Genomic DNA, 57,671 nt, shown 5'->3' on the forward strand with positions numbered 1-57,671 from the left:
GGCAAGTTTGTTGAGCGGCGCGGCTTTTTCTACGAACCGACCGTCGTTTCGGACGTCGAGCCCGGAATGGCGATGTTCGAGGAAGAGGTCTTCGGGCCGGCGGCCGCCGTGATTCGCGCGAGCGGCCGCGAGCGCGCGATCTCGCTGGCAAACGACTCGCGCTTTGGGTTGGGCGCGAACATCTGGTCGCGCGACGTCGCACTCGCCGAGCAGCTCGCCGCCCGGATGGAAGCGGGCAGCGTCTTCATCAACGGGATGGTAACAAGCGATCCTCGCCTGCCGTTCGGCGGCATCAAAAAGAGCGGCTACGGCCGCGAGCTCTCCGCTTTCGGAATCCACGAGTTCGTCAACGTCCAGACCGTTTGGATCGGACCGTAACTCCGCACGCGACGCGTTAACGTCCCACGGCCGGCCTCGCGAAAGCGTGCGCTCGATTAACGCGCGTTGAGCGCGGGTATAGGCGTAGGATGAGCAAAGACACGGTTGATAAAGCGGCAGACGCCGTTAAGCACGTCGTCGACGACGTACGCGACGCAACGCACGAAGCGCGGCATCGCTCGGTTGCCGACGTCGAAAAATCGAAACGTGAAACTCTCGGTAACGAGATGACGCCTTCGGAGAAAGCGGGCTCGGTACTCAACGAAACCAAGCACCGCACGCAAGCGGAGATCGACGCCGCGAAGCGTCACGTCCGCGACGAGACCTAGGTTCGCGCCGCTACCCGGCCGGGGCTCGCTGCGCGCAGTACTCCGCGATTCGCCCGATCCCGTCGCGCACGCGCTCGATCGGTGAAACCCAGCTCAGGCGCAGCCAGCTCTCCATCTCTTTACCGAAGGCGATCCCGGGAATCGTCACAACGTCGAAACGCTCGATGAGCTCGTTTGCAGCCTCGAGCGACGACGTGTCTCCGGGAAGGCGAACGCACGCGTAAAAGCTCCCCTCCGGCTCGATGAAACGCAGACCGCTCTCTTGGAGTGCCGCAACGACCCGGTCGCGCTGCTCGCGGTACCACGGCGTGAACTCGGAGAGATTGCCGCGCGCCGAAAAGACGTCGAGCGCAACGTACTGTGAGAACGTGTCTGCACACGAGGCCAGCCACGCGTGAACTTTGGTCGCGGCTTCGATAAAATCGGCCGGTCCGAGGATCCACCCCAAGCGCAGGCCCGTCATCGAATTACTCTTGCTCAACGAGTTCACGACGATCGTCTGGGGGTAGATCTGTGCGAGGTCCGCGGCGTTCTCGACGAAGATCTGTTCGCGGTAGATCTCGTCGTGGATCAGCCAGATCCCGCTGCGCTCGAGCCGGGCGCTCAACGCCTTCGCCGACCGGCCCGAGATGAGGCGCGCCGTTGGATTGCAGGGGGAGCAGATCACGATTGCCCGCGTGCGCTCGCCGACCGCGGCGAAGATCGCCTCCGGATCGAACGCAAAATCTTCATCCTCGCGCAGCGTCGCCGTGCGAACGGGCACGCCTTCGAGCGTCGCCATCTTCACGTAGGACGGGAAGGCCGGCCCGACGACGAGCAGCTCGTCACGGCTCGGGTCGAGGAGCGTCTTCAGCGTTGCGTACATCGCCTCTTGGGAGCCGATCGTGACGCAGACGTTTTCGCGACGGTCCATCTCCGGATACGCGTAGTGCCGCGCGATCGCTTCGCGCAAGGCGGGATCGCCGGCGTTGGGCGTGTACTTCACGCCCGCTTCCCGGACGCGGTCGATCGCCAGGTGAAAGTGATCCATCCTCGGCATGATCGTGGGCTCGCCTAAGCCGAGATCGATCGAGCTCGTCCGCTTCTTCGCGGCAATCTCGCGAATGAGCGAGGCGGAAATTTCAGCGACGCGCGGGTTCACAGCCTATCCTCAGACGGCGAGCTCGTACTCGCGCAGCGCTGCGTTAAGCGAGGTTTTCAAATCGGTCGATTCGTTGCGCGTCCCGACGATCAGCGCGCAGGGCGTCCCGTACTCACCGGCGGGAAACTGCTTTGGGAGCGTCCCGGGAATCATGACGGCGCGTGCGGGAACGACTCCCTTGCTGCGAACCGGCTCGGGTTGACGCACGTCGACGATCGGCGTGCTGGCCGTCAGCACGACGCCGGCGCCGAGGACCGCCTCGCGCTCCACGCGCACGCCTTCGACCACGACGCAGCGCGAGCCGATGAAGGCACCGTCCTCGACGATCACCGGGGCGGCTTGGGGCGGCTCGAGCACGCCGCCGATTCCCACACCGCCCGAGAGGTGTACCCGCTTGCCGATCTGCGCGCACGATCCGACCGTCGCCCAGGTGTCGATCATGCTGCCGGCGTCGACGTACGCGCCGATGTTGACGTAGCCCGGCATCAAGATCACGCTGCGTCCGAGAAAGCTGCCGTAGCGCGCGACCCCCGGGGGAACGCAGCGCACCCCGAGCCGCTTATAATTCCGTTTGACGGGAAGCTTATCGTAGTAGATGAGCGCATCCCGATCGCGATTGCCGATCCACTCCACCCCCCGTCGAGCAAAGTAGAGCAGAATTGCTCGCTTAAGCCATGCGTGCGTTACCCAATCGCCGTCACGCGGCTCGGCGACGCGCAGCTCGCCCTCGTCGAGCAACTCGATGACCCGATCGACGGCGCGCCCCTCGCGGCCGCGCACGTCGCCGTCCCCGCGCGCCAGCGCCTCGATCCGCGATTGGAGTTCGTCGGTCGTCACCCGACGGTGCTACGGCACCAGGGAAGCGCGCCCCCGCCGCGCATTATCATAGCCCCACCGTGGGAAAGGAGATTTCGTGCCGAACTCGCCCGCCGACGAGCAACGAATCAACACCATCCGCTTTCTGGCCGTTGACGCCGTACAGAAAGCAAACTCCGGCCACCCGGGCATGCCGATGGGAGCCGCGGCGATGGCGTATACGCTCTGGACGCGCCATCTGCATTTCAATCCGAAAGACCCGCACTGGCTCAATCGCGACCGCTTCGTACTCTCCGCCGGTCACGGCTCGATGCTGCTCTACGCGCTGCTGTACCTCACCGGCTACGACCTGACGCTCGACGACATCAAGCACTTCCGCCAGCTCGGCAGCAAGACGCCGGGGCATCCCGAAGCCGAACGAACTCCCGGCGTCGAAGCGACGACCGGGCCGTTGGGTCAGGGCCTCGGCGACGCGGTCGGCATGGCGATCGCAGAAGCGCACATGGGCGCCGTCTACAACCGGGACGATCAAGCCATCGTCGACCACTTTACGTACTGCATCTGCGGCGACGGCGACCTGATGGAGGGCATCAGCCAAGAAGCGGTCTCGCTCGCCGGCCATCTCAAACTCGGCAAGCTGATCGTCTTCTACGACGACAACCACGTCTCGCTCGCCGGCCCTACCGACATCACGCTCACCGACGATTCGCTCGCGCGCTTCGACGCGAGCGGCTGGCACACGCAGATCGTCGGCATCGACAAGGGCAACGACGTCGCGACGATCGACCAGGCGATCACGGTTGCCAAGAACGTCACCGATCGGCCGTCGTTTATCGCGGTGCGCACCCATATCGGCTACGGCTCCCCGCGCCAAGATAACTACCTGGCGCACGGCGAGGCCCTCGGCCCCGAAAACGTTCGCAAATCAAAGGAGGAACTGGGCTGGCCGCTCGAGCCGGACTTCTACGTTCCCGACGACGTGTTGAAGTTTTTCCGTGAGACCGGCGCCAAGGGCGACGAGCTGGAAGCCCGGTGGCGGGTGACGTTCGATGCCTGGAAGACCGCCAACACCGATCTGGGTCAACAGCTCGAGCGCGCATTGCGTGGCGACCTCCCGGCCGATCTGCCCTGGCCGACGTTCAACGCCGAAAACGGCGCCGTCGCGACGCGCGACGCCGGCGGTACGGTGATGAACGCCGTCGCCCTCAGCGTTCCGGAACTCGTCGGAGGTTCGGCTGACCTCGACCCGTCGACGAAGACCTATCTCAAGAACTGCGGCGACTTCGAGCCGGGCAACTACGCCGGGCGTAACATTCACTACGGCGTGCGCGAGCACGTCATGGCTGCGGCCAGCAACGGCATCGCGCTTCATGGGGGACTGCTGCCGTTTGCGGCGACGTTCTTCAACTTCGTGGACTACTTGAAGCCGGCGTTGCGGTTGGGCTGCATTACCGGCATTCACACGATCTACGTCTTTACCCACGATTCCGTCTTTCTCGGCGAGGACGGCCCGACGCACGAGCCGATCGAACAACTTGCCACACTGCGGGCGACCCCCAACTGCTACGTCGTACGGCCGGCCGACTCGCTCGAGACCCTCGAGGCCTGGAAGCTCGCGCTTGCACGCAAGGGTGCTCCCTGGGTGCTCGTATTAACCCGCCAGAAGGTGCCGTTCCTCGGCGAGCGCGACGCCGCGGTCAGCCGCGGCGCCTACGTGCTTTCCGACGCGCTGGGCGGCAAACCGGACCTGATTGAGATCGCGACGGGCTCGGAAGTCTCGCTTGCCATGGACGCGAAGAAGATTCTCGAAGGGAAGGGCGTCCGAACCCGCGTGGTTTCGATGCCGTGCTGGGAGCTCTTCGACGCCCAGCCGCAGGCCTATCGCGACAGCGTACTGCCGCCGTCGGTCGACGCCCGGATCTCGGTTGAAGCCGCGGCGACGCTGGGGTGGTCAAAGTATGTGGGAGACCGCGGCTACGCCTTCGGCATCGACCGCTTCGGCGCGTCGGCGCCGATGGCTGAGATCGCCAAAGCATACGGATTTACACCCGAGAATCTTGCGAACGTCGCCCTCGAACATTTTGCATTCGCCGCCCGTTAGGAGAGACCGATGAAGAACCAAATCCAGCAACTGCTCGACGACGGGCAAAGCGTCTGGCTCGACAACCTTCGCCGAAGCATGTTCGCATCGGGCGAGCTCAAGCGTCTCATCGATCAGGGACTGCGCGGAATGACGAGCAACCCGACGATCTTTGAAAAAGCGATCGGCGCCGGCAACGATTACGACGAGCAGCTCGCTGCGCTGATCGGCTCGGAGAAGAATGCCGACGCCCTCTTCTGGGATCTCGCGATCCAAGATATTCAAGCCGCCTGCGACGCCTTCTCCGGCGTGCACGAATCGTCGGGCGGCAACGACGGCTTCGTTAGCCTCGAGGTCTCACCGCTGCTGGCCAACGACACGGCCGGCACGATCGCCATGGTCGAAGAGCTCTGGAACCGCGTCGACCGGCCCAACGTCATGATCAAGATCCCCGGCACGCGCGCCGGTATCCCGGCGATCGAAGAGTCGATCTATCGCGGGTACAACATCAACGTAACGCTGATCTTCTCGATCGAGATGTACGAAAAAGCGGCGATGGCCTACGTGAAGGGGCTGCAGCGCCGCGCGATCGAGGGGAAGCCCGTCGACCGCATCCGTTCCGTCAACTCGGTCTTTGTCAGCCGGATCGATACCGCCGTCGACAAGCTGCTGCAAGACAGGATCGCCAAGGGCGAAAAGCTCGACAACCTGCTCGGAAAGACCGGTATTGCGAACCTGAAGCTCACCTATCAGCAATTCAAAGAGATCTTTTCTGGTGAGGAATTCGCCCCGCTGCGCGCCAAAGGCGCGGCGGCGCAGCGCCCGCTTTGGGCTTCGACCTCGACGAAAAACCCGCACTATCCGGACCTAATGTACGTCGAGAGCGTCGTCGGTCCCGAGACGGTGAACACGATGCCGCCGGCGACCCTCGACGCGCTGCTCGATCACGGCACGATCGTCGCCGATACCGTCGAGAGCGACCTCGCGGGCGCGCGCGACGTGATGCGAGCGCTGCAAGACGCGAAGATCTCGCTCTTCGAGGTCACCCACGATTTGCAGGTCGAGGGCGTTACGCTCTTCTCAGACTCGTTCGCGGCGCTGATCGGTGCGATCGTCTACAAACAGAAGCTGCTGGAGTCGGGCGGCGCGCAGCGCGTGATGATCGCGATGGGCCCGTCTGCGGCGAGCTACGATGCAGCCATCGACCGGCTCGCTTCGGCCGACTACCTGAAGCGCCTCTGGGCACACGACGCGACGCTGTGGTCGTCGAAGCCGGAAGACGTCGCCGTCATCAAAAAGTCGCTTGGATGGCTGGATATCCAGCAGCACATGCTCGAGGAGGTTCCGGGGCTGCGCAAGTTCGCGCGCGACAGCAAGGATCAGTTCGACGCCGCAGTCGTCTGCGGCATGGGCGGGAGCTCGCTCGCGCCGGATATCCTCGCCGATACGTTCGGAGATACCCCAGGGTCCCCGAAGCTCTACGTGCTCGACTCGACCTGCCCGCAGCAGATCAAAGAGCTCGAAGAGAAGATCCCGCTCGCGCGGACGCTCTTCATCATTTCGAGCAAAAGCGGCACGACGACCGAGCCCAACGCCTTCTACGCCTACTTCCACGACAAGGTGGCAAAGCAGGTCGGGGCGAGTTCGGCCGGGCGCAACTTCGCGGCGATCACCGATCCCGGTACGACGCTCGACAAGGAGGCGCGCGAGGTCGGCTTCCGCGCCGATTTCGAGAACGATCCGAACATTGGCGGCCGCTACTCGGCGCTCTCGTTCGTCGGCATCGCGCCGTCGGCGATCGCCGGATTCAACATCAACCTGCTGCTCGATCGGGCGCTCGGCGCGATGCACGCCGACGATCGCACGGTCGAGCCGCACAGCGCACCGGGCGTGCGCTTCGGCGCGAGCATCGGCGGAGCGGCTAAGAACGGACGCGACAAGCTGACGATCGTCACGCACCCGGCGGTGAAGGCCTTCGGAGCGTGGGCCGAACAGCTGGTCGCGGAATCGACCGGGAAACTCGGGCGCGGAATCGTGCCCATCGAAGGCGAGCCGCTGGGCGAGCCCTCCGTCTACTCCGACGATCGTGTCTTCGCCTACGTCGGCTCGAACCTCCCCGACCCGGATCCCGATACCGAGGGAAAACTCAAGGCGCTCGAAGCCGCGGGGCACCCCGTCGTTCGCTTGGCGATGAACGACCCGTACGACGTCGGCGAACAGTTCTACCTATGGGAGATCGCCGTTGCCGCCGCGGGCGTCATTCTGGAGATCAACGCATTCGACCAGCCCAACGTCCAGGAGTCGAAAGATAACACCGTCGCGCTCTTAGAAGAGTACGCGCGCAACGGCAAGTTCGAAGAGCCGAAGCCAAACGTCGAAGGCGAAAACTTCGACATCACCTATCTCTCCGGCAGCACATCGATCTCGGCGCAAAACCCCACGCAGGCGCTGGCCGAGCTCTTTGCGCAGCTTCGCCCGCACGACTACAACGCAATCACCGCGTACATCGCGCGCAACGCGACCCACGCCGAACTGCTGCAAGAGCTTCGGCTGAAGATTCGTAATGCCGCGCACGTCGCAACGACGGTCGGATTCGGCCCACGCTTCCTCCATTCGACCGGACAACTCCACAAAGGCGGTCCGGATACGTGCGTCGTGCTGCAGATCACGGCCGACGATCCCGACGATCCGGCGATCCCGGGAATGAAAGTCGGCTTCCGGACGCTGCTCGCCGCGCAAGCACTCGGCGACTGGATGTCGCTGGACAAGCGCAACCGGCGCGGCGTGCGGGTGCATCTCAAGGGCACGGTCGAGCCCGCGCTGCGCGCCCTCGTCGCGGCGGCGGACGAAGCCCTAGCGGCGCGCGTCTAGGGTTATGCCCGACGATATCGCCGTAACCGCGCCGGTTACCGTCGACGGTGCCGCGGCCAATCCCTTACGCGCCGGATTGCCGGACGAGCGGATTACCAACCCATGCACCGCCGTCTTTTTCGGCGCGAGCGGCGATCTGTTCAAGCGCATGCTGCTGCCGGCCGTCTACGCGATGCGGCTGGGCGGCACGCTGCCCAGCGATTTCGCGCTGCTCGGTTTTGCGCGAACCCCGTACGACGACGACGGCTTCCGGCAATACTGTAAAGAGCAGCTCGACGAGTTCATGCCCGAGGGCCAGAAGCCGCAGGGCCCGATCTGGGATGACTTCGCCAAACGGATCGGCTACGTCACTGCCGATTTCAACGACAAGCGCCATTTCGTCATACTCAAGGAGCGCCTCGCCCAGAACGACAAAGACTTCGCGACGGCGGGCAACCACCTGTTCTATCTTGCGACGCCGCCGCCGGTCTTTCCCGAGATCATCAAGCACCTTAAAGAGGCCGGCCTCGACAAGAACGATGTCGGCTGGACGCGCGTCGTCGTCGAGAAGCCGTTCGGCACGGACCTCGAATCGGCGCGGAGACTGCAGAAGGCAATCGAGTCGGTCTTTCCCGAGAACGAGATTTACCGCATCGACCACTATCTCGGCAAGGAGCCGGTGCAGGACATCATCGCACTGCGCTTCGCGAACACGATCTTCGAACCGATCTGGAACCGAAACTACGTAGCAAACGTGCAGATCACGTCGGCCGAGTCACTCGGGGTGGAACAGCGCGGCGGCTACTACGAGAGCGCCGGCGCGCTGCGCGACATGATTCAAAATCACGTCATCAACCTGTTGGCCCTCGTCGCGATGGAGCCGCCGATCAGCGCGCACGCCGACGACATCCGCAACGAAAAGTATAAGGTGCTCTCGGCAATTCAGCCGCCGGCGCACAAGGACGTTTGGTCGGTCTCGGCACGCGGCCAGTACGGCCCCGGCGCGATCGACGGGGTGCCCGTCAAGGGCTACCGGCAAGAATCCGACGTTTCCCCCGACTCCAATACGGACACGTTCGCGGCGGTGAAGCTCTTCGTCGAGAACTGGCGCTGGGCGGGCGTGCCGTTCTATCTGCGCTCCGGCAAACGCTTGCCGCGCAAAGTCGCCGAGATCGCCGTCACGTTCCGCCCGATTCCGCATCGTTTTTACGGCGAGTCGACCGACCACATCGAACCGAACGTGCTGGTCATCAAAATCGAACCGGACGAAGGCATCTCGATGCGTTTCGAGGCGAAGGTTCCGGGGCCGAAGGAACACATCCGCAGCGTCTACATGGATTTCAGTTATGGCACCGGCTTTGGCGTGGAGTCGCCGCCCGCGTACGAGCGGCTCATCGGCGACGCAATCCAGGGCGACCAAACGCTTTTCACGCGCTGGGATGCCGTCGAGCGCGCTTGGGAGATCGTTACCCCGATCCTCGACGTCTGGCACAACACCAAAGACTTCTCGTTTCCGAACTACGCGGCCGGCAGCCAAGGACCGCCCAGCGCGCACGAGCTGTTCGGGGATTGGCGCCGGCTGTGACGCTGGCCGTCCAGACGATCCTCGACGAACTCACGCAGCTTCACCGCGAGCGCGGCAACGAAGCCAGCGCAGCCACGATGACGATCGTCGTCTTCTTTGAAGACGCGACGATCGGCTCGTTAGCGCGCGACCGCATTCACGCGCTCGCGTCGAAGCATCCGTCGCGCGTCATCGTGCTCGACGCAGCCGCGGCGCAGACGGTGCAGCGCGTGGAGCACGGAGACTGGATCGAGCTGGGCGTCAAGTCGGCGGACGCAGAGGTGGTCCGCTCGGCGGTTGCCGCGTTGCGGCTGCAAGAGGCGCCGGTCATCTTGCTGTGGATCGCTCCGGGCATCGGCGACGACGACCGCTTCTGCGAACTTTCACCCGAGGCGCAGACCATCGTCTACAACAGTTCGCTCGTGCACGAAGGCGGAGAGTCGTTGGGCGAGCTGGCCGCGTACTCGCAGCGGCACCCCGAACTCGCGCTCGCCGACATCGCCTACTTGCGGCTCGCGCCGTGGCAAGAGAGCGTCGCGATCTTTTTCGACGGCCGCGTCGAGGAGTTGGCGGAGGTGCGGCGCGTCGAGATCGCATGCGGCTCGGATCCAGAAGGTTTCTATCTGCTGGGCTGGCTGGCAAGCCGTTTGCGGTGGCGGCCGGAGAACCGCGGCGGTCTGATCGACGAGGCCGGAAATCGCATCGAGTTCGCGATCGTGCGTCAAGGCGAGCCGCGCCGAATTCAGCGCGTCGCGCTTACCGCGCAACGTGCGACTTTTGTCGCGGAGGTCGACCCGCGGGGCGAGACGATCTCGCTGAGCGTCAGCGGGCACGGGGGACAACCGCGTTACCGTGCCGTCAACAATCCGGGAATCGCGGCCCTCGTGGAGCGCGCGATTCTCTGGGGGCATAACGATCGTGTCTTCCAAGACGCGCTTGCAGCAGCGGGTGAAATCCTCGCGCGTCGAAGCCCGCAGGCATGAGCGAACGAGGCGATCTTCAAGTCTGCGCCGATAGCGCCGATCTCGCGCAGACGCTGGCAAATCTCATCGTTACAAGCGCAAACACGGCCGTCGCTAATCGTGGCGGGTTTCTTATCGCACTCTCCGGCGGCAGCACGCCCAAGGCTGCGTACGAGCTGCTCGCAGGCAACGCCCTGTGCAAGGCCGTACCCTGGGACAGGGTCTCCGTTTACTTCGGCGACGAACGCTGCGTGCCGCCGGACGACGAACGCTCGAACTACCGGATGGCGGAACGCGCGTTCCTCGACGCGGTGCCGATTCCGCACGGCAACGTTCACCGCATCCGCGGTGAGATCGACCCGGGGCTGGCCGCCAACGAGTACGCCTCCACGCTGCGCGCCAATTTCGGGAGCGCCCCGCAGCTCGACCTCATACTGCTGGGACTCGGTGAGGACGGACACACCGCCTCGCTCTTTCCGGGATCGGACCCCGACCTCGACGACGGAGCGCTCGTGCGTGCGGTCTACGCCCAAGCACAGCAGATGTGGCGCGTCACGGTCACGCCGGCCGTCATCAACGCAGCGCAGCGGGTCGTTTTTGCGGTCGAGGGTATCGCCAAAGCGCCGGTGCTGGCGGCCGTTTACGAAGGGCCGCGCGACCCGATCAAATATCCCGCGCAGATCGTCTCGCCCGCCTCGGGCGGGTTGACGTGGCTGGTCGACGAGGCCGCCGCGAGCCTGCTTCATATTTGAAGCGGGTGATCCTCACGGCCGACGATTTCGGAGCCGCGCCGGAGGTCAATGAAGCGGTGGAGCGCGCGCATCGCAACGGCGTCCTGCGGGCCGCGAGCCTGATGGTCGGCGCGCCGGCCAGCGTCGACGCCATCGAGCGCGCCCGCACGATGCCGCGCCTTGCAGTGGGCCTTCACGTCGTCCTCGTCCACGGCCGCCCGGTCTTGCCGGCGAGCAAAATACCCGATCTCGTCGACGAGCGCGGCGACTTTCAAACCGACCTGGTCAAGGCCGGAGTTCGTTTTTTCTTTCGTCCCGGAATACGCGCGCAGCTTTCGGCAGAGATTCGCGCGCAGTTCGAACGGTTCGCGCAGACGGGCCTCGCGCTCGACCACGCCGACGCGCAATCGCACATGCACGTTCACCCGACGATATTCGGTCTGATCGTCCGCATCGGCCGTGAATACGGTCTGCGCGCGGTCCGCATTCCGCGCGAGCCGGGCGGCCGCACGCGCAGCATCGCCCCGTGGCTGGCGCTGATGCGGGCGAAGGCCGCGCGCGCCGGCCTTATCTGTAACGATTACGCCTTCGGCGTGACCGAGGCCGGCGGGCTGACCGAAGAGCGGGTCTTGCAGATCCTGCGCGAGCTGCCCGACGGCGTCACCGAGATCTTCTTCCACCCGGCGGTCGGGGCGTTTGCCGGCGCCGATGCGGGAACGGAAAGCTTCCACTGGTCGGGGGAGCTTGCGGCGCTCCAGAGCCCGGCCGTACGTTCGGCGATCGAGCGCGGCGCAATCGAGAGCGTCACCTACGGCGAGCTGGCGTGCTAGGCTTCATCTTTTTGCCGGCAACCGGAATCGCGGCGATCTACCTCGCAACCGCGTGCCGCCGCCTGGTCGCGTTCGCGCGGCGCCCGTTAACGTTTTCCTGTGAATTTCTTCCGACTTTCACGATTCTGAAGCCGATCGCCGGGCTCGAGCCGGACCTGCACGAGAACCTGGCCTCGTTCTGCGATCAGGACTATCCGGGATTTTACGAGGTCGTCTTCTGCCTGCACGCGGAGAATGACCCCGCGTTGGAGGTCGTGGAGCGCATCATGCGCGAATTCCCAAACTGCCACGCGCAAATCGCGCTCGGTGAGAACGCCGATTTGATGAATCCCAAAATCGCAAATATTGCGAAGCCGGGCGTTGCCGCACGCAGCGACGTCATCGTCATCGCCGACAGCGATATACGCGTCGGGCACGACTATTTACGCGCGCTGGCTTCATCGTTCGAAAGCGCGAAGGTGGGGGCGGTCACCTGCCTCTACTCGGGGAGCCCGAGCGATACGATCGTCTCGCGGCTGGGAGCGCTTGGAATCGACGACGGCTTCGCTCCGTCGGTGCTCGTGGCACTGGCGATCGGGGAGCTGCGCTTCTGCTTGGGCGCGACGATGGCGGTCCGCCGCAGCGTACTCGAAGCGTTCGGCGGCCTAGCGGCCCTCGGGCACACGTTTGCCGACGATCACGAGCTGGGCCAATTGGTGACGAAGCAAGGGCGTGCTGTCGAGCTTTCGCGATACGTCGTCGCCACGACGATCCCGGAGACCAGACTAGTCGAGCTCTTCTCGCACGAGCTGCGCTGGGCGCGCAACGGCTTCGAGATCGCGCCCGCCGGTTATCTCTTCTCGTTTCTCGCCTACGGGCTGCCGCTGGCGATCATCTACCTCGCGGTCACGCGTAACGCGGCGATCGGTCTGCCGCTGCTCGCTGCAATCGTCGTGCTGCGCGTCACGCTGCACTATCTCGCCCGTCACGCGCTGGGCGTCAAGAGCCGCGACGACGTTTTGCTGATCCCCCTGCGCGATTTCTTGAGCCTGGGCGTCTGGGCGGCGAGCTTCTTCGGCCGCCGGCGGAGCTTCCGATGAACATGGTCGTTCCGATCGTCATCGTCGGCGGCGTCGCCGTCTGTTGGCAAGTCTTCGCCCAGACCAGAGAAGTGCCGTGGCCGTTCCGGTTTCTGCTGATCGTGCTCTACGGACTGCTCGTCGTCGCGTGGTCGATCGGCGCGTACATCCATACCGGCCCGATCGCCGTCGTGATCTTCATCCTCGGCTTCATCTTCGTGCTGGGCCTGGGGATGATCTCGAGCTCCCCCAAGCGATAGCGGGTCAGCCCTTCGAGGTTGGGCTCGGGCTCGGACTTGGCATCGGAACGGGCGAGGCACTGGCGAGCGCCTTCGTTCCGATCGTCTGAAGATCGACGTTGTTGGTCGCCAAAATCGTCCCTTGAACGCGCTGCAGTTCGATGACCGCCTTGTTGAGATCGGTCTGTGCTTGCAGCTCCCGGCCGCGAGCTTGCGCGAGTTCGGTCTGCCGCTGCAGGACGAGGAACGTCGTCGACTCCCCGGCATGGAACTTGCGAACCTCACTGGCATAAACCGACTCGGCGGATTCTCGCGACGTCCGCGCCGCATAAAGGCGCGAGAGCGCCGACTGGTAGGTTTGCAGCCCGTTGCGTGCCTCGACCGTAATGCGTTCTTCCACACCTTGAATGCCGATCGCTGCCTGGTGCTGCTCTTGTTCCGCAGACCGCTTCAAGCCCCGGGCAAAGTCGTTCTGAAGCGGAAAGTTAACCGTCAACGCAAGATTAAAGGCTGGGTAACGAAACGCCCACATATTGGCCGTCGCCTTGCCCATCTTGCCTTGTGTCTCCGGCGGCGGCGTCGGGCACATGTCATTCGGGATGAAGCTGCACGACTCTGCCTCGAAGTTGGGAACGGGTGCCAGAACGCCTGCAAAGCCGTTGCTTTGCAGTTGGACGAACAAATTCGCCTGGGGCAGCATTTGATTCTTTGCGTACGCGCGATCGAGATCGGCTTGCCGGCGGCGATCCTGCGCGGCGCGCATCTCCGGGCGGTTCTGTTCGCCGAGCGCAATAATCTGCGAAAGCTCTCCCGCCGATGGCAGCTGCTGAACCGGCGACGACGGAACCAGATTCGCGCTCCAGATCTGATCCTTTGGATTGGCTACGATCAGGCCTTTGAGTTGATTCTGCGTGTCGGAAACGGTACGCAAGGAGGCGAAAACGGCGTCCTGAAAATTTGCGACCTGCGTTTGGACCTCGGTCGCTTCGATCGGGGCCGCAGCACCTCTTCGCGCAAGACGCACGACGCTGCGCTCTTGCAAGATCGCTTCCTGCAGCGCCTCTTCCTGAATGGCGACGTTACGCCAAGCCGCCACCAGATCCCAGTAGGAGTCCTCGACTTGATTGATGAGGTTCGACGTGTCGACGAGCGTTTGCGCGGCAGACGCGTCGGCGTTGATCAGCGACAACTTCAACTCCCGCTTTGCCGCATTCATGCCGAGGTCCTTAAGCAGCGGCTGCGTCACGGATAAATTGAGAGAGGACTGATAGTATGGATTAAACGAGTTGATAATGGTGTTATTGTAGGTTCGCGTACGCGTGATGCCGGCGCTCCACAACATTCCGTTGACCGTTTGCCCTTGGACGCCGCCCTGAAAGTTGTACTGGTGCTGGAGAATGTCTCCGGGACCGTTCGTGCCGCACGTATAGGTCCTTCCGAAGAAAAAGCATCGATAGTAGCCGAAGCCGCCTGGCCCGGCGAAGAAGATGTTCTCCGGCGGCTCATCCGAAAAGTTCGACGAAGGCTGGAGATGGAGTTGAACGTCAAAAGCGCCTTTCGTCTGGGCGATGACGTACCGTGCAATCTTGTAGTTCGAGGCCGAAACGGCAAGGTTCGGGTTCTGCAAAATCGCCATCGTAATGGCGTCCTGCAGGGTTATACTAACGAACGGCTTCGCAGCGACGCCGACGATCTCGGCGCTCGGCTGCGTTGCCGGAGCACGATACGTGGGCGCAACGGCCGGTACGGCCGTCTGTGCCGACGTACGGACTACTGGGAGTGTGGCCACGAAGACCGCCACGCCCGCCACCAATACGGGAAGCTTGGGAGCTCTCACGCGATGGCGATCCTAGTTCTGCGGCAGCGCTTGCGTGCCGAGCGTTTGAAGATTCACACCGTTGATCTTGAATGTGGTTCCTTCGACACGCTGGAGCTCGGCAACCGATTCGTTAAGATCCGTCTGAGCACGGAGTTCGAGTCCCCGAGCTTGAGCCAACTGTACCTGCCGCTGCAGGACCAGGAACGTCGTCGACTCACCATTGTGGAACTTGCGGACCTCACTTGCATATACGGCTTCCGCAGACTCGCGCGCGCTGCGCGCCGCGGAGAGACGGCTCAGAGATGACTGATAGCGTTGCAGTGCGTTGCGCGCCTCGACGCCGATTCGCTCCTCGACGCCTTGCAGCAGCAGGGACGCCTGCCGCGTCTCCTCGGCAGCCGCGCCCTGCAGACCACGTGCGTACCGGTTTTGGATCGGATAATTCACGACCAACGCGATGTTGAAAGTCGGAAAGTAGCCCGCCCACATATTGTGATAGGCGAAAGCCATCTTACCTTGAGTGTTCGCCGGCGGCGTTGGACAGGCCGTTACGCCCGGCAGCTGGTCCGCGCAGATACCCAGCAGGAAGGCCGGCGTAGGTGCAAGGAGCCCGGCGAAACCGTTACTCAGGTAGAGCGCCTGCACGTCCGCCTGCGGAAGCATTTGGTTTTTCGCGAACGCTCGGTCGAGGTCGGCTTGGAGCCGTTTATCCTCCGCTTGGCGATACTCGGGACGATTGACGCGCGCCTCGGCCTCGATCGCGGCAAGGTCTCCCGGGGTCGGAAGCTCGGCGACCGCCGAAGACGGCACGAGGTTTGCTTGCCAGATCGGATCGCCCGGATCGGCAACGATCAGGCTCTTTAACTGATTCTGAAGCAGCGAAACCGTCTGAAGTGCAGCGAAGACGTTGTCCTGAAAGGTCGCCACCTGCGTCTGCGACTCGACGACGGCGATCGACGCAACTGCCCCTCGCTTCGCGAGCCGCGTCGTACTCTCTCGCTGCAGCACCGCTTGGTGCAGCGCCTCCTCTTGGATTGCAACGTTTCGCCAAGCCGCGACCAAATTCCAATAGGCGTTTTGGACCTGCGAAATGGTGTTCGATGAGTCGACTAGCGCCTGAGCAGAGGTAGCGTCTTGGTTGATAAACGCGAGCTTGAGCAGCCGCTTGCCGGCGTTCATCCCTGCATTCTTGAGCAGCGGCTGCGTTACGCCGAGATTCAGAGTCGCCAGGTAATACGGGTTATATCCGTCAAAGATCGTGTTGTTGTAGGTACGCTGCTGCTGGATTCCGGCTTGATACTGCGTACCATTTTCGGTCTGACCTCCGAGGCCGTATTGAAACGTCGATTGATGTTGAATCACATCTCCGGGACCAGTCGTGAAAACGGGTCCGGGCGTGTATCTGCCGACGTCGCCGGGGCCGGCTTCGAAGAGGTTCTCCGGCGGCGTTACCGAGTAACTCGACGAGGGTTCCAAGTGGAGCTGAACGTCGTATTGACCCTTCGCCTGCGTTATCTGGTAACGTGCGACCTTAACGTTCGAGGCCGACACCGCGAGGTTGGGGTTCTTGAGCAACGACATCGCGATCGCATCCTGCAGCGAAATATTGACGAATCGTGACTGGGTAACGCCCACGATCAGCGCGGCGCTGGGCGCGACCTGCGGCGCCGCGTATCCGGGCGCGACGCTCGGCACGACCGGCATCGCCACGGTCGGCATCGCGGTGGGAATTGTCGCGCGGGCCGGCAGCGCGTCGTCGGGCTCGGCGGAAATCCGCTGCACCGGCACGACGGCCGCAACGAGCGCGGCCAGCGCGATTCCCGCGGAAAGCGTGCGAGTTCTAAGCATTGTCATTCCTCTATGGCCACGCCGATGCGCGGCCTTCTCAGCAAGAAAACCAAGGGCATGAGGCCGATCGTAATTACCGCGACCCAGCGTGACGTATCGGCGTACGACTGCACCGCCGATTGCGCCGAGACCAGGATTCGCAGACGATCCATCGAGGCGACGTTGTGAAGGCCGCCTTGCAGCTGCACGTACCGCGCGGTCGGTAGACGATCGAGGGTTTGCGTGCTCGCGAGCTCGGTTTGATGGATCGTAAAGCCGCGCACGAGCAGGGTGATCAGGATCGCGGCCGCGACGCTCCCTCCGATCTGGCGTGAGAGGTTGAAGAAAGCCGCCGTGGCCGGTACCTCTTTATCGGGAACGCTGCCGATGACCGAGACCGAGAGCGGCACGAAGATCTGCGAGAGGCCGATGCCGCTGATGATCAGCGGTAGGATGAGCGCGTGGAAGTCCGACTCGGGCGTGGTGATGCTCCCAAGCATCCAGTTGGAGAGCGCGAGCAGAATGAAGCCGATCGCCGCCGAGATCCGCGGATCGATGAGACCGCGCTGCGTGATGATTGCAGTAAGCGGCGTAAAGAGCAGCACCGCTCCGGCGCGAATCATGACGGTCGCTCCGGAGAGCGTGGCGGTGAAACCGAGCGAGTTGATCAGATACTGCGGTAAAACGATGATGGAGCCGTAGAGACTGACGCCCAGCACCGCGCCGAGGATGCTGCCGGCTGCGACCTGGCGCATCCGCAGCACCCGCAGATCGACGATCGGAATCGTCGAGCGTAGCGTCCACCACACGAACGAAACGAGCCCGGCGACCGAAAAGAACGTAAACCAGCGGATGCGCGCGTCGTCGAACCAGTCGTACTGCTGCCCGTTCTCGAGCACGAACTGCATCGAGCCCAAGCCGACGCACATAAGGATCAGCCCGATCCAGTCGAGACGGCGGTGCTCAGGTTGCGTCGGATTGCGCAGGAAGTTCCAGATCAGCGTCGCCGCGGTGATGCCGACCGGGATGTTGATAAAGAAAATCCAGTGCCAGTTCCAGTTGTCGGTGATCCAGCCGCCGATCACCGGGCCGAGCGCCGGCCCAACGATGACGCCCAGTGCGAAAACGCCTTGTGCCTTCCCCTGCTCTTTGATTCCGTAGGTATCGCGCAGAATCGCCTGAGAGGTCGAAATCAAACCGCCGCCGCCGAGACCTTGGATCAAGCGCCAGAAGACGAGCGAGCCAAAACTGTTCGAGAAGCCGCACATCAGTGACGCGATCGTAAAGATAACGATCGAAGCGAAGAAGTACTGTCGCCGCCCGAAGCGTGCGGCGAACCATGGATTGAGCGGAATTACGACGACGTTGGCGATCAGGTAGGCCGTTACGACCCAGGCACCGAGATCGACGCCGACGCCGAAGTTACCCTGGATGTTCGGCAGCGAGACGTTGACGATCGTGACGTCGATGATTTCGAGCAGCGTCGCCGTAATCACGGCAATGCTGATGATGACCCGCCGCCACCCGTGCTCGACGACAGGGCTTTCGTAGGTGCTCCGCATCATGGCTTTTTACTTCACGCGGACGTATGTCTCGACGCTCATGCCGGGGCGTAGCGGATAGTCGGCGGGCGGATTGTCGACCTCGACACGCACGGGTATACGTTGCGTCACCTTCACGAAGTTGCCGCTCGCGTTCTGCGCCGGCACCAAGGCGTAGGTATTTTCCGAAGCTGGGTTGATGGAGGCGACGTGGCCGTGGAACGTCAGGCCGCGATAGGCGTCGACTTTTATATCCACGGGCTGGCCGACTCGCATCTTGCCCATCTGAGTTTCTTTGTAGTTTGCGGTGATGTAGATCTTGTGCGGTACGATCGTCAGCAGCGTGATGCCGGCGCCGACCGTCTGCCCGACTTCCGCGCTCTTCTCACCGATGTAGCCATCGGTCGAAGCGTAGATGTGGGTGTAGTTGAGATTCTGCTTGGCGAGGTTGAGCTGCGCCTTTGCGGCTTCGACTTGGCTGGGATCGGAGGCTTGGGCGAGTTTACCCTGTGCCGTTGTGAGGCCGCCGGAGGCCTCTGCGACGCCGGCCTGCGCTGCCGAGACGCGGCTCTGCGCGGCATAGACCGCCGCCTCCGCGACGTTGACCTGATCCTGCGCGCCCCGCAGCTGCGCCGCCGCGCCTGCGCTCTGGGCGCGGGCCGCGTCGAGCGTCTGCGAAGCCACGTCGCCGGTGCTTACCAGCGACTGCGCACGATCGAGATCGGCCTGCGCTTTATCGTAGGATTGGCGCGCGGCGGGGACCTGCGCCTGTGCGGCGCGCAGCTGCGCCGTCGCCTGTTCCACGCCGGCCTGGGCCGCCGGGACCTGCGCTTGCACGTTGCCAATCGCGCCGCTCGCCTGCGCCACGGCGCCCTGCCCCTGGGTGGTCGTCGCGTGCTGGTTTGCGACCGCGAGGTCGTACTGCGCTTGCGCCGCGCGCAACCGCGCGATCTCGTCCTTGTTGTCGAGAACGATCAGGAGCTGCCCGCGATGGACCTGCTGGTTCGTATCGACCAAGATCTGGTTGATGCGCTCGGGGATCTTACTCGTGACCGCAACCTCGTCGGCGGCGACGTGCGCGTCGTCGGTGCCTTCGTGCGAAAGCATGAAGTTCAACCACGGCAGACCCCAGATCAAGGCGACGGCAATCACGACGACCGCGCCGATGATGAAGAATATCCGCTTGCGCGGCCGCCCCCGCGACTCGCCGGCGTCGTCGGCGCGAACCTCTTGGGGCGCGGCCCTTCCGGTGCCGTTCCCCTTGCGTTCGATCGTCTTTTGCTGATCAGCTTCTCTCGTATCCATTTTACGAGTTCTTTACCCCATTGAGAAAAACGTCGATATAAAAACGCAGCGCGTTATCCGGGTCCCCGCCGTGGAGCGGCGAACCGGGAAACTTCTTTCGCCCGAGCGCATGCATGAACACCAGGCCCAAAAATACCATCGCGAGCTTCTGCGGCTCGCCTCGCAGTTCGCCGCCCTCGATACGGCGCTTCATGAACTCCGTCAGCACGGCGAGGATTGCGAGCTGCGGCCGCCAGGCCGTCTCGGCAAAGATATCTTGTTCGTACTCCTGCTCGACCAGCGACCAGCGAATCATATCGCCGAGCGCGACGAAACGAGCGAACATCAGGCGCGCGAGCGCCAGCAAGTCCTGCGCAAGGTCGCCGCTGCGCGTTGCGGCAGCGCCGGCGAGTTCGAGGTGTCCGCAAAAGTGCTGCGCGCAGGCGACCAGCAGCGATTCCTTGGTTCCAAAGTGACGAAAGAGGGTCGCTTCGTTGACGCCGGCGACGTCGGCGATCTCGCGCGTGGTCGCCCCGCGCTTGCCCTTGCGGCCGATCACTTCACGCGTCGCGACGAGGATGCGCTCGCGCGTCTCTTCCGGCGAGGCCGAACGGCCGAGATCTAGTTTGCGGGTCTCGATCATTGCGGCACTTTAGAGCCGAGGCGCACCGGGACGTTCGTCTGGTAGACGCCGTACGCGGCGTCGGCGACCGCGCGCACGTGCGGGATCGCAATCGTCGCGTGCTGCTGCGAGAGGACGACGTAGCTATTCTCGATGCGATACTGCTGCGACATCGTGATCTTGCCGCCGCTGGTGTAGTACCACTCCATTCGCACGAGCACCCAGCTTTCGGTGTCGACGTAGGCCAGCGTGTGATCGAGAATGTCGCTGTGAATCTTCTTGGTCAGGCGCAAGACGACCGTCGGGCGGCCGTTGAGCAGCGTCGTCCCCTCCGTAGAGACGTATTGGTCGCGCTGCCAGGCCAGCGGGTTGCCGACGTCGTTGAAGAGCGTCCCGAAATTGCGCGCGTATCCGGGCATTCGGTCGAAGACGACGACGTAGAGGTTCGGCCGCTTATAATACGAGGTTCCGTCGAGCTTCGGGGCCAGATACGGAAAGCTGAGCATGCGCACGTCGACGTGGACGCGCGATTTGTAGCTCTGCAGGGTAGGGTTGCGATCGGCCAGGCGCTGGATCACCGCCCGAGCATCGAGCGGGGCCCCGGCGCCCTCGCTGCCCGCAGAAAGGGCTGGAGCCGTGCCGAGCAGTACGGCAGCGATGAGCGCGAACGGCAGCGATCTCACCATCTACACCGCCTCTCCTTCGAGTGAAAAGACACGGTCCAGCCCGGTCGCGGAAAGCGTACGGAGCACTTCGGGGTTGGTCGATCGCAGCGCCAGGTCGCCCCCGATGGAGCGGACGCGCCGCAGCAGGGAGATCACCTCGCGGACGCCGCCCGAATCGAGCCGGTCGAGCTTGTCGAGATCGAGAACGACGCGGTCGGCGCCGTCCTCTTGGATAGCCGCGAGCACCTCGGCCTCAAGGGCCGCATAGACCCCAGGCCGGTACTCGATAAGAACGGAATTCGTGCTCAGCCCTGTACTCCTCACCGGTAAATTAGCATTGCAAGTGGGTACTTGCACGCAGATGCTATCACACGGGCGGGGCTAATGCAAGTGCTTACACGCACCTCGCGAAGGCTATATCGAGCTCTCGCCTCCCGCGCTGCCGGCACCCTCGGAGCGGCGATGATGCTTGCCCGCCATCGCGCCCCCCGCGGGACGGAAGCCTTGTGCCTTGGCTGCTGACGGGCAGAGATACTCGCCGTGCTTGGTCTTGCCGTACATCGGGTCGTCCGACTCGTGGTAAACCTTCGTTTTGAGGTTCACCCAGACGGCCGAGACCGCGCCGCAGTTGGGTGGTGTCTGGCTGCCGGTAGCCGCTTGGCCGGCTGAGTGCATGGCGTTGGAAGCCGCGTTCCCCGCGTCGCTCGCGGCGGTCGCGGCCGCGTTGGCGGCGTTCGACGCGGCGTTGCTCGCCTTATTGCCGCTACATCCCGTGAGGGCCACTAACCCGATTAGGAAAACCGCGAGAATCGTCGTGCGCATTTCCATCGACCTCCTCATTGAACTCGGTGCTTCGCGATTTTGTCGACCTCGTCCCGGGCTCGGCGCGCCAGCGGCGAGGCTTCACCGACGTAGACGCGGCGCCCGTCCACGAAGGTCGCCTGCACCCACGAATCTTCGCCGCGATAGACGAGCGCATTGAGCGGCGGCGACCACCGATCGATCCCCGATGCGTCGAGCACGACGTAATCGGCCGGCAGTCCTTCGCGCAGATCCCCGGCATCGAGACGCAGCGCACTCGCACCCTGCGCGGTGCCGAGCGCGAACGCATTGTGCGCGCCGAATGCCGCGCCGTCCAGCCGCCGCAGCTTTTGCAAGAGCGTCGCCGCGCGCATCTCGTCGATCACCGAGGGCTTGACGTCGGCGTCGCATCCCAATCCCATCACGACTCCGAGTGAGCGCAGACCGACGACGTCGCAGATGCCGTCGCCGAGGTACTGATTGGTCATCGGGTTGTGGATGACGCGAGCGCCGGCCCGCGCGATCATCTCCTTCTCCTGCTCGGAGAGGTAGATGGCGTGAATTGCCACCGTGCGCTGCGTCAGCGCCCCGAGGCGGTCGAGCAATGCAACCGGCGTGGCACCGAAACGCGCAAGCGTCTCTTCGCCTTCATACGGAGCCTCCGCAACGTGGATGTGCAGCATGCAGTCGCGATCGCTCGCAAACTCCGCGGCGCTGCGGATCATATCGTGCGAGGCGGCGTGCAGCGAGTGCGGCGCCACGCAGACGTTCGCCTCCGGATACCGTTCCATCAACTCGCGCGTTCGTTCGGCGGCGAGATCGATGCTCTCGCGAAACTGCGCTGGAGCATACTCGGCGTCCATCCACGTGCGGGCGAAGACCAAGCGGATTCCCGTCTCCCGCGCGGCGCGGATCGCGGCCTCGGCGTGCGCGTTTCCCTCTCCGTTGAGATAGAAGAACTCCGCGACCGTCGTGATGCCGGCGGCGAGCATTTCGGAGAAGGCCAGCGCAAACGTCCAATAGATGTCGTCGGCAGTCAGATGCGGGACGACGCGATAGAGCGCGTCGCTGCGCCACTTCGCAAAAGGCAGGTCATCGGCCCAGCCGCGTAAGAGAATCTGATACGCGTGGCTGTGGCCGTTGATGAATCCGGGGACGATCAGGCGATCGACCGGGAAGGAGCGAGCCTCCAGGTCGCCTGCCGTGTCGCGGACGTCGAGGAAGTTACCGGCAGCCGCGATCCGCCCCTCGCGCACCGCGAACGCATAGTCCTCACGCAGCTCGCCGCCGACGAGCGCGCGCGCACAGCGGACCAGCTCGCTGGTCACACGATCGCGCCGTTTTTGACGACGGTGCTTGCCAGATTGCCGCCGAACTGCCAGCCGAACTCCTCGGGCGAAGCGATCTGCATCGCGACGAAGTCGGCCGGCCCGCCGACGCGCAGCGAGCCGCCATCCGCCCGCAGCGAGTGCGCGGCCGCGCGCGTCACGCCGTAGAGCGCTTCGGCTGCCGAGAGCCCGAAATATTTCCGCCCGAAATAGGCGACGGTCTGCAGGTTGAAGCAGGGCGAGGTGCCGGGATTGTAGTCGCTGGCGAGTGCAACCGTCGCACCGGCTTCAAGCAGCGCGCGTACCGGCGCTCTCTGCGGGAGGTTGAGAAACTCGATCGTCGCCGGGCAGGCGACGGTGACGATGCCGCGCTGCGCGATCGCCTTCACGTCGTCGTCGCGGATGTAGTTGCAGTGGTCGACGGCATCGACTTCGAGCGTGGTCGCCATCGCGGCGGCGGCACCGTAGGACATTTCGTCGCAGTGTACGCGAAGGCGCATGCCGTGCAGCCGCGCGGCATCGAGATAGCGGCGCGCCTGCTCGGGCGAAAAGAAGCCCGGTTCGCAAAATGCATCCGCGTACACCGCACCGTGCATTGCCGCGAGCGGAATCACTTGATCGATCAGATAGTCGACGAATCCATCTTCGCGTTCGAAGTCGAACTCGGGCGGCAGCGCGTGCGCACCGAGAAAGGTTGCAACCAGACGCGGGACGCCGGGATCGTTGCGATGCGCGGCCATCAGATCGAGCAGCGCCAGTTCGCCCGGACGATGCAGCGCGTAGCCGGTCTTCGTCTCGAGCGTCGTCGTGCCGTGGCGCAGCATCGTTTGGAGGCGCGGACGAACCGTCGTATCGTAGAACCGCTCGGGGTCGAGCAGCGCTTCGCGCGTACGGTCGATCGTGTAGCGCATCCCCAGCGCCGGCGTTTCGCCGCGCTGGCGCGCCGCAAAATCGGGCTCCCGATCGCCCGCATATAGCGGGTGCGCGTGCGCGTCGACGAACCCGGGGAAAATTACGTGATCGTTTAGATCCAGAGCTCGCCCTTCGTCCTTCGACTCGGCGCTACGCGCCTTGCTCAGGATGACAGTCTTGGGGCCGATTGCGGCAATGGTGCCGTCGTCGATCAGCATTGCAGCGTCGTCGATGCGCCCGAGCGCGGCGAAGTCGATGCCGCATTGCGCAGCCTGCGTATCGCACGTGACGATCGTCTTCGCGCAGACGGTCAGAGACGCCAATCGATCCCTTCTCGATCGGCCGTTTCGATTGCGATCTCGTAGCCGGCGTCGGCGTGACGCACGACGCCCATGCCGGGGTCGGTCGTCAGCACGCAGCCGAGCCGCTCGCGCGCGTCGTCGCTCCCATCGGCAACGACGACCATGCCCGCGTGCAGGCTGTAGCCAATGCCGACGCCGCCGCCGTGATGGAAGCTGACCCAGTGCGCGCCCGCCGCGGTATTGAGCAGCGCATTGAGGATTGGCCAGTCGGCGATCGCATCGCTGCCGTCCCGCATCGCTTCGGTCTCGCGATAGGGCGACGCGACGCTGCCGGTATCGAGGTGATCGCGCCCGATGACAATCGGCGCTTTCACCGCGCCGCTCCCAACGAGCTCGTTGAAGGCGAGCCCCGCAATCGCGCGCCGCCCATACGGCAGCCAGCAGATTCGCGACGGTAATCCTTGGAAGGAGATGCGTTCGCGCGCCATGTGAATCCAGCGCGTCAGCGACTCGTCGTCGGAAAACAGCTCGAGCAGTTTTGCGTCGCAAGCCGCGATGTCGTCGGGGTCACCCGAGAGTGCGGCGAAGCGGAACGGCCCGGAGCCGCGGCAGAAGAGCGGGCGAATAAAGGCCGGCACGAATCCCGGGAAGGCAAACGCGCGCTCGAAACCGGCCCGCTGCGCCTGCGCGCGGATATTGTTGCCGTAGTCGAAGACGACCGATCCCGCGTCAAGGAACCGAACCATCGCGCGCACCTGCTCGCCGCAGCCCACGAGCGCGCGGCGCTGATACTCTTCCGGATCTCGCCGCCGCAGCTCGGCTGCTTGTGCGAGAGAAAGACCGGCCGGCACGTAACCGTCGAGCAGGTCGTGCGCGGAGGTTTGATCGGTTACCGCGTCTGGCCGCAGCCCCAAATCGTAGAGCAGCGCGAACTCCTCGGCTGCATTGCCTTCGTACCCGATCGAGACGGCCTCGCCGCGGCCGCACGCCGCTTCCACTTGGCGCAGCGCCTCCTCGCGCGAATCAACGACGCGGTCGAGATAGCGCAGCTCACGACGGCGCTCCAAACGCGCCCGGTCGACGTCGACGATCAGACAGATTCCGTCGTTCATCGTCACGGCCAGCGGTTGCGCGCCGCCCATTCCGCCGACACCGGCCGTCAACGTTACGCGGCGGGCAAGCGAGCCGCCGAAGTGGCGCCGCGCCAACTCGGCAAAGGTCTCGTACGTCCCTTGCAGGATGCCTTGCGTACCGATGTAGATCCACGAGCCGGCCGTCATCTGGCCGTACATCGTCAGCCCTTGCGCTTCCAGCTCGCGAAAGGTGTTCCAGTCGGCCCACTTGGGCACGAGGTTCGCGTTGGCGATCAGCACGCGCGGAGCGCGAGCGTGAGTTTTGAAGACCGCGACCGGCTTGCCGCTCTGAACGATCATCGTCTCGTCGGATCGCAGCCGCCGTAGAGTCCGGACGATCGCATCGAAGGCCTCCCACGAACGTGCGGCGCGCCCGTTTCCGCCGTAGACCACCAGGTCGTCGGGGCGTTCGGCAACCTCGGGGTCGAGGTTGTTCATCAGCATGCGCAGCGCGGCTTCTTGCGGCCATCCAAGACAACTGAGCTCGGCTCCGTGCGGCGCTCGAACGGTCCGCGGTCCGGCGATAACGCTCATAACGCGCCAGAATTCTTGGAGGTATGGACAAGACCTCTCGAACGCAGCAGAGAATGCACGACACGCATGTGCAGACAGCGTAATTTTGTCGTACTCATTTTGACGAGCATCCTCGGATTTGCGTTTTCCGCCGGCACCGGGCTCGCCGGAACGACGGGCTCGCTGACCGGAACGGTGGCCCACAGTGCCACCGGTGCGCCGGTCGCCGGCGCGAGAGTCGCGGTCGTCAGTCCATCGCAGACGACGACCGTAACGACGGATGCCGCGGGGCGATTCTCGATACTCTCGCTGGCGCCCGATACCTACACGATCACGGTCTCGAAGGACGGTTTCGAAACCTCGACGATTACGGGCATCTCCGTCTTCGCCGACCAGGTGCAGGCGTTACGCGTTCCGCTTGCGCCTTCGATGCGGACGATCGCCCACGTTACCTCGCGCTCCAGCATGGATGTAGTCAAATCGGGCACGACGACCGACGTTTATTCGGTCAACTCGACGATGACCGCGGCCGCGGCCGGCCTCGGCGGCGGCGGCAACTTGAACAACGCCTACTCGGCGATCGCTGCGGTACCGGGTGCGTTCGTGCCGCCCAACCAGCAGGGCTGGGATCAGACCGTCTACATTCGCGGCGGCAACTACGACCAGGTGGGCTACGAGTTCGACGGCGTCCCGGTCAATCGTTCGTTCGATAACTATCCCGGCGGGACGGCCGGCACGCTGGGACAACAGGAACTGCAGGTGTATACCGGCGGGGGAACCGCCGGCGAGAGCGCGACCGGCCTCGCCGGCTTCATCAACCAGGTCATCAAGACCGGAACCTTCCCAGGATATGCCAACGTCAACGCCGGTTTGGGCACGCCGACCTATTACCACAACCTGCAGGTCGAGGCCGGCGGCGCGACGCCGGACCGGATGTTCTCCTACTACGTCGGAATCGGCGGCTACAATCAAGATTACCGATATCTCGACCAGTTCAACGGTTCGAATCTCGGCGACGTCTGGGGCTATCCGGCGATCGCCTACAACACGATCAATCTGCCTTTCGGCGGCGTTTTCCCGGAGTGCTCGTACAAGCCGCCCAGCGGCTCGGGCTGGTACGGCGGCCCGAACGCATCGCCGGTCTACAACCCGTACGGCTATAAGGACTTCGGACTTGCGGGCACGATGAGTCTGCCGGTCGGCACGCATCGGAACCCGGGCTGCTATCAGACGCTCTCCCCGGCCTATGCGAGCTACTCGAACATCGGCGATCGCGAGAACGTCCTCAACCTGCACATCGGCGTTCCGCACCGCCGCGACGCCGGCCGCGACGACATCCAGATCCTATACAACGTCACCTCGTTGCTCAGCTCGTTCTACAGCTCGCAGAACGACCTCGGACCCCACGTCATCAATCAGCTCAGCCAGGCGATCTACGGTGAAAACGTGCCGGAGGTCTGGGGCGACTTCGTTACCTGGCCGTCCCACACGCAATTCGGCCAAAACCCGACCGGCATCGCGCCGGTCCCCTACTTCGACCCGGGCTCGCCCGGCAACCGCTGCGCGAACGTCGATCCGTACGGCTTCTACGCCGGCGTGACGCTCAAGGGCCAGTGCGCCGCGGGAACGTTCTCGGCGGTTCCGGCCGACGCGCGCGACACGTTCTGGAACAACGCGTCGATCTTCAAACTACAGTACCAGCACAACATCGGCTCAAACGCCTACTTCCGTATCTACGGCTACACGTTCTACTCCGATTGGCTGCAGACCAGCCCGCTCAGTTACGGCACGCCGTTCTACGGTTTCGGCGTCACCAGTTACGACTACGAGCTCGAGTCCCACACCCGCGGGCTCGCCTTTACCTTCGCCGATCAGCTCAGCACGCAGCACCTGCTCAACGTCGACGCCAACTATACGACGGCGACGACCAATCGCTATAACAACACGAACTTCAACAACTTCCTCAGTACGAGCGCGACCAATCTCACCAACGGTAAGCAGTGCTTTGCCTATGCTGCCGGCAGCTTCGAAGGTGAGTCGTATAAAGCGGGGCAGCCGGCGCCGTGCAACAGCCCCGTAACGAGCGGCTCGTTCCTCTATCCCGAGCCCGGCTCGCCGAAGGTTCCCGGCGCGAACTGGCAGGTCACGTTCACCGGCGACTCCGGATTCCTCAACAACGTCACTCCGAACTTTACCTCGGTCGCGCTCGAAGATCACTGGACGCCGACCGACAAGCTCAACGTCGATCTCGGGCTGCGTGGGGAAGAGTACGCGTACAATCTCGCCAACACGTCGAGCAACGGCCAGAACTTCTGGTTTCTCGCCGGTCAGAACGAGTTCTGTTACAATCCTCAGACGCTTCAGCCGTACTTCATCCCCTCGCCGCCCGCGAGCGGACGGCCGGCGACGCCTTTTATCGGTTTCAACTGCCCGCTGGATAACTCGATTCCCGCGCACCCGGTGCAGACCGTGCATCCCGACGGAAAAAGCGGCCATCTGCTGCTGAGCAACAGCTACAGCCCGACGCTGGCGGACTACGCCCTGACACCGCGCATCGGTGCCACCTATACGGTCAATCCCGACACGGTACTACGCTTCTCGGCCGGGCGCTACGCGCAGGAGCCCGAGACTTATCAGGTCCAGTACAACGCGAAGGACAACAACCTCGCCTACGATCTCTTCCAGGCCTTCTGGCAATACGGGTATACGACGCCCAAACACGACCCGGCGGTGCAGTACTCCGATAACTACGACGCGTCGTACGAGCGCCGTTTCAAAGGCACGGACATGTCGATCAAGCTGACGCCGTACTATCGTTACGCTACCAATCAGGTCTATAACATCAGCCTTCCTTTCGGTTTGACCGGCGGTCTCAACTCCGGCGTCGAGCGCGTCGACGGTGTCGAGTTCGAGTTTACGAAGGGCGACTTCGACAAGAACGGCCTCTCCTTCTTACTTTCGTACACCTACACGAACGCGGCGGAGCGCTGGGCCAACTATCCCGGCACCTCGCTCAACCCGATCGATCCGTACAACCAGAACATCGCGAACTTCAACGGGCTCACACGCGCCGGCGGCGGATCGCAGTGCTATGAAAACGACAAGGCCGGGAACGTGTATCCCGATCCGCGCTGCATCCGGCTCAACCCGAACTACAACGGGGTGATCTTAAATCCGTACTACAAGATGGCGCCGCAGCCGCTGCTCGACCGCAACGGCTGGTATCCCGTCGGCCTGGATTTCGCCTACCTTTCACCCAACGTCGTCAGCGCGATCGTCAACTACAAGCACAACAAGTTTGCGATTTCGCCGGCGCTGACGTTCAACGAAGGCCAACCCTACGGCAATCCCGCGGATGTCAACGGTTTGGATCCGCGTACCTGTGCGCGCAACTCGACCCACATCCCCACTGCGCCGAACAAGTTCCAGGCCGACTACACGACCTGCGGCCTGGCGGCGACCCAGAACGGAACGGAGCCCGGAATTTTGGCGATTCCGAATCCGCAGACCGGCGTCTTCGACAGCTTTGGCCAGTTCCGGCAGCCGGATCAGCTGAATTTCAGCCTGCAGATGTCCTATCAAGTCACCCCGCGGGTCAAGGTCAACGCGCTCTTGGCCAATCTGGTCAACGCCTGCTTCGGCGGCTCGTCGGAGCCGTGGACCAAGCAGTATCCGCCCAACAGTTACACCTGCGGTTACATCGCCAACTACTATTACACTGCGAACTTCTATAACGGCGCCTCGCCCAACGACAAGTTCGCCAACGGGGTGCCGCTCAATCCCGCCTTTGCGAACTCCTACATACCGGCCTATGCCGATACGAACGCGTTCACACTGCCAAACCCGTTCAACGCCTACTTCTCGGTGAACGTCACCCTATAGGCGGCGGCCGATCGCGGCTTCGGCCGCGCCGGCGAACGCGCGGGAGGCAATCAGCTCGCGCGCGGCGGCGATGTCGGGCGCAGGGCTGCGATCGGCGATAAACGGCGCGATGCGTTCGTGCGTGATCTCATGTGCCGCCGCGGTGCCCCGCCCCGGGTGCAGCGGTTTGCGGAAGTCCGCGGCCGCCATCGCACCGAGCAGCTCGCATGCAAGCGCACCCTCGACGTTCTCCAGAACGCGCATCAGATTGTTAGCCGAGGTCATGCCCATGCTGACGTGGTCCTCTTGACCGGCCGAGGTTGGGATCGAGTCGACGCTCGAGGGCCACGCGTAGCCTTTGTTCTCGTTGACTAGCGCCGCGGCGGTGTACTGCACGATCATCAGGCCCGACTGCAGCCCGAGACGGTGCGCGAGGAAGAGCGGCAAGCCGCGGTCCTCCGCATTGAGCAGCAGGTAGAGCCGCCGCTCGGCAATCGAGGCCAATTCGGAGATGGCGATCTTCAGAAGATCCAGCACGATTGCAACCGGCTCGCCGTGAAAGTTGCCGCCCGAGACGAAGTCGCCGTCTTCGGGAAAGACGAGCGGATTGTCGGTAACCGAGTTGCTTTCGATCTCGGTGACGCGCCGCACGTGAGCGATCGAGTCGCGCACCGCCCCATGCACGACCGGGACGCAGCGAAACGAGTAGGGATCCTGCACTCGCTCGCACTCGACGTGCGAGTGGACGATCTCCGAATCGGCCAGCAACTCGCGGAGATTGCCCGCAACGCGTTCCTGACCGGGATGGGGCCTCAGGTCGTTGAGGCGGCGATCGAAGACGCGATCGCTCGCCAGATAGGCTTCCAGCGACATCGCCGCGATCACGTCGGCTGCAGCCGCAAGCCGTTCCGCGCGCAACACGCCGAGCGCCGCCACCGCGGTCATGACCTGCGTACCGTTGACGAGGGCGAGCCCCTCCTTTGCCCCAAGTGCAATCGGTTCGAGGCCGGCGCGCTCGAGCGCTACGGCACTTGGCATGCGCTCGCCGCCGTAGTAGCATTCGCCCTCGCCGATCAGCGCGAGCGTCATGTGCGCGAGCGGCGCGAGATCACCGCTGGCGCCGACCGAACCTTGGCAGGGCACGACTGGCGTAACGCCGCGCGCGAGCATACCAAGGATCAGGTCGAGCGTCTCAAGCTTGACGCCGGAATGACCGGCCGAGAGCGAGTTCGCGCGAAGGACGCTCGCAGCGCGCACGATCGGAATCGGCAACGGCTCGCCGGTGCCCGCCGCGTGGCTGCGGACGAGGTTGAGCTGCAGCTCGGCGGCGTCTTCGGGCGCGACGGCGATGTTCGCAAGCCGGCCGAAGCCGGTCGTTACACCGTAGATGCGATCGCCCGCGGCGAACTTGCGGTCGACGAAATCGCGGGCGCGCCGCACGCGCTCGCGCGCCGCCGAGGTGATCCCGACGCGCGCCCCGAGCGCCGCCGCCTCAACCGCCTCGAGCGTCAGATGGCGCCCGTCGAGCTCTAGAGTTTCGACCAATCCGAGGGTGCCGGTTTAGCGAAGGGCGGCCCGTTCTGGATGACGATCGTTTCGCGATCGCGCAGCGCGATCTCGCGCGGATCCTTACCGTGCCAGAGCGTGCCGTTGAGCCAAATACTCAAGCGTTTGCCATGCGGAGCCTGCACGTCGGAGGCCTTCGTCCAACTCAGGTCTTCGCCCCAAATATCGAAGAACTGGCCGAGCGTGAAGGTACGCACGACCGGCGATTCGATGTGAATGTAGCCGTCGCCGCTGTGGGTGTGAACCCAATACAGACAGGTGCCTTGGCGCGGGATGCCGATCATCGCCGGAATCGTGAGCGACTTGCCGCGATTGAATATCTGCAGGCGGGTATGAATGTGCTCGACCGTACCTTCTTGCGCATCGCAGTGGATCCCGTCGATCGGAAGCCCGCCGAAAAGGCTCTGCGCGACCGTCGCCGGGCCGCTCGCATGAATCAATAGAGCAAGGAGCAACGGTATGGGCTGCATGGCAATTTCCATTCTATGTGCATAACGGAAAAAACCTGTGGACAGCTTGTGAATTGCAGGCTGCGACACTTGTCGACCCAAGCTTGCGCGTGCTACGCTTTTCGAGCTTCGAATCCAATCCGAAGTGCGACGAACGCATCGCTCGCGACCAATGCATTTAGGTGTGAAACGCCGTGATGAACGTCGATTCCACTGCAGCGGTCAAACCGCTTGTCCGGCGTCGGTGGGGCTCTCCGACCAGGTAGCCAAACAGGCGAGGCAAGTGCGTGAATGCGTCGGAGCCCGTTGAGGCCTCGCTTCAACGGGTTCTGTTTTTTTCTCGCTTCGTCACCCGTTGGGCCGGGTTATGCCCGGACGACTCGGACGCTCGTCGTGGCGCATCCGGCGCCACTCCTGCTCGCGCGCTCGTCCGCTCCGGCATCCGTGCCTGCGCGAACTCGTCTCGACGCCTCGCTGTCCGGGCATAACCCGGCCCAACTCACCATCAAGATAAAAGGGCCCGTCGGTGTGGGGCTAGCAGGTTCCGAAGCACATTCGGCGCGTGCTCTCGCTTCTTGGCGACCTGGTCATCGCGGCTTGCGTGGAGGTTTGTTGTTGGAGCCCGTTGAGGCCTCGCTTCAACGGGTTCTGTTTTTTTCTCGCTTCGTTACCCGTTGGGCCGGGTTATGCCCGGACGACTCGGACGCTCGTCGCGGCGCATCCGGCGCCACTCCTGCTCGCGCGCTCGTCCGCTCCGGCATCCGTGCGTGCCTGCGCGAACTCGTCTCGACGCCTCCCTGTCCGGGCATAACCCGGCCCAACTCACCATCAGGATAAAAAGATCCGTCGGTTTGGGATCCCGGCGGCCTCGAAGTTTCGGCTAGCAGGTTCCGAAGCACATCTGCGCGTGCTCTCGCTTCTTGGCGAACTGGTCATCGCGGCTTGCGTGGAGGTTGAGGTGCGTGGTGTTTTTGGTTTATGGGGCGATGCTGACTGATTCGCCGAAGGGTTGGGTTGGGGGCGATTGCAGCCTGCTAAGCGGGCCGCCGCCGGCCGGATAGTGCCAGAGGTTGAAAAGGCTAAGGCACTGCAAGTTGCCGCCGACGATGGCGGTGCCCTGGGTTTGATTGAGCGGCGTGTTCTTGGCGCCGACGACGAAGGGCTGCGGAACGCGCACGCCGCCGTCGCAGGAGGCATCCTTCAGAACGGTCGAGCCCGCTTTCTGAAGATTGCCCGACTGCTCTTCGGTTACTTGGTAGACCGCGGTGATCGTCTGGCCGCCGTAATACTGATCGGTAAGGATGAGGTGCGTGCCATCCCACATGACACCGCCTCCCAGGCCGATTGTAAAGTTCAGCAGTTTGACGGGACCGCGAAGCGTCGTTCCGTCGTGCTCGAGCTCGCAGACGGTCACGATCGACGCGTTGCTCCCCTCCACGTAGAGGTTGCCTTTCTTGCCGTAGCCGGGCGACCACATATCCTCATCGCAAGCCGAGCTTTTGAAGACGTTCGCGCTGCCCGCGGCCTTTTTGTAGATCTGCAGCTCGGCAGGGAGGTCGAGGTTGGCGACGGCGAGGTTTCCGGTCGTCGGATCGACCGAGCATCCCGCGGAGTGGCCGGCTCCATGTAGGGTTTTCAGCCGGGTGACACCGCCATGGGCGAACTCTACGACCGCCGTGGAATCGAGATTGGTGATCCAGACGTTGCCGCCCTTATCCACACACTGGCCGTAAGGCTTGGCGAAACCCGTCAGCCGTCCGACCAGCGCGCGGGTTCTGTAGTTGTAAATGAAGACGTCGTCGGTTCCCCAGTCGGAGACGTAGAGCAGTTCCTTTACCTTCGCCGCGTCGGGCAACATCCACGAATGGCCGCGATCGGGATGGCTCGGCGCCGGCTGCGTCAAGAGCATCGCGGTCAGCCGTGCCGACGAGAGAGCCGTCAAGCCGCTCTCCTGGCCGCCCGGCAGCGCCTGTGCGCAGGCTGTAAGAAGGGCGGCGCCGATCGCGCCAATTGCAAATACCCAGCGGCTCATTGGGCGTACTTCTTCGCTACTTCTTGGGCCAACGCTGCAATGCGCGCGCGCACGGCCTCGGGCGCGACCACCTCTGCCTGCGCTCCCCAGCCGAGAACCCAGCGGACCAGCTCGTCGACGTCGGCAACGCGATACGTGATCTCAGCCGTTCCGTCGCGCCGCTGTGCGATCCTGCGATCGGCAACGATGTGCGCCGCCGCCGCAGCCTTGGCGACGCGCGGCGCGAACCGGACGCGGACGTCGGTCGTCTCGTCGCTGTGAAGCACTCCGCTGATCGACGCCGCCGCGTAGGCCTCCACGTTGAAGCCGTTCGGGCGCACGAACGTCTTTGCGAGCACTCGCGGCTCGCTGACGCTGTCCACCGCGAAGGTGCGCTTGTCGTTGCGAGTGTGATCGTGCGCCACACAATAGACTCGCCCGGCGTTGATGATGAAGCCGTACGGGTCGACCGTGCGCGAGCTGCTGCGTCCCTCCTTATCGCGATATTTGAAGCGAACGCTCCGTGACGAGCGCTCTGCCGACGAGAGCAATGCGAAGGCACGCTCGCCGCGTTTGTCGAGCGAGACTTCGGAGAGACGAAAGGCGACGGGCGTAGCCGCGTCGACGCGGTCCCGCGCGCCGCGTCCCGCGCTTCCGACGAGCTTTTCCGCGACGTCGTCGATCGAGGCACCGATCGTGCCGCCGATGCTTGCGCCCAACGACCGCAGCGCGACCAAGCCGAACAGCTCGCCGTTGCTGAGATCGAGCCGCTTGAGACTGTAGCCTTGGGCGAACCGGTAGACGTTTGCCGCGCGATCGAAGTAGAGCGGGAAGCCGGCGTTGGTAAGGATCGCAAGATAGCGCCGCAGGCTGCGCGTGCTGGGCGCGCGGCCGCTCTCGGCAATCTTCTCTTTGAGCGCTTCGAACGAGTGACGGCCCTGATCGATCGCATTGAGCAAGCGCACCAGCAGAATGACCTTCGATTCGCCCTCAGCGCTCATGGGCTCTGGGAAGCCTGCGGCTTCGGGAAGCAGCCGTCCGGGGCGTTGATCGGCGGAGCGCTCGGCTGCGGAGCGCTTGCCGTAACGCCGAGGCGCACGGGATAGAACGAACCTCCGTCGGTCATCGTCTGCACGACGTGCGTCGATTGACCCGGGGGCAGATCGAAGGCGGTGACCTGGTATTTCGAGGGAACGCGCACGCAGCCGATGTCGACCACGCTGCCGTCGACCAGGAAGCTTCCGCGCGCCGGCCCCGCAAGGGGCTGAAGGTACAGGTACGCGGCCGCCGGTGCTGCGGTGGGATTATCGAGCGTCACTGCGATCGTGTGTACGACCCCGTAGTCGCCGTAGTCGTGTCCGGCAGCCGACGGCGTAACGTTGGGCGGCGTTGGATCGGTATCGCCCAACACGACGCTTGCGTCCTCGCTGCCGACTGCATACCGAAGATTATCCGAGCCGAAGCCCGCGATCGAAAACACTCCGGTTCGATGATGCCCGTCGCCGGGCAAGACGGGACCGGCTAGCAGCGTGCGCGGGTCCACGCCCGGCGAGACGCCGATCACCGTCAATTCGACCGGGCCGCCCGACAGAACGCGGATATCCGCGGTGCCCGCGACGAGTTGACGCGAGGTCATCGCTAGGTCGGTCATCAGATACGGCTGATCGGCGGAGAGATCGAGCACGACCCCTTCGTGCTGATTCTTCGTCAGCAAGAACTTCTTCGTAATGGCTTGTCCAACGGTCATCACATCGATGTTGGGGCCGGCCGAAGCCTGTATCAGCTGAACCGACGCAGGACTCTGGCCGGTCGCCTGCAGCGCGACGACGAGCCGCCGCGGGTCGATCGTAGCGTCGTGGTAGTAGTAGATGCGCGCCGGCTGCGCGGCCGAGACGGCTCCGCGAAAGAGCACGCCGTCTTGTGTGATGTGCTCCGGATCGTCATCGTAAAAAAGCAACCCGGGCGTGAAGGGCTGCATCGGCGTGTTCTGCACGTCGACCGTTGTCGTGCCCGTCTGGTCGAAGTACTGCCCGTTTCCCGAGATTTGGATCGGGACGGTGACCTGCGCGGTCCCGCCGGGCCCCAGCGGCGCCGACGGCGGCGTGACGGTGCCGATCGTAATGCTGGCGCCCGGCAACGCCTGCGTGAGGCGGGTCACCCACTGGGTGATTTGCTGGGCGAGCCAATCGGGCAGCGCGGGATCGCCCGTGATCGTCAGCGTGGTCTGCCCGACGATCGTGCCGGCGTTGAAGGCAACGCGGATCCCAACGTCGGCGCTCGCTCCGTTCGCGTCGGTAACGTGCAGGATGTCCGTGCCAGTTGCTTGCGACGCCGTGATCGTCACGCTCGTACCGGCGGAATCCGCCGTCGCGGTGACAAGTCGCCGATCCTGGGTCAGCTGCAGCGGCGGGGCAGCGCCGCTGACCGTGACGATGCTCTGCTGCGCCGGATTGAGGTCGACGCTGGTCGTCGAAAGCGTCAGCGGCGCTCCGGGCGAGGCCGAGGGCGACGCGCCCGGGGACGTAAGCGGTGAGACTGATGGTGAGGCAGACGGCGCGGGGCTGACTTGCGCGAGAACGACGGCAAGAATCGTTGCTAACATTTAGTGCCACCCTTCGACGAAGTCTATCCTGAGCTTGTCGAAGGGTGGCACTGGGAGTTTCCCTGCGCGCAGTCCGCTGGAGGACGACGCGTTAGGTTATTGCGGGTTCTGAGGGCGACGGCGGAGCGGGCGGCTCGACCGTCGGAATCTTCGCGTACTTGAGCTTTTCGGGATCGTCGGGATCGACGTCGGCGAGAATGTGATCGCCCGCGCCAAAGTTGCCCTTGAGCATCTCTTCGGCAAGTTCGTCTTCGACCATACGTTGAATCGCGCGGCGCAGCGGCCGGGCACCGAACTGCGGATCCCAGCCCTTCTTGGCGAGCACCGCCTTCGCGCCCTCGGTGACCTTGAGTTCCATTTCCTGCGCGCGAACTTCCCGCACGACCTTCGCGAGCTCGAGCGTGACGATCTTTTCGATCTGTTCGCGCGTGAGCTGATGGAAGACGAGCACTTCGTCGACACGATTGAGGAACTCCGGACGGAAGGTCTGCTTGACCTCCTCCATCACACGGTTCTTCATCCGCTCGTAGGCTTTCGCTTCATCCGACATCGACGTACGTTCCGGCCGGAAGCCGATATCGGTCGTGGTCGTCATCCCGGTGGCGCCGACGTTGCTCGTCATGATGATCACCGAGTTTTTGAAGTCGACCTGACGCCCTTGCGAATCCGTCAGCCGCCCGTCTTCAAGCACTTGGAGCAAAAGGTTGGAGACGTCGGGATGCGCTTTTTCGATCTCATCGAGCAGCACGACCGAGTACGGACGGCGGCGGACCGCCTCCGTGAGCTGGCCGCCCTCTTCGTAACCGACGTATCCCGGAGGCGCGCCGACGAGGCGGCTGACCGAATACTTCTCCATGTACTCCGACATATCGATGCGAATCATCGATTCTTCGTCGTCGAAGAGAAATGCGGCAACGCTGCGCGCGACTTCCGTTTTGCCGACACCCGTTGGGCCGAGGAAGATGAACGAACCGATCGGGCGGCTCGGGTTCTTCAGCCCGGCGCGCGAGCGGCGAATCGCCCGAGTGATGACGTTAACCGCTTCTTCTTGACCGACGACGCGCTCGTGGAGCAGCTCGCCCATCTTGAGCAGCTTTTCGGTTTCGGCTTGTGCGAGCCGGCTGACCGGAATCTTCGTCCACGAGGCAACGATCTCGGCGATGTTATCAGGCGTTACCTTGAGAACGCGTTCGCCGGTCGATTTGCGGTCTCGCCACTCTTGCTCGAGCTGCGATTTCTCGAGCCGCAGCTTCTCCTCACGGTCGCGAATTGTGGCCGCTTTGTCGAACTCTTGATTCTTGACGACGGCCTCTTTCTCGGCGATCAGCTTACGCAGCGCTGCGTCGGCCTCGCGAATCGCGGGCGGCGGCAGCGTCGCCTGCAGGCGCACGCGCGAGCTCGCTTCGTCGATGAGGTCGACCGCTTTATCGGGAAGGAAGCGGTCGGTAATATAACGGTCGCTCAGCCGGGCCGCACTCGCCAGCGCCTCGTCGGTGATTTGTACTTTATGATGCGCTTCGTAGCGATCGCGCAGGCCCTTGAGGATCTCGATCGTCTCATCGACGGTCGGCTCGCCGACCATCACCGGCTGGAAGCGGCGTTCCAGCGCCGAGTCCTTTTCGATGTGCTTGCGAAACTCGTTGAGCGTCGTTGCGCCGATGCATTGGAGTTCGCCGCGTGCAAGCGCCGGCTTGATGATGTTGCTTGCATCGATCGCGCCTTCGGCCGCTCCGGCGCCGACCAGCGTGTGCAGCTCGTCGATGAAGAGAATGATCTCGCCGGCGGCACCGCGGATCTCGTCCATGACGCGCTTCATGCGTTCTTCGAACTCGCCGCGGTACTTCGTGCCGGCGACCAAACCAGCCAGATCGAGGGTGATGACGCGACGATCGCGCAGCGGCTCGGGGATGTCGCCCTTGATGACGCGCTGTGCGAGGCCCTCGGCGATCGCCGTCTTACCGACGCCGGGTTCGCCGATGAGCGCCGGGTTGTTCTTTGTACGGCGCGATAAAATCTGAATGACCCGTTCGATCTCGTTGTTGCGGCCGATCACCGGATCGAGCTTGTTGTCGCGCGCCAGCTGCGTCAGATCGCGCCCGTACGCGTCCAGCGTCGGTGTCTTGCTCTTGCCCTTGGGCGCTTGCGGTTGGCCCTCCGCCCCGAGCAGAGAGGTGGTCTGTACGCGAACCTTCGCCGGATCCACTCCGAGATTGGTTAGGACGCGGGCGGCTACGCCCTCGCCCTCGCGGATCAATCCAAGAAGCAGGTGCTCGGTGCCGATGTAGTTGTGATTGAGCTGGCGAGCCTCTTCAAAGGCGAGCTCGATCACACGCTTGGCCCGAGGCGTGAAGACCATTTCCTGTTGAACCGTCTGGCCGCCGCGCCCGACGATCGCTTCGACCTCTTGCCGTACTTTCGCCAGATTGACTCCGAGCGACTCAAGAACCTTAGCGGCAAGGCTCTCGCCTTCGGAAATGATGCCGAGCAGGATGTGCTCGGTCCCGATATAGTTGTTTCCTAGGCGCTGAGCTTCTTCCTGAGCGAGTACGATGCTGCGCCGCGCTCGCTCGGTGAAAGGCTCCCACATTGACATCGCTCTGGTAATCCTCCTGTCCTATAAACTCAATCCGCTTACGCGAAGTTTCGCGGCATCCGTGACCGGGCCGCCCGCAGAGGCCCTTGACACCACATTCTAACCGAAGGTTTGCCCTACGGCCCGAGGAACCTCGCAGGCATGCCAACCGTCGAACAAGTTCGTGAGGCGCTCGTCGAGGTGAAAGACCCCGAGCTCAACCTCGGTATCCTCGAGCTCGGGCTGGTCTACGATATCACGGCCGAGGGCGAGAACGGCGAAGAGGTGAGCGTCATGATGACCTTGACCTCTCCGATGTGTCCGGTCGGCCCGATGTTCGTCCAGTCAGTAAAGGACCACGTGATGGCCCTCGACGGCGTCAAGAACGCCAATGTCGAAATCACGTTCACGCCGCCCTGGGATCCTAAGACTATGGCCTCCGACGACGTGAAGGCCATGCTCGGCATCTGGTAATTTAGCCCGCCTCTACGCTCTGGGTGCTAGCGCGCCGTCACATAGAAAGCTTGTACGCGCGGGCGAGATCTTTCATCGCGGTCGTGAGAATCGCGTGATACTGCGCGTCGACGCCGAGCCCGTACTTCGCGTCGATATCCTTCATCACTTGAAGATGAATCGGATGCGAAACGAGGCGATCGAGCAGAACCTCAACGTTGAAGCCTTCACCACTCTGTCCGGCGCTCCACAGTGCGGCTGCAAGCGCGGCCGCGTCCGAAGGATCGGGGCTGGGCGAATCCGGCAGCGCAACCTTCTTCTCGGCTACGATCTTCAGCGAGTCGCTGACGACAAAGTCGAACGTCTTGAGAAACTGGCCGACTTGATCCTTACCGTATTGCTTCGTGAGCTTGGCGACTTCGGCATCGAAGAGTTTGCCGGTCAGCACTTTGATCAACGTCGCAGTCTGGAAGCTCTTTGGGCCGCCGCCGGCCACGATCATCGAGAGGGTGAGCTGCAGATCGGGCGCGCCCGTATAGACACAGCACGATCCGGAGAAACGCGTGGGTTCGTTGCTCATGTTCGGCATGAGGGCCGCCGCGGCGACGGCCGGAGTGCCTATCGCGGCCGCCAGAGCAAGCGCGCCGAGACGAGTCGAATTCCGCATGGGGTTCCTTTCTCGAGCCAGGGAGCTCGACGACGAAAAACGATTTTCGCCTGAGGAAACGGAGCGGACGCGGCTTTGGATTTACCCGGGTGCGCTAAAGCGTGGCGAGGGCGATTGGTTTGCTGGTTGGCTGCTTGGAGCCGCCGGCGGGCTCGACGCTGACCGCGACTGCCGCCACCTCTAGAGCCGACTCGGGGAGGCGCACGACGGTTACGTCGCGCTCGTTGGGCGTAAAGGTGACCGAGGGCGCCATCGTCTTGGATCCCTTGGGCAGCGTCCACGCTTGGTAGACTTTGCCCGCCGGCGGCTCGGCGAGGCGCGGCAGCGTGACGTATAGGTGGCTGCCCCGAACGAAAACCTGGCCATCGCCGAAGGGATAGCGTTTCGCATCGGGCGCGGCCAGCGCGGCCGATTGCGCGGCCATCAGGGCGGTTTGTCTGACGATATGGCGGTCCATCGTTGTGTACAAGAGCAATGCGCCGACGGTCAGAACGAACGCAGCGGCGATTGCCGCAAACGTTTCCCAGCGATACGCCTTCGCGTTCGAGCGTTGCGAACCGCGCACTTCCCGCATGATCCGCGCTTTGAGCATCGGCCCGGGGCAAGCCTCGTCGTTGTAATCCCCGGCCGAGGAACCGACTGCCGTGACCGCCGGGCGCAGCAGCTCGTATTCGGCACGGCAGGACTCGCACGTCTTTAGGTGCGCGGCGACCTCGGAAGCTTCGTCGGCGGGCAGTGCGCCGAGCGCGTAGACGGCGACGTTGTCGAGCATCTCGTCGTGCGAGATCATAAGGCTACGACCCCGTCGAGCGCGCTGCGCAACCGGCGCAGCCCCGCGCGAATACGCGTCTTGACCGTCCCCAGCGGCAAGCCCGTCCTTTTTGCTATCTCGTGATGCGTCACTCCGCCAAAAAATCCCAGCTCAATCAACTCCGCTGCTCGGACGGAAGTTGCGCCAGGGCGTTACGAACCGATTCGGCGTTCAATGCCCCCAGCGCCGTCTCTTCGAGCGAGTCGCGCTCGGCCAGCGCTTCGGGGACCTCGTCTTGCGGCGGCACGCGCGCGAAGCGCGTCGAAGGCGCGGTTGCGCGCCACGCGAACGATCCACGCCCCGAAGTTGCCCGAGACGAACGACGCCGGGTTGCTCCACAGCTTTAAAAAGACGCTCTGGGCAACGTCTTCGGCGCCGGGAGCGTCGGCGAGCACGCGCAGTGCTACGCCGTAGACCAATCGATGGTACTCGTCATACAAGGTTTCGAAAGCGCCGGCATCGCCGCGCCTTACGCGCTCCATGAGCCTAACCGCGTCACCCACCTAAAACGAGCGTCACCGTCGCCTGGATTGCAAGGCGCCTACGACGGATGCCGCGGGTAGATTCGGGTCGGGATTCCGGCGAAGGCCGGGTCACCGCACTGCCAGAGCAAGAACGCGTACTCGTCGGTGAGCAGCTGCTCGCTCTGCTCGCGCGAAGCGGCGAGGAAGCCGTGGCCCGCGTCGTAGTCGACGCGCAGCAGAATCGGGCGGCCGCTGCTGGTGGAGGCCGAGAGCCGCGCGGTGAACTTGGCGAGCTCCCACGACGAAACCCGTGGATCGTTGTAGCCCGTAATCAGCATGACGGCGGGATACGCCGTCCCCGGAACGACGTGCTCGTAGGCGTCCATCGCGTAGAGCGCGCGGAAACCCGTTTCGTTCTTCACCGTGCCGAACTCCGGAATATTCGGCGGCCCGTTGGGCGTAAACTCGGAGCGCAGCGCGTTGCTCTCGCCGACGACGTCGAGCGCGGCCGCGAAGAGCTGCGGCTCGGAGGTTATCGCGCGGCCGATCGTAATGCCGCCGGCGCTGGTTCCTTCGCCCGCCAAGTGAGCGGAGCGCGTGTACTTATGCGCGATCAGCCAACGGCCGCACGCGATAAAGTCTTGCCAGGTGTGCGGCTTCGTCGCGATCATGCCGGCGCGATGCCACGCCTCACCGTACCATCCGCCGCCGCGCACGTGGCAGACGGCGAAGACGCCGCCGCGCTCCATCCAGGCAACGCGCGTCGCGCTAAAGGCCGGCGCCAGCGTAATTCCGTACGAGCCGTATCCCTCCAGGTAGGCCGGATGGGTGCCGTTGAGCGGAAGTCCCCGGCGATAGACGATCGAGAGCGGCACCATCGTGCCGTCGGCGCTGCGTGCCTGCACTTCCGACGACGTGTACGGGGACATGTCGACGTTCGCAAGCGGCTTGAGATGCGTATCGGCGACCGCGCCGTTTGCGTCGGCTTGAAAATAGAGCAGCGAATGCGTCCAGCCGGTCAGCCCGAAGACGACGCCGGGCTCACGCGAGTCCGTCGCGATCGCATTGATCGCTCCCTGGTACGGCAGATCGATGTCGCGCGAGCCGCCGGGCGTGCCGTCGCCGGCGAGCGAAACCCTCGTAATCGCTCCAAATCCGCCCGTGCGCGAAAGGACGTAGAGGCCGTCCGACGCCACTTGCAAATCCTCGAGCACGTTTTTCCCGGCGGGCACGACCGTCGGCGCGCCGGCTACGTTCGGCGATTCGAGCGAGGTGCTGACGATCTTGAACGTCGGCGCGTCTTTATGCGTCAAGAGAAAGATCGTCGAGCCTTTGAAATCCTGGCCGACGACGTCGTCGTCGGTCTTCGCGATCTGCGACCAGGTCACGTTCGCCGAGTCGACGGGTCCGCGCGCAGCATAGACCTCGTGCTCGTTCTGGACGCCGTGTACGACGAGGCCTAGGACGTACGGCGACGCCGGCGAGTAGACTACGAAGGGGAAATCGGTCGAGGCGAACGGCACCTTCGGATTGACGCCATAGCCGAAGACCGGAACGTCGCGGTCGGGATCCCGGCCCAGCACGTGAAGGTAGGCGACGGCACGCGTTTCCTTATCCGTCTCCGGCTCACCCGGCTTCAGCTCCGGGAATCGCACGTAGTAGAACGATTTTCCGTCGGCCAGCCAGCTGGTGGCTCCGATGTAATAACAGCGGCTGATCGCATCGGGCAATACCTGCGCGGTCGCGGTCTCGACGACGTGAATCACCGAGGCTTCGGAGCCGCCTTCGGAGATGCCGTAGGCAACGAGCTTTCCGTCGGGCGACGGTAAGAAATAGTTAATCGTGTAGTGTTTGCCGGCGCTGGCAAGGCTCTGCGGATCGATCAAGACGCGTTCGCCGCTGCCGTCGACGTCGCGAACGTAGAGCTTGGGCGAGTTGTCTCCCGGGTTGAGCTTCTCGTAGAAGTAGTACGCACCGTCGCGCGTCACGCCGCTGACGGAGACGCCCGAGTTATCGAGCTCCTTGATCCGATTGAAGAGCTTCGCGCGCGCCGGGCCGAGGCGACCGAGCACCTCGCGCGTATAGGCGTTCTGCTCTTTGAAAAACTGTTGTACGACCGGGTCCTTCATGTCCTCGAAGTAGCGGTACGCATCGGTCACCGAGGTTCCGTAAATCGTCTCCGCGACCGGTTTCTCGGCCGGCAGCGGCGGCGGAGTGGGGAAACCGGAGGGGACGGCTCCGACGACGGCAAGGGCGAAAACGCAGCAAAAAGCTCGTAGCATGAGCCCAGTATTCTCGGATGGCCGCCGAGCGCCTCGCGCCCTTCGACACGATGACAAAGGGACAACCCGAGCGTGCCGTGCAAGGTGACGGTGTGAAAAGCCGCGCGCAACGCTACGGCGAGCTCGAACGCAAGCGCGCCGAGTCGGCCGTTCCCGCCGGCCCCGACGCGCTCGAACGCCAGCACGCGCGGGGAAAACGATCGGCACGAGAACGCGTCGAGTCGCTCGTCGACGACGGTTCGTTCGTCGAGTTCGACCGCTTCGTCGTTCATCGCGCCAACGCGTTCGGCCTCGACGAAAAGGAGTTCCTGGGCGACGGCGTCATCACCGGACGCGCGACGATCGACGGGCGCCAAGTCTTCCTCTTCTCGCAGGATTTCTCGGTGCTCGGCGGATCGCTGGGAGAAGCCTTCGCCGAGAAGATCTGCAAGATGATGGACCTGGCGATCCGCACCGGCTCGCCGCTGATCGGAATCAACGACTCCGGCGGCGCCCGCATTCAAGAGGGCGTCGTCTCACTGGGGGGCTACGCCGAGATCTTCTGGCGCAATGTCCAGGCGAGCGGCGTGATTCCGCAGATCAGCCTGATCGCCGGACCCTGCGCGGGCGGTGCGGTCTACTCGCCCGCGATCACCGACTTCATCATCATGACCGAGAAGATCTCACAGATGTTCATCACCGGCCCCGAGATCATCAAAACGGTCACCGGCGAAGAGGTTACCTTCGAAGAGCTCGGCGGAGCGCACACGCACGCGACGCGCAGCGGCGTGGCTCAGCTCGTCGCCGGCGATGAGGAACATCTCTTCGAACTGACGCGCGAGCTTTTTTCGTTTCTCCCACAGAACAATCGCGAGGCGCCGCCGGAGTTTGCCTGTGACGACGACCCTCAGCGCGAGGTGCCCCAGCTCGACGACCTCGTGCCGGACTCCCCGAACAAACCGTACGACATGCGCGCGGTCATCGAAGGTGTCGTCGACTACGGCGACTTCTTCGAGATTGCGGCTCTCTACGCGCCCAACGTCATCTGTGGTTTCGGGCGGGTCAACGGCCGGAGCGTCGGCATCGTCGGCAATCAACCCAACGTCCTGGCCGGCGTTCTCGATACGCACTCGTCGGTGAAGGCGGCCCGGTTCGTACGCTTTTGCGACGCCTTCAACATCCCGTTGGTCACCTTCGTCGACGTGCCGGGCTTTCTGCCGGGTACCGATCAGGAGTACGGTGGTATAATTTTGCACGGCGCAAAGCTGCTCTACGCCTTCGCCGAAGCGACGGTGCCGAAAATCACGGTCATTACGCGCAAGGCGTACGGCGGTGCCTACGACGTCATGGCCAGCAAACACATCCGCGCCGATCTCAATCTTGCCTGGCCGACGGCGGAGATCGCCGTTATGGGCGCGGAGAGTGCGGTGAAGACGATCTTCCGCCGCGAAATCGCGGCAGCACAAAATCCGGCCGCAAAGATGGCCGAGCTGATCGCCGAGTACCAAGAGCGTTTCTCGCACCCGTACATTGCCGCCGGGCGCGGCTATGTCGACGATGTCATCGAGGCGCGAAAGACGCGCAGCGCAATCGCCGGCGCCCTTGAGATGCTGCGCGACAAACGCGTGCCCCGGCCGCAGCGAAAGCACGGCAACATCCCGCTATAAAAAAAGCGAGCCCGCCGGTGCGGGCTCGCTTCGCTTCTTTTGAGCTTCTGTTCTAGAGAGCTCCGATGCCGTTGGGCGTTCCCCAGCCGGGGCCGGCCGAGTAGTTGCCAAACTGCTTGGTGCCTGCGTTGCACAGGTAGGTGCCCATCAGACTCTGCGGACAGCCGCCGAGTTCGCCCGTCTTGATGTAGTGCAGGTCTTTTTTCAACTGCGCCTTCGTGAGCTTCCAGAGATTCTCTCCGGCGGTGAGCTTCGAGGCGTTACCGGCGAGACCGTACATGCCGGCGACCAACGGTGAAGAGACGCTGGTACCGCTAATCACGCCAAACCCGCCGCTCTGATAGCTGTCGTAGATCTCGACATTCAAGGAGACGGCTGAGATATCGTTCATCGTCCGCCCCTTACACTTCGGATCCTTTTGCCACGACGGCTTGGCGACGATCGAGCATCCGCCGCCGCTGCCGGCCCAAACGATTTCAGTGAAGCCTTTGCTGGCTTGCTCCAGAACCGTACCGCCGACAGAGACGACGTTGCCGTAGTCGGCCGGGTCCTGCGCGCCGTATCCACTATCACCGGCGCTGGCGAGATAGAGAACGCCCTTTTGATCGAACGCGCCGCCGGACGCGCTCCCTTGGCCGCCGCCCCAACTGTTGCTGATGACTGTGGCGCCAAGCTTCGCAGCCGTCTTCTCGGCGGTGTAGAGGTCGTTGCCATTGTTTGTCGTGGCCTCGACCAGATAGATCGTGCACTTCGGGCACGAGGTAGATACCATCTGAACGTCAAGATCGATCTCACCGCCCCAGTCGGGGTTGCCCGCGGGGTAGTCCTTCTGTTGCCCTTGCTGATTGAACTTCTTGAAGTTTGCCTTGCCCAGCTTGAATGCCGAACGGAACATCGCAAGGTCGGAAGCCACGTTTGGGTTGTCGAAAGCGTCGACGATCGCAACGATCGTCTTCTTGCTGCCCTGAGTGACGGGAAGGTTATAGGCCTTTTGAAGGGTCGGCGGAGTCCAACCGTTGTACTGGTCAGGACGGTCGCTCGGCCAGTTTTCGATCAACAGATCGCAGTTCATGTAACCTGGACGGGTGTCGTTGCAGGCTCGCCTCGCGTGATGTTGGTCTTCCCATTGCGGCACGTAGCGCGTCTGGGCCGTCGCCGAGAGGCCGCCAGTACCCGGCAGGCTCGAGTTGCCGCCGGCGCTGCAGGCGGCAACGGCAAGCGCCGCCGCTGCAGAAACAAATAGTTTGAACGGGGTTTTCACAAGTGCTCCTTCTGTTTCGCGGTTTTTTCCGCGGGGGACTGCGGAACTCTCGGACTTAGACCGCGAGAGACCCGGCGCCTCCTGCCATAGCAAGCAATGGAGGACGGGGGTCCTAGCGATGGTATGTAGGTTTTTGTGAAATTATTAGATGGAAAGCGCATTCTGGTAACCGGAGTCGCAAACCGCTGGTCGATCGCGACGGGGGTCGCCCGCCGGCTGCACGATAACGGGGCCTCGATCGCGCTTACGTACCAGGGCGACCGCGTGAAAGACGAGGTCGAGAAGCTCGCCGCGGAGCTGGGCGGCGGGCCGGTCCTCGAGTGTGACGTTTCGAGCGATGCCTCCCTCGCGGCGCTCCGCACCGAACTCGCCGAAGGCTTTGGCGGACTCGACGGCCTCGTACACTCGATCGCCTTTGCCAATAAAGAGGATCTGGCCGGAAAGGTCTTCGACACGTCGCGATCGGGATTCGCGCTGGCGCTCGACGTCTCGGCGTACTCCTTGATCGCGCTGGTCGGCGCGCTGCGCGAGTCCTTCAACGAGGGCGCGTCGATCATGGCGCTGACCTACCTCGGCGCGACCCAGATCGTGCCCAACTATAACTTAATGGGCATCGCGAAAGCGGCGCTCGAGGCAACGGTTCGCTACATCGCCTTCGATCTAGGCGATCGCAGCATTCGCGTCAACGCGATTTCGGCCGGCCCGATCAAAACGGCGAGCTCGCGGCAGGTCGGCGGTTTCTCGAAGATTCTCGAGGTCGTTCCCAAAGTCGCGCCGCTGCGCCGCAACGTTACCCCCGACGACATAGGCAACATGGCCGTCTTTCTTGCATCGGATCTTGCCTCGGCGGTTACGGCCGACGTCCATTTCGTCGACGCCGGATACCATGCAATGGGAATGTATCCGCCGCAGTGATGCGTGTTTCGTAGGATTCTGATCGCGAACCGCGGCGAGATCGCGGTTCGCGTCATTCGGACGGCACGCGAGATGGGCATCGAAAGCATCGCCGTCTACTCCGACGCCGACCGCGACGCGTTGCACGTTAGCCTCGCCGACGAAGCGCACGGCATCGGCCCGGCATCGCCGGCACAGAGTTATTTAAACGCCGAGAAGCTGATCGCCGTCGCGCTGCGGTCCGGAGCGCAGGCCGTGCATCCGGGATACGGCTTTCTCGCCGAGAACGCGGAGTTCGCCCGCCGCGTCGTCGACGCCGGTTTAGTGTGGATCGGCCCGCACGCCGACGCGATTTTCACCATGGGCGACAAGCTGCGCGCGCGCAACGCGATGCGAGCGGCAAACGTTCCTTCAGTCCCGGGCGGACTCGAGGCGATCGCCGACGTAGCGGCCGCGCGAGCCGCCGCCGAACGGTACGGACTTCCACTTGCGCTCAAAGCCGCCGCAGGCGGCGGCGGAAAAGGGCTCAAGGTCGCGCACCGCGCCGAAGAGATCGAATCCGCGTTTGAAACGGCGCGCCGCGAGGCGCGCGCCTATTTCAAGGACGATACGATCTACGCCGAGCGGTATTTGGAGAATCCCAAACACGTGGAGCTGCAAATCCTGGCGGACAAACACGGTAGCGTCGTACACGTCGGCGAGCGCGACTGTTCGCTGCAGCGCCGCCACCAAAAGCTGTGGGAGGAGACGCCCGCGCAGATTCCCGACGCCGTGCGGGCAGAAATGCGCGAAGCGGGCCTACGCGCCGCCAAAGCGATCGGCTACGACTCGGCCGGCACGATCGAATGCCTCGTCTCCGGCGGCGAGTTTTACTTTCTCGAGATGAACACGCGCATTCAGGTCGAGCACACGGTGAGCGAGATGATCTCCGGGCTCGATCTCGTGCGCGAGCAGATTCGGGTGGCGGCCGGCGAAGCGCTCGGCTTTACCCAGAGCGATCTCTCCTTTCGCGGCTTTTCGATCGAAGGACGGATCAACGCCGAGGACCCCGCAGCGGGCTTCCAGCCGTCGCCGGGAAGGATCGCCGCGTATCGCGAGCCGGGCGGCCTCGGCGTACGTATCGACTCGGCGGCGTATCCGGGATGGACGATACCGCCGGACTACGATTCGCTGATCGCCAAACTCATCGTCTGGGCGCCGACGCGCGACCAAGCCCTGGCGCGGCTGCGGCGCGCGATCGACGAGTACGTCGTCGACGGCGTACCGACGACGCTTCCGCTGCTGCGCGCGCTCTGCGATCTGCCCGCCGTCGGCGACGCATCGTACGGTACGGCGACGCTCGAACGATTCGCGGCGACCTTCACGCCGGCGGCGCGTAATGGCCTGCGGTTGCCCGCGGCAACTCCGCGCGCCGCCCAACGCCGGCTTGCGCCGCGGCTGGGCGGGATGCGCAAGGGCGCGAACGCGTCGAGCGGCAACGACGTGCGCTCGCCGATGCACGGGCTGGTCGTCGAGATCAACGTCGCGCCGGGTGACGACGTAGCCGAAGGCCAGGTCGTCGCGGTCATCGAGGCGATGAAGATGATGAACGAGATTCGCGCGCATCGCGCAGGCCGCGTCAATTCGGTGCACGCGAGTGCCGGCTCGACGGTCGAGAGCGGCTCGGCGCTGGTGACGCTCGGCCACCCCTCGGCGGCGTAGCCACGGCAAGCCTCGTTTCGCTGGGTCACGACGTGTTGTCGTAAGGGGCTCGAGCGGAGCCGCGGCGGGCGCCCTGCTGCGCCGCGGCGTAGTACGGCTCGATGCCTCGCGACCTCAACGCCTCGGGAATTCCGATCGGTCCCGCCTACGATACGGTCGAAGGAACGCCGCACGACCTCGGCGAGCCCGGCCATTTCCCGTTCGGCCGCGGAATTCGCAAGGACATGTATCGTGGACGCCTCTGGACGATGCGCCAGTACGCCGGCTTCGGCACCGCCGCCGAATCGAACGCGCGCTATCGCTACCTTTTAGAGCGCGGCCAGACCGGGCTTTCGGTCGCCTTCGATTTGCCGACGCAGCTCGGCTACGACTCCGACGCGCCGCAGGCGCGCGGCGAGGTCGGCAAAGTCGGCGTTGCAATCGACTCGATTGCCGACATGGAGACGCTGCTCGACGGCGTGCCGCTCGACCGAGTTACCGTCTCGATGACGATCAACGCGCCGGCGGCCGTTCTCTTGGCGCTGCTGCTGGCCGTCGCGCGCCGGCGCGGCACTCCGTTCGAGAAACTCGGGGGCACCGTGCAGAACGACGTACTCAAAGAGTACGTCGCGCGCGGAACCTACATCTATCCTCCGGCGCCCTCGATGCGCCTGGTGACCGACGTGATGTCTTACTGCGCCCACGAAGTGCCGCAGTGGAACGCGATCTCGGTCTCGGGTTACCACATCCGCGAGGCGGGATCGACCGCCGTCGAAGAGATCGCCTTTACGCTCTCCAACGGAAAGGCCTATCTACGCGCCGCTCGAGAGGCGGGCATCCCGCTCGAGGAGGTCGCGCCCCGCATCTCCTTCTTCTGGAATGCGCACAACGACTTTTTCGAAGAGATCGCCAAGTTTCGCGCCGCCCGCTATCTTTGGGCAGTAATCGTGCGCGACGACTTCGGCTGCCGCGATCCGCGTTCGCAGATGCTTCGCTTTCACACCCAGACCGGCGGCTCGACGCTCACCGCGCAGGAGCCCGACAACAACGTCGTGCGCGTCACGCTGCAGGCGCTCGCCGCAGTGTTGGGCGGTACCCAATCGCTGCATACCAACGGGAAGGACGAAGCTCTCGCGCTGCCGACCGCGCAGAGCGCGAAGCTCGCGCTGAGGACGCAACAGATCATCGCGTACGAATCCGGCGTTGCGGACGTCGTCGATCCCATGGCCGGATCCTACTATCTCGAAACGCTTACCAACGACTTGATCGCCCGCGCCGCGGGCATCATCGGCGAGGTCGACGCGATGGGCGGCAGCATGGCCGCAATCGAGAGCGGCTGGATGCAGGCGCGGATCGCCGACTCTTCGTACGCCGCGCAGCAGGCCGTCGAACGCGGCGACCAGGTCGTGGTGGGAGTCAACAAATTTGCCGAGGAGTCCGGCGACGCGCCGATTCCGCTGCAGCAGGTCGACGATCGCCCGGAGCGCGAGCAGGTCGCGCGGCTGCGCGCGCTGCGCGAGTCGCGCGATGCGCAAACCGTCGCGCGGCGTTTGGGCGACGTGCGCGCCGCGGCAGCCGGCGGTGAGAACCTCATGCCGTTCTTCGTCGACGCCGTCGACGACGGCGCGACGCTCGGCGAAATCTGCAACGTGCTGCGGGACGTCTTCGGGACCTATCGCGCCAAGGAAGTCGTTGCGTAGCCTGGTGACACGCCAACGGGGGGATGCGATAGGCTATGGAGATTGACCACGTCGCCATCGTCGTCAAGGATCTGGAGACCACGCTGCGGCTTTACACGGAGACGCTGGGTTTCACGGAAGGTTATCGCGAGATCGTCTTCGACCAGGGCGTCGAAGCGGTCGGCCTGGAGGCCGGCTCCTCCGTCATCGAGCTCCTCCTTCCTCTCGACGAAAACTCAGCAATCGCACGCTATCGTGGAGATTCCGCGACGAAACTCCATCACACGGCCTACCGCGTGGCGGACATCGAAGCGGCACTAGCGGAACTCAAGGCCAAGGGCGTACGCCTAATCGACGAGCACGCGCGGCGCGGCGCCAACGGAAGCTTGATCGCTTTTCTGCATCCGAAGGCGACCGGCGGTGTGCTCATCGAACTCTGCCAGCCGCATCCCCTTAAATAAGAAAACGCTAACGACCACTTGATCTCGGGAAGGTACCAAAATCGCCGGCGTGCCCTGGCATGGTCGACGCTCGCTTCGGCCGCGTTCCATCTCATTTTTTTGACGCTGCTCTTCTACGAGCTGGCGCACCTGATCGTGCCGCGCGGCTCGAAGGAGAGGGTCTCGGAGACGACGACGATTACGATTCATCGCCAAGCCCCTTCACCGCCTCCGCCGGCACCCAAGCACGTGAGCCGCGTGCGCGTCGTGCGGCACGCCGCGGCGCCTCCGGCCCGCGCGCCCAGACGCGAACTGGCAAAGGCCGTTGCCTACCGCGCCCCGCCGCTGCCCCAACACCACCCCGAGATTCCAACCAAGATCGAGCGCGATCAGGCCGGATTCGAGAAAGAAGTCGCGCAGCTCAACAAGCAGAACGACATTCACGCGATCCCGACGATCGATCCCGGTACGCAGGAGTCGGCTACCAAAGATTACGGCTTCGCCGTGCCTTCGTCGTTACGCGGCGAAGAGCACGGCAACGGCATCATTACGCCGACCCGGCGCTGGCACGATAACGGAAACGACTGCTACTACGGCCGCTACGAGTTCACGTATCCCGACGGCGCGATGGAGTACGGCGACATCGAGTGGCCCTTCTGCTACGACCCGGACTCCGACCCGTTCAAAGAATCGCCGCACGAGATTCCGTTTCCGTTGCCGCTGCCCGGGTATAAGCTCCCGCCCGGTACGCAGCTTCCTCCGATCGAAAAGTCGGTCTACGACCACTGGGCGCCGGCGGCCGGCGTTAATTCATCGCCGTAGGATCGATTGCGATAGGCCGTTGAGCACGAACTGGACCGCGAGGGCGGCCAGAATAATTCCGAGTAGCCGGCTGATCACGTGGATGCCCGTCGTACCGATCACTCGCAGCAAAATCGAGGACGCTCGCATGCACAGCCACGTAACGGCGAGCGCGACGACATACGCGAGCACGACGATCGAAAGCTCGAGGCGATCGCCGTGCGAGAGATTCACCAGCAGCAGCACCGTCGCGATCGTCCCGGGACCGGCGATCATCGGTACGGCCAAAGGAAAGACGGCAGGGTTCTCGGTCTGCGCCGCTTCGCGTTCCTCGGCCTCAGTGCGCTTGGCACCGGTCGGGCGTGCGAAGAGCATATCGATCGCGATGAGGAAGAGCAGGATGCCGCCGGCAATCGTGAACGCCGGCAGTGTAATACCGAGCGAGTTGAGGATCAGTCGCCCGACGACGCCCATGAAAAGGATGACGCCCGCGCCGACGAGCACGGCTTGATCGACGATTTGATTTCGGCGCTCCGGCGCCAGACGCGCGGTCGCGGCGATCGTCATCGGAATCATTCCGATCGGATCGATGATCGTGAATGCGGTGGCAAATGCGGTAGCGACGAAAGCGGCGTCCATGCTGCGACGACAGGGTATCCTTTCCTCGAGGCAAACGTCAAGGGCTCCATGCGTACGGCGCGCCTTCTCTGCGGCCACCTGCCGATCGTCGACGCGCCGGAGGGCGTTGTCGCCGCCGTCCGCGGTTATCTGCGCTCGATATGAAGAACGCCCACACGATCGAGGATCTGCGCAGGGCGGCGAAGCGACGCCTCCCGCGCGTCGTCTTCGACTATATCGACGGCGGCGCCGATGGCGAGATCACGTTGCGCGAGAACTGCACGGTCTTCGATCGCGTGCGCTTTCGTCCGCGCAACGCCGAAGCGATGGGCAGCGTCGACCTGCACACGACCCTGCTCGGCACGACGATCGACCTGCCGTTCTTGCTCGCGCCGGTCGGCAGCAGCCGTCTTTTTTTCCCGCGCGGCGAGTGCGTCGCGGCGAAGCAGGCCGGAAAAGCCGGCACCGGTTACGTTCTGTCGACGCTCTCCGGCTGCCGGCTCGAAGAGGTGAAGATCTCGACGAAAGGGCCGGCGTGGTATCAGCTGTATCTCTTGGGCGGGCGCGAGGCCGCCGAAGCGGCAATCCGCCGCGCTCGCGCTGCCGGATACTCCGCGCTCGTCGTGACGATCGATACGGCGGTCGCCGGGCAGCGAGAGCGCGATCTGCGCAACGGCGGCCGCGAACTCGTCAGTGGACAGCTGCTGCAGATGCTGCCGTACGCGTGGCAGATGCTCGTGCGGCCCGCGTGGGTGGTCGACTTCTTGCGCGACGGCGGAATGATGAAGTTTCCCAACGTCGTTATCCCCGGTAAGGGGCCGCTGCCCTACGAAGACGTCGGCGCCGCGCTCGAACGCTCGACCGTCACCTGGGCGGATCTCGGCTGGATCCGCGAGGTATGGAGCGGCCCGATCGTGATCAAGGGCGTGTTGACGGCGCAGGACGCTGCGCGCAGCATCGACGCCGGCGCGGAGGCGGTCGTGGTTTCGAATCACGGCGGGCGACAACTCGACTGCGTCGCACCGACGCTCGCGGCGCTTCCCGAGGTCGTCGATGCCGTCGCCGGGCGCGCCGAAGTATATCTCGACGGCGGCATACGCCGCGGCAGCGACGTCGTCAAGGCGCTCTGTTTGGGGGCGCGCGCGGTTATGGTCGGCCGAGCGTATGCCTACGGGCTGGGCGCCGCCGGCGGTCCCGGCGTTTTGCGCGCCATCGAGATCCTTCGCAGCGGCATCGTTCGCACATTGCGTTTGCTTGGATGCCGCGATGTCGCTGAGTTGGATCGCTCGTACGTCGAAGTTTTGTGGTAGTTGCGCTGAGATCGCCGAAACGCGTCAGGTGTTAGGCCGTCCGCTACTGGGACTACTCGCTGATGGCCGCGCCGTGTGGGTCTGCAAAGCCCTTGGTGAGCGACTTCGTCGGATTATTTCCGGCCGGGTACTTGTAGAAATACACATCTCCGCCGGAGCTATACCCCAAGTTGTTTGGTGCGATGAGGGTGTTGCCTTCGATCCAGTAATTTTCAACGACGTCTGAATCTGCGAGCGCGGTCACACCCACGATCTTTCCCCCCGCGCCAGTCGTCTGGTAAACAGCCGAGTAGTCCTGATAGAGGTAGTCTTCATCGCCAACGGTTACATACTTTCCGTCCCAGGCAATGGCGCCGGGTAAGAGAATCGTGCCGCCACTCAAGGTAATGTTTTTCATCACCTTAGCGCCCTTGGGGAGTTCGGCGAAGCGGAATTGGAATTGGCTGGAGTCGTTCGGCTGGCCATCGACGAAGAGATCGCCCTTGCCGTCGTAGCCACAGAAACCCACGTTATTGATTTTAGAATCTCTGTAGATCTTCGGGACGCCCCTTGCTTTAGCGTATATCGCAACGTTGCCATTGTTCGTTCTTTTTGGTCCATAGAAATTCGAGACGGCGAGATCGCCTGTCGTGCGGTCGATCGAGCATGAAACCGCAAACCTAGAGGAATCGGCAAGCGTAGCGATTGGAGTCTTTCCGCCATGTGCATATTCTACGATGCTCGCAGGATAGCTGTTCACAATCCAGATGTCCTGTTTCTCGTCGACGCACATGCCGTCCGGATGAAAAAAGCCGGTCAGGTCTCCAACCTGCTTACCCTGCGGGTAGGAGTAAACGTCAACGTCGCCGCCACCGTAATTCGAGATGTAAAGCAGGTCCTTCGTCTTGGCCGCGTCGGGCGACATCCAGGACCGACGCAAATCGGGATGGAGGTCCGGTACGCCGAGGTTCTGCGCGGCGCGGCTCGCATCGATTACGTCGGGCAGCGATTGAGGCAGCCGTGACTGCACACCGCTTTGCTGGAACGAGCCGGGCGACGCTAGTGGTGATTGGTACCCCCCGCTGCACGCGGCGAGTAGAAATGCGGGTACGCAAAAGCTAAACCCGCAACGGCTAAAATCTGAAGCCTTCATCTGGCTTGCTCCTTGCGCGAACGCATCGGCGACTCAGGACCGCTCTATTGCCTGGCCTCGGTTCCATTGCAGCCGCGACGGCCGGGCTCCTCGTCGCCGTACCGGATGCCCGGGCGCCGAGAGGCGCGGTGCCGACGACGAGGGCAGCATTTCCCGGGCCTCTCCGCGTTCCGGCAGTCCGTGCTATTCTTGTTCGAAAGTGAGCCTGTTCGTACAAGGGAAGATTCCCCCAGACGGCGTCGCGATCGTCGGCAGCCGTACGCCGCCGCTCGAAGCATGGACGTTCGCCTACGAGCTCGCGAAGCATCTGGGTGAACCGGTCGTCGCCGGACTCGCGCCGGGAATCGACGCCGCCGCGCATCGCGGCGCGCTCGCCGCCGGCGTTCCCACCGTCGCGTTCGTCGGGTACGGTTTCGGCGCGACCGATCCCCCGGAGTACGCGGTGCTCGAGGCCGAGATCGTCGCGTCCGGCGGCGCGGTCGCCACGCTGCTCCCGCCCGGGACGCCGGCCTCGCCGCAATCGCGAATCGAGCGCGATCGGCTGCAGGCGGAGTACTCGCGCGCCGTCGTGCTCGTCTGCAGCGAGATCGACGGCGGCGCGATGTACGCGATGCGCTTCGCGCAAGAGTTGCGCAAACCGAGATTCGCGCTCGAACCGCCGGGCGACGACCCGCGCTGGGCCGGCAACCGCGCCTGTTTGGAAGCGGGTGCGCGCCCGCTGCCGTTCGACGTCGAAGAAGCGCGGCGTGCGCTACAGGTTCGGGGCGATCGCGATATCGAGTGAGGTCTCGAACGTACGGCTCCACGGCAGCCCGATCGAGATCGCCGCGATGTGATATCCGGGATAGAGCCGATCGAGAATTTGCGCGGCGTCGTTCCAGAGCAGCGTTCGATCGAGCTGCGCGATCGGCTCGGCAACCCCTGGCGCGAGCAGCGTGTGATCGGCGACGCCTTGTGCGGCCAGCGTCGCATTTAGGCGCGGACGAACCTCATCGTGGAAGGCGTAGTCGTCGACGAAGCGCGTCAGCGTAAAAGCGCGATGCGCGAGCGCATCGTACGTGTGAAGCCGCCGGCCCGCGCCGGCGGCGATCGCTTCGGCGAGCGCCGTGCCCACCGTATTCGCATTGGTATTCCACGAGGAGTAGGCATCGAGCCGCGTGGCCAGCCCGGAAGACAGCAGCTGCTGCGCGAAGCGCGCCTGATCCTCGTAGGAGGCTAGATACGAAAGGTCGGCGAGCGCAACGGAGTGCGTCTGCGCGTCGGCCTGCATCCGCGCGCGCAGCGCGTCGTCGAGCGCCGGCGTCGTACCGGGCACACGCACGTAGAGCACGATATCCGGGGCGTTGTCGTCGCGAACGCCGCCGCAGACGCCGATTAGCGCGTCGATCGCGACCGAGATCGGCGCGTATTCGATCTTATCCTGGTACGAGGCACCGGCCGGCGTCGAGTAACGCACCGCGATGCGCGGCGTCCAGCGCGCCGCGCGTGCCAGCGCGTGCGCCACGAGCGCCATCCCCAGTTCGTCCGCGCCCGGCTCGATCGAGGCGCGCCGCGAGAGACCCTGCGCCGCGAGCTCGGATTGGAGCAGCGCCACATCGCGAACGTGGAGCCCGATCGGTCCGGCGTCGTCCTGTCCGAGCACGAGCCGGTCGATCGTTGCGTTTGCGGTGAGCTTCAGCAGCAGCCGGTCCACTGCGAGATTGCGGGCGCGCGTCGCAAGATACGCGTCGAGCGTCGCTTCGCCGACCAGCTCGCGCAGATGCCGCGCTCTCGCCGCTTCGCTGGGCAGCGGCGGATCGTGCAGATTCGCATACTCTTGCAGGTACGACCACGTTGGATAGGCGGCGAAGTACGGCGTGCCGGACGGAATGCCGGTCGGCGCGAGCCGCATAACGGTACCGAATGCCCCGATCCAAGAAGTCGGGTACTCTTGCCGAAGATGCGCGAATTCGCGAAAGCGCGAGTACGCATCGGCGTAGGAAGGGCCGGGAACGCGGGAGGGAATGAGCCCGCCGTATGCCAGCATGTCGGTCGAGATCACGAACGCGCCCGGCCGTTCCCGCGCGGCCGTTTGGTTGAGCCAGGCGATCAGCGCGTCGGGCTGCCCGGCGACCAGAAAGTTCCCGGCCAGTGTGTTCGGCGGCGCGGCGACTCTTATGCCGGCTATGCGTCCGAGCATTACCGGCAGCATATAGGTGACCGGACGATCGTCCATCGGCAGAAAGACGATCGCGGCGAGCAGCACGGCGGCGAGATTCATGGAAGGAGCGGCCGCAGCGCTCCGTCGCACCGCTCGAGGAGCGACCGCGCCTCGGCGGCATCGACGTGCCGGCGCTCCATGACGACCGCGACCTTCACCCGTCCTTCCGCTGCAGCGAGGAGCTCGCGTGCCTGGCGCTCGTCGACGCGCGCGAGGCGCTCGACCAAACGCAGCGCGCGGGCGCGCAGCTTCCGATTGCCGGCGACGACGTCGACCATCAAATTGTCGTAGACCTTCCCGAGCCGGATCATGACTCCGGTCGAGATCGCGTTGAGCGCGATCTTCTGCGCGGTGCCGGCCTTCAACCGCGTGCTCCCAGTGAGGACCTCCGGGCCGGTATCGAGCACGATCGCACGACATGCGGCGAGCGCGAGCGGCGAGCCGGCAACGCTCGTTAGAGCGACCGTGAATGCGCCGCGCTCTTTCGCGCGCTCGAGCGCGGTAACGACGAACGCCGCCGAACCCGAGGCGGAGAGGCCGACGACTG

48 protein-coding genes (1 of these 48 running past the window's edge) are annotated in these 57,671 nt (G+C 64.0%); 20 read left to right on the top strand and 28 right to left on the bottom strand.

Going from position 1 to position 57,671, the window contains the following annotated elements; genetic code table 11:
• Both VGG51_11690 and VGG51_11695 read left to right on the top strand, forming a co-directional pair.
• On the top strand, positions 1 to 378 hold a 378-nt coding region (locus tag VGG51_11690; GenBank protein HEY1883690.1), incomplete at its 5' end, for an aldehyde dehydrogenase family protein.
• An 89-nt stretch (positions 379 to 467) separates the two neighbouring features.
• Positions 468 to 707: a hypothetical protein gene (locus VGG51_11695; protein ID HEY1883691.1), complete on the top strand. Its 240-nt coding sequence runs from the start codon at positions 468 to 470 to the stop codon at positions 705 to 707.
• Positions 708 to 717: 10 nt separating this feature from the next.
• Here VGG51_11695 and VGG51_11700 read toward each other — a convergent pair whose 3' ends face one another.
• Together VGG51_11700 and VGG51_11705 are read right to left on the bottom strand one after the other, a co-directional pair.
• The gene (locus VGG51_11700) at positions 718 to 1,848 is read right to left on the bottom strand and encodes a pyridoxal phosphate-dependent aminotransferase (protein HEY1883692.1); all 1,131 of its coding nucleotides are present in this window, start codon (positions 1,846 to 1,848) and stop codon (positions 718 to 720) included.
• A gap of 9 nt (positions 1,849 to 1,857) precedes the next feature.
• Positions 1,858 to 2,685: a 2,3,4,5-tetrahydropyridine-2,6-dicarboxylate N-succinyltransferase gene (locus VGG51_11705; GenBank protein ID HEY1883693.1), complete on the bottom strand. Its 828-nt coding sequence runs from the start codon at positions 2,683 to 2,685 to the stop codon at positions 1,858 to 1,860.
• A 76-nt stretch (positions 2,686 to 2,761) separates the two neighbouring features.
• Between VGG51_11705 and tkt the strand changes: the two genes are divergently transcribed.
• The 8 genes from tkt to VGG51_11745 are packed head-to-tail and all read left to right on the top strand — an operon-like array spanning position 2,762 to position 12,999.
• Positions 2,762 to 4,765, top strand: a complete 2,004-nt coding sequence (gene tkt / locus VGG51_11710; GenBank protein HEY1883694.1) for a transketolase — start codon at positions 2,762 to 2,764, stop codon at positions 4,763 to 4,765.
• A 9-nt stretch (positions 4,766 to 4,774) separates the two neighbouring features.
• The gene (locus VGG51_11715; GenBank protein HEY1883695.1) at positions 4,775 to 7,615 is read left to right on the top strand and encodes a bifunctional transaldolase/phosoglucose isomerase; all 2,841 of its coding nucleotides are present in this window, start codon (positions 4,775 to 4,777) and stop codon (positions 7,613 to 7,615) included.
• A gap of 4 nt (positions 7,616 to 7,619) precedes the next feature.
• Positions 7,620 to 9,179 carry a glucose-6-phosphate dehydrogenase gene (gene zwf / locus VGG51_11720; GenBank protein ID HEY1883696.1) on the top strand — a complete coding sequence of 520 codons (1,560 nt, stop codon included), beginning with the start codon at positions 7,620 to 7,622 and terminating at the stop codon, positions 9,177 to 9,179.
• The gene (locus VGG51_11725) at positions 9,176 to 10,141 is read left to right on the top strand and encodes a glucose-6-phosphate dehydrogenase assembly protein OpcA (GenBank protein HEY1883697.1); all 966 of its coding nucleotides are present in this window, start codon (positions 9,176 to 9,178) and stop codon (positions 10,139 to 10,141) included. The genes zwf and VGG51_11725 overlap by 4 nt, the downstream gene beginning before the upstream one ends.
• Positions 10,138 to 10,872, top strand: coding sequence for a 6-phosphogluconolactonase (pgl, locus tag VGG51_11730; protein HEY1883698.1), 735 nt, complete (start codon positions 10,138 to 10,140; stop codon positions 10,870 to 10,872). Before VGG51_11725 ends, pgl begins: the two co-directional genes overlap by 4 nt.
• A gap of 5 nt (positions 10,873 to 10,877) precedes the next feature.
• A complete protein-coding gene (hpnK, locus tag VGG51_11735) occupies positions 10,878 to 11,681 on the top strand; it encodes a hopanoid biosynthesis-associated protein HpnK (GenBank protein ID HEY1883699.1) in 804 nt (267 codons plus the stop codon).
• On the top strand, positions 11,675 to 12,760 hold the full coding sequence (gene hpnI, locus VGG51_11740; protein ID HEY1883700.1) for a bacteriohopanetetrol glucosamine biosynthesis glycosyltransferase HpnI: 1,086 nt from the start codon (positions 11,675 to 11,677) through the stop codon (positions 12,758 to 12,760). Before hpnK ends, hpnI begins: the two co-directional genes overlap by 7 nt.
• Positions 12,757 to 12,999: a hypothetical protein gene (locus tag VGG51_11745; GenBank protein ID HEY1883701.1), complete on the top strand. Its 243-nt coding sequence runs from the start codon at positions 12,757 to 12,759 to the stop codon at positions 12,997 to 12,999. Before hpnI ends, VGG51_11745 begins: the two co-directional genes overlap by 4 nt.
• A 4-nt stretch (positions 13,000 to 13,003) precedes the next feature.
• Here VGG51_11745 and VGG51_11750 read toward each other — a convergent pair whose 3' ends face one another.
• The 11 genes from VGG51_11750 to hutU form a co-directional block, all read right to left on the bottom strand.
• Positions 13,004 to 14,815, bottom strand: a complete 1,812-nt coding sequence (locus VGG51_11750) for a TolC family protein (protein HEY1883702.1) — start codon at positions 14,813 to 14,815, stop codon at positions 13,004 to 13,006.
• 12 nt (positions 14,816 to 14,827) lie between these two features.
• Positions 14,828 to 16,645, bottom strand: a complete 1,818-nt coding sequence (locus VGG51_11755; GenBank protein ID HEY1883703.1) for a TolC family protein — start codon at positions 16,643 to 16,645, stop codon at positions 14,828 to 14,830.
• Positions 16,646 to 16,647: 2 nt separating this feature from the next.
• Positions 16,648 to 18,189 (bottom strand): DHA2 family efflux MFS transporter permease subunit, encoded by a 1,542-nt coding sequence (locus VGG51_11760; GenBank protein ID HEY1883704.1) that lies wholly within the window; start codon positions 18,187 to 18,189, stop codon positions 16,648 to 16,650.
• A gap of 6 nt (positions 18,190 to 18,195) precedes the next feature.
• A complete protein-coding gene (locus tag VGG51_11765) occupies positions 18,196 to 19,470 on the bottom strand; it encodes an HlyD family secretion protein (protein ID HEY1883705.1) in 1,275 nt (424 codons plus the stop codon).
• Between the two features lies 1 nt (position 19,471).
• On the bottom strand, positions 19,472 to 20,092 hold the full coding sequence (locus tag VGG51_11770) for a TetR/AcrR family transcriptional regulator (protein ID HEY1883706.1): 621 nt from the start codon (positions 20,090 to 20,092) through the stop codon (positions 19,472 to 19,474).
• On the bottom strand, positions 20,089 to 20,757 hold the full coding sequence (locus VGG51_11775) for a hypothetical protein (GenBank protein HEY1883707.1): 669 nt from the start codon (positions 20,755 to 20,757) through the stop codon (positions 20,089 to 20,091). Before VGG51_11775 ends, VGG51_11770 begins: the two co-directional genes overlap by 4 nt.
• The gene (locus VGG51_11780; protein ID HEY1883708.1) at positions 20,758 to 21,060 is read right to left on the bottom strand and encodes an STAS domain-containing protein; all 303 of its coding nucleotides are present in this window, start codon (positions 21,058 to 21,060) and stop codon (positions 20,758 to 20,760) included.
• A gap of 90 nt (positions 21,061 to 21,150) precedes the next feature.
• Positions 21,151 to 21,576 carry a hypothetical protein gene (locus VGG51_11785; protein ID HEY1883709.1) on the bottom strand — a complete coding sequence of 142 codons (426 nt, stop codon included), beginning with the start codon at positions 21,574 to 21,576 and terminating at the stop codon, positions 21,151 to 21,153.
• Positions 21,573 to 22,865, bottom strand: a complete 1,293-nt coding sequence (locus VGG51_11790) for an amidohydrolase family protein (protein ID HEY1883710.1) — start codon at positions 22,863 to 22,865, stop codon at positions 21,573 to 21,575. Before VGG51_11790 ends, VGG51_11785 begins: the two co-directional genes overlap by 4 nt.
• Entirely contained in the window at positions 22,862 to 24,100 is a 1,239-nt protein-coding gene (locus VGG51_11795; GenBank protein ID HEY1883711.1) for an amidohydrolase family protein, read from the bottom strand. The genes VGG51_11790 and VGG51_11795 overlap by 4 nt, the downstream gene beginning before the upstream one ends.
• Positions 24,088 to 25,746: a urocanate hydratase gene (hutU, locus tag VGG51_11800; GenBank protein ID HEY1883712.1), complete on the bottom strand. Its 1,659-nt coding sequence runs from the start codon at positions 25,744 to 25,746 to the stop codon at positions 24,088 to 24,090. Before hutU ends, VGG51_11795 begins: the two co-directional genes overlap by 13 nt.
• Positions 25,747 to 25,845: 99 nt before the next feature.
• On the opposite strand from hutU, the gene VGG51_11805 reads away from it, so the two are divergent.
• Entirely contained in the window at positions 25,846 to 29,607 is a 3,762-nt protein-coding gene (locus tag VGG51_11805; protein HEY1883713.1) for a TonB-dependent receptor, read from the top strand.
• On the opposite strand, the gene hutH is transcribed toward VGG51_11805, so the two are convergent.
• The 6 genes from hutH to VGG51_11835 all read right to left on the bottom strand — a co-directional run bounded on the left by hutH (position 29,602) and on the right by VGG51_11835 (position 38,801).
• Positions 29,602 to 31,131 carry a histidine ammonia-lyase gene (gene hutH, locus VGG51_11810; GenBank protein ID HEY1883714.1) on the bottom strand — a complete coding sequence of 510 codons (1,530 nt, stop codon included), beginning with the start codon at positions 31,129 to 31,131 and terminating at the stop codon, positions 29,602 to 29,604. The genes VGG51_11805 and hutH overlap by 6 nt on opposite strands.
• A complete protein-coding gene (locus VGG51_11815; GenBank protein HEY1883715.1) occupies positions 31,116 to 31,622 on the bottom strand; it encodes a hypothetical protein in 507 nt (168 codons plus the stop codon). Before VGG51_11815 ends, hutH begins: the two co-directional genes overlap by 16 nt.
• Positions 31,623 to 32,577: 955 nt before the next feature.
• Positions 32,578 to 33,633, bottom strand: a complete 1,056-nt coding sequence (locus tag VGG51_11820) for a hypothetical protein (GenBank protein HEY1883716.1) — start codon at positions 33,631 to 33,633, stop codon at positions 32,578 to 32,580.
• Entirely contained in the window at positions 33,630 to 34,613 is a 984-nt protein-coding gene (locus VGG51_11825) for a WYL domain-containing protein (GenBank protein ID HEY1883717.1), read from the bottom strand. Before VGG51_11825 ends, VGG51_11820 begins: the two co-directional genes overlap by 4 nt.
• On the bottom strand, positions 34,610 to 36,214 hold the full coding sequence (locus VGG51_11830) for a hypothetical protein (GenBank protein HEY1883718.1): 1,605 nt from the start codon (positions 36,212 to 36,214) through the stop codon (positions 34,610 to 34,612). Before VGG51_11830 ends, VGG51_11825 begins: the two co-directional genes overlap by 4 nt.
• Before the next feature lie 91 nt (positions 36,215 to 36,305).
• Positions 36,306 to 38,801 carry an ATP-dependent Clp protease ATP-binding subunit gene (locus VGG51_11835; protein ID HEY1883719.1) on the bottom strand — a complete coding sequence of 832 codons (2,496 nt, stop codon included), beginning with the start codon at positions 38,799 to 38,801 and terminating at the stop codon, positions 36,306 to 36,308.
• Between the two features lie 147 nt (positions 38,802 to 38,948).
• Between VGG51_11835 and VGG51_11840 the strand changes: the two genes are divergently transcribed.
• Positions 38,949 to 39,260: a metal-sulfur cluster assembly factor gene (locus VGG51_11840; GenBank protein HEY1883720.1), complete on the top strand. Its 312-nt coding sequence runs from the start codon at positions 38,949 to 38,951 to the stop codon at positions 39,258 to 39,260.
• 37 nt (positions 39,261 to 39,297) lie between these two features.
• Here VGG51_11840 and VGG51_11845 read toward each other — a convergent pair whose 3' ends face one another.
• The 4 genes from VGG51_11845 to VGG51_11860 all read right to left on the bottom strand — a co-directional run bounded on the left by VGG51_11845 (position 39,298) and on the right by VGG51_11860 (position 43,463).
• Positions 39,298 to 39,906: a hypothetical protein gene (locus VGG51_11845; GenBank protein HEY1883721.1), complete on the bottom strand. Its 609-nt coding sequence runs from the start codon at positions 39,904 to 39,906 to the stop codon at positions 39,298 to 39,300.
• Between the two features lie 94 nt (positions 39,907 to 40,000).
• Positions 40,001 to 40,696, bottom strand: coding sequence for an anti-sigma factor (locus tag VGG51_11850; protein ID HEY1883722.1), 696 nt, complete (start codon positions 40,694 to 40,696; stop codon positions 40,001 to 40,003).
• Between the two features lie 136 nt (positions 40,697 to 40,832).
• Complete coding sequence (locus VGG51_11855) at positions 40,833 to 40,964, bottom strand: hypothetical protein (protein HEY1883723.1); 132 nt, start codon at positions 40,962 to 40,964, stop codon at positions 40,833 to 40,835.
• A 294-nt stretch (positions 40,965 to 41,258) separates the two neighbouring features.
• On the bottom strand, positions 41,259 to 43,463 hold the full coding sequence (locus VGG51_11860; GenBank protein ID HEY1883724.1) for a prolyl oligopeptidase family serine peptidase: 2,205 nt from the start codon (positions 43,461 to 43,463) through the stop codon (positions 41,259 to 41,261).
• A 17-nt stretch (positions 43,464 to 43,480) separates the two neighbouring features.
• Here VGG51_11860 and VGG51_11865 point away from each other — a divergent pair, with 17 nt between their 5' ends.
• A complete protein-coding gene (locus VGG51_11865) occupies positions 43,481 to 45,109 on the top strand; it encodes an acyl-CoA carboxylase subunit beta (GenBank protein ID HEY1883725.1) in 1,629 nt (542 codons plus the stop codon).
• 52 nt (positions 45,110 to 45,161) lie between these two features.
• Here the strand turns inward: VGG51_11865 and VGG51_11870 are convergent, their stop codons facing one another.
• Positions 45,162 to 46,370, bottom strand: a complete 1,209-nt coding sequence (locus tag VGG51_11870; GenBank protein ID HEY1883726.1) for a S8 family serine peptidase — start codon at positions 46,368 to 46,370, stop codon at positions 45,162 to 45,164.
• 135 nt (positions 46,371 to 46,505) lie between these two features.
• Between VGG51_11870 and VGG51_11875 the strand changes: the two genes are divergently transcribed.
• From VGG51_11875 to VGG51_11895, 5 genes are all read left to right on the top strand, one after another.
• Positions 46,506 to 47,285: an enoyl-ACP reductase gene (locus tag VGG51_11875; protein HEY1883727.1), complete on the top strand. Its 780-nt coding sequence runs from the start codon at positions 46,506 to 46,508 to the stop codon at positions 47,283 to 47,285.
• A gap of 3 nt (positions 47,286 to 47,288) precedes the next feature.
• On the top strand, positions 47,289 to 48,965 hold the full coding sequence (locus VGG51_11880; GenBank protein HEY1883728.1) for an acetyl-CoA carboxylase biotin carboxylase subunit: 1,677 nt from the start codon (positions 47,289 to 47,291) through the stop codon (positions 48,963 to 48,965).
• A gap of 101 nt (positions 48,966 to 49,066) precedes the next feature.
• Positions 49,067 to 50,644 (top strand): methylmalonyl-CoA mutase family protein, encoded by a 1,578-nt coding sequence (locus VGG51_11885; protein HEY1883729.1) that lies wholly within the window; start codon positions 49,067 to 49,069, stop codon positions 50,642 to 50,644.
• A 35-nt stretch (positions 50,645 to 50,679) separates the two neighbouring features.
• Complete coding sequence (gene mce / locus VGG51_11890) at positions 50,680 to 51,084, top strand: methylmalonyl-CoA epimerase (protein ID HEY1883730.1); 405 nt, start codon at positions 50,680 to 50,682, stop codon at positions 51,082 to 51,084.
• Positions 51,085 to 51,102: 18 nt separating this feature from the next.
• Complete coding sequence (locus VGG51_11895) at positions 51,103 to 51,885, top strand: hypothetical protein (protein HEY1883731.1); 783 nt, start codon at positions 51,103 to 51,105, stop codon at positions 51,883 to 51,885.
• Here the strand turns inward: VGG51_11895 and VGG51_11900 are convergent.
• Positions 51,874 to 52,503: a MarC family protein gene (locus VGG51_11900; protein HEY1883732.1), complete on the bottom strand. Its 630-nt coding sequence runs from the start codon at positions 52,501 to 52,503 to the stop codon at positions 51,874 to 51,876. The genes VGG51_11895 and VGG51_11900 overlap by 12 nt on opposite strands.
• Positions 52,504 to 52,643: 140 nt before the next feature.
• Here VGG51_11900 and VGG51_11905 point away from each other — a divergent pair, with 140 nt between their 5' ends.
• Positions 52,644 to 53,792: an alpha-hydroxy acid oxidase gene (locus tag VGG51_11905; GenBank protein ID HEY1883733.1), complete on the top strand. Its 1,149-nt coding sequence runs from the start codon at positions 52,644 to 52,646 to the stop codon at positions 53,790 to 53,792.
• Positions 53,793 to 53,844: 52 nt separating this feature from the next.
• Here the strand turns inward: VGG51_11905 and VGG51_11910 are convergent, their stop codons facing one another.
• Positions 53,845 to 54,924: a hypothetical protein gene (locus VGG51_11910; GenBank protein ID HEY1883734.1), complete on the bottom strand. Its 1,080-nt coding sequence runs from the start codon at positions 54,922 to 54,924 to the stop codon at positions 53,845 to 53,847.
• A gap of 199 nt (positions 54,925 to 55,123) precedes the next feature.
• Between VGG51_11910 and VGG51_11915 the strand changes: the two genes are divergently transcribed.
• The gene (locus VGG51_11915; protein HEY1883735.1) at positions 55,124 to 55,708 is read left to right on the top strand and encodes a DNA-processing protein DprA; all 585 of its coding nucleotides are present in this window, start codon (positions 55,124 to 55,126) and stop codon (positions 55,706 to 55,708) included.
• Here the strand turns inward: VGG51_11915 and VGG51_11920 are convergent.
• The gene (locus tag VGG51_11920; protein HEY1883736.1) at positions 55,676 to 57,184 is read right to left on the bottom strand and encodes a DUF4127 family protein; all 1,509 of its coding nucleotides are present in this window, start codon (positions 57,182 to 57,184) and stop codon (positions 55,676 to 55,678) included. The two genes, VGG51_11915 and VGG51_11920, sit on opposite strands and share 33 nt — an antisense overlap.
• Positions 57,181 to 57,671 carry the 3' portion of an N-acetylmuramic acid 6-phosphate etherase gene (locus VGG51_11925; protein HEY1883737.1) on the bottom strand. It continues 394 nt past the right edge of the window, so 491 of the gene's 885 nt are visible here — the last part of the coding sequence; its start codon lies beyond the right edge, outside the window; it ends in the stop codon at positions 57,181 to 57,183. Before VGG51_11925 ends, VGG51_11920 begins: the two co-directional genes overlap by 4 nt.

Origin of the sequence: Candidatus Cybelea sp. (assembly GCA_036489315.1) — a bacterium.
GTDB lineage: Bacteria > Vulcanimicrobiota > Vulcanimicrobiia > Vulcanimicrobiales > Vulcanimicrobiaceae > Cybelea.

Excerpts from the sequence above, each read along its gene's own strand:
- pgl (HEY1883698.1), top strand. The coding sequence starts at position 10,138 with ATGAGCGAACGAGGCGATCTTCAAGTCTGCGCCGATAGCGCCGATCTC.
- VGG51_11845 (HEY1883721.1), bottom strand. The coding sequence starts at position 39,906 with ATGCGGAATTCGACTCGTCTCGGCGCGCTTGCTCTGGCGGCCGCGATA.
- VGG51_11835 (HEY1883719.1), bottom strand. The coding sequence starts at position 38,801 with ATGTGGGAGCCTTTCACCGAGCGAGCGCGGCGCAGCATCGTACTCGCT.
- VGG51_11910 (HEY1883734.1), bottom strand. The coding sequence starts at position 54,924 with ATGAAGGCTTCAGATTTTAGCCGTTGCGGGTTTAGCTTTTGCGTACCC.
- VGG51_11850 (HEY1883722.1), bottom strand. The coding sequence starts at position 40,696 with ATGATCTCGCACGACGAGATGCTCGACAACGTCGCCGTCTACGCGCTC.
- VGG51_11865 (HEY1883725.1), top strand. The coding sequence starts at position 43,481 with ATGGCCGCCGAGCGCCTCGCGCCCTTCGACACGATGACAAAGGGACAA.
- VGG51_11840 (HEY1883720.1), top strand. The coding sequence starts at position 38,949 with ATGCCAACCGTCGAACAAGTTCGTGAGGCGCTCGTCGAGGTGAAAGAC.
- VGG51_11785 (HEY1883709.1), bottom strand. The coding sequence starts at position 21,576 with ATGAGGAGGTCGATGGAAATGCGCACGACGATTCTCGCGGTTTTCCTA.
- VGG51_11900 (HEY1883732.1), bottom strand. The coding sequence starts at position 52,503 with ATGGACGCCGCTTTCGTCGCTACCGCATTTGCCACCGCATTCACGATC.
- VGG51_11815 (HEY1883715.1), bottom strand. The coding sequence starts at position 31,622 with ATGCAGCCCATACCGTTGCTCCTTGCTCTATTGATTCATGCGAGCGGC.
- VGG51_11860 (HEY1883724.1), bottom strand. The coding sequence starts at position 43,463 with ATGCTACGAGCTTTTTGCTGCGTTTTCGCCCTTGCCGTCGTCGGAGCC.
- mce (HEY1883730.1), top strand. The coding sequence starts at position 50,680 with ATGGAGATTGACCACGTCGCCATCGTCGTCAAGGATCTGGAGACCACG.
- VGG51_11885 (HEY1883729.1), top strand. The coding sequence starts at position 49,067 with ATGCCTCGCGACCTCAACGCCTCGGGAATTCCGATCGGTCCCGCCTAC.
- VGG51_11715 (HEY1883695.1), top strand. The coding sequence starts at position 4,775 with ATGAAGAACCAAATCCAGCAACTGCTCGACGACGGGCAAAGCGTCTGG.
- VGG51_11775 (HEY1883707.1), bottom strand. The coding sequence starts at position 20,757 with ATGGTGAGATCGCTGCCGTTCGCGCTCATCGCTGCCGTACTGCTCGGC.
- VGG51_11760 (HEY1883704.1), bottom strand. The coding sequence starts at position 18,189 with ATGATGCGGAGCACCTACGAAAGCCCTGTCGTCGAGCACGGGTGGCGG.
- VGG51_11765 (HEY1883705.1), bottom strand. The coding sequence starts at position 19,470 with ATGGATACGAGAGAAGCTGATCAGCAAAAGACGATCGAACGCAAGGGG.
- VGG51_11695 (HEY1883691.1), top strand. The coding sequence starts at position 468 with ATGAGCAAAGACACGGTTGATAAAGCGGCAGACGCCGTTAAGCACGTC.
- hutU (HEY1883712.1), bottom strand. The coding sequence starts at position 25,746 with ATGAGCGTTATCGCCGGACCGCGGACCGTTCGAGCGCCGCACGGAGCC.
- VGG51_11770 (HEY1883706.1), bottom strand. The coding sequence starts at position 20,092 with ATGATCGAGACCCGCAAACTAGATCTCGGCCGTTCGGCCTCGCCGGAA.
- VGG51_11825 (HEY1883717.1), bottom strand. The coding sequence starts at position 34,613 with ATGAGCGCTGAGGGCGAATCGAAGGTCATTCTGCTGGTGCGCTTGCTC.
- VGG51_11745 (HEY1883701.1), top strand. The coding sequence starts at position 12,757 with ATGAACATGGTCGTTCCGATCGTCATCGTCGGCGGCGTCGCCGTCTGT.
- VGG51_11905 (HEY1883733.1), top strand. The coding sequence starts at position 52,644 with ATGAAGAACGCCCACACGATCGAGGATCTGCGCAGGGCGGCGAAGCGA.
- VGG51_11820 (HEY1883716.1), bottom strand. The coding sequence starts at position 33,633 with ATGAGCCGCTGGGTATTTGCAATTGGCGCGATCGGCGCCGCCCTTCTT.
- VGG51_11755 (HEY1883703.1), bottom strand. The coding sequence starts at position 16,645 with ATGCTTAGAACTCGCACGCTTTCCGCGGGAATCGCGCTGGCCGCGCTC.
- VGG51_11830 (HEY1883718.1), bottom strand. The coding sequence starts at position 36,214 with ATGTTAGCAACGATTCTTGCCGTCGTTCTCGCGCAAGTCAGCCCCGCG.
- VGG51_11920 (HEY1883736.1), bottom strand. The coding sequence starts at position 57,184 with ATGAATCTCGCCGCCGTGCTGCTCGCCGCGATCGTCTTTCTGCCGATG.
- zwf (HEY1883696.1), top strand. The coding sequence starts at position 7,620 with ATGCCCGACGATATCGCCGTAACCGCGCCGGTTACCGTCGACGGTGCC.